Source organism: Acinetobacter sp. ACNIH3 (assembly GCF_002918965.1).
GTDB classification, from domain to species: domain Bacteria; phylum Pseudomonadota; class Gammaproteobacteria; order Pseudomonadales; family Moraxellaceae; genus Acinetobacter; species Acinetobacter schindleri.
Genome location: NZ_PQLP01000019.1, coordinates 1 through 52,831, shown reverse-complemented (window position 1 = coordinate 52,831; position 52,831 = coordinate 1). Strand labels below are relative to the sequence as shown.

General features: G+C 43.1%; 42 protein-coding genes, 1 tRNA gene and 3 pseudogenes. 25 read left to right on the top strand and 21 right to left on the bottom strand.

Annotation, left to right across the window (positions count from 1 at the left end; genetic code table 11):
* The first annotated feature begins 356 nt into the window (after positions 1 to 356).
* Both C3420_RS09535 and C3420_RS17850 read left to right on the top strand, forming a co-directional pair.
* Positions 357 to 1,772, top strand: a complete 1,416-nt coding sequence (locus C3420_RS09535) for a glutamine synthetase family protein (RefSeq protein WP_004733098.1) — start codon at positions 357 to 359, stop codon at positions 1,770 to 1,772.
* 10 nt (positions 1,773 to 1,782) lie between these two features.
* Positions 1,783 to 1,998 carry a hypothetical protein gene (locus C3420_RS17850; RefSeq protein ID WP_004692350.1) on the top strand — a complete coding sequence of 72 codons (216 nt, stop codon included), beginning with the start codon at positions 1,783 to 1,785 and terminating at the stop codon, positions 1,996 to 1,998.
* A 45-nt stretch (positions 1,999 to 2,043) separates the two neighbouring features.
* Here C3420_RS17850 and C3420_RS09525 read toward each other — a convergent pair whose 3' ends face one another.
* Positions 2,044 to 2,823, bottom strand: a complete 780-nt coding sequence (locus C3420_RS09525) for a TorF family putative porin (RefSeq protein ID WP_103800349.1) — start codon at positions 2,821 to 2,823, stop codon at positions 2,044 to 2,046.
* 156 nt (positions 2,824 to 2,979) lie between these two features.
* Between C3420_RS09525 and C3420_RS09520 the strand changes: the two are divergent.
* The 8 genes and pseudogenes from C3420_RS09520 to C3420_RS09485 all read left to right on the top strand — a co-directional run.
* Positions 2,980 to 3,474, top strand: a pseudogene (locus tag C3420_RS09520) (hypothetical protein); the annotation flags it as partial.
* A 240-nt stretch (positions 3,475 to 3,714) separates the two neighbouring features.
* Positions 3,715 to 5,445, top strand: a complete 1,731-nt coding sequence (locus tag C3420_RS09515; protein WP_103800347.1) for a type I restriction-modification system subunit M — start codon at positions 3,715 to 3,717, stop codon at positions 5,443 to 5,445.
* A complete protein-coding gene (locus tag C3420_RS09510) occupies positions 5,435 to 6,838 on the top strand; it encodes a helix-turn-helix domain-containing protein (protein WP_103800346.1) in 1,404 nt (467 codons plus the stop codon). The genes C3420_RS09515 and C3420_RS09510 overlap by 11 nt, the downstream gene beginning before the upstream one ends.
* Positions 6,835 to 8,235, top strand: coding sequence for a restriction endonuclease subunit S (locus C3420_RS09505; RefSeq protein WP_103800345.1), 1,401 nt, complete (start codon positions 6,835 to 6,837; stop codon positions 8,233 to 8,235). Before C3420_RS09510 ends, C3420_RS09505 begins: the two co-directional genes overlap by 4 nt.
* Positions 8,236 to 8,237: 2 nt before the next feature.
* The gene (locus tag C3420_RS09500) at positions 8,238 to 9,314 is read left to right on the top strand and encodes an AAA family ATPase (protein ID WP_034681910.1); all 1,077 of its coding nucleotides are present in this window, start codon (positions 8,238 to 8,240) and stop codon (positions 9,312 to 9,314) included.
* Position 9,315: 1 nt separating this feature from the next.
* On the top strand, positions 9,316 to 9,987 hold the full coding sequence (locus C3420_RS09495) for a DUF4276 family protein (protein ID WP_034681908.1): 672 nt from the start codon (positions 9,316 to 9,318) through the stop codon (positions 9,985 to 9,987).
* Between the two features lie 195 nt (positions 9,988 to 10,182).
* Positions 10,183 to 13,287, top strand: a complete 3,105-nt coding sequence (locus C3420_RS09490) for a type I restriction endonuclease subunit R (protein ID WP_103800350.1) — start codon at positions 10,183 to 10,185, stop codon at positions 13,285 to 13,287.
* A 466-nt stretch (positions 13,288 to 13,753) separates the two neighbouring features.
* Positions 13,754 to 14,398, top strand: a complete 645-nt coding sequence (locus C3420_RS09485; protein WP_103800344.1) for a hypothetical protein — start codon at positions 13,754 to 13,756, stop codon at positions 14,396 to 14,398.
* 7 nt (positions 14,399 to 14,405) lie between these two features.
* Here C3420_RS09485 and C3420_RS09480 read toward each other — a convergent pair whose 3' ends face one another.
* A complete protein-coding gene (locus C3420_RS09480; RefSeq protein WP_103800343.1) occupies positions 14,406 to 15,596 on the bottom strand; it encodes an MFS transporter in 1,191 nt (396 codons plus the stop codon).
* A 955-nt stretch (positions 15,597 to 16,551) separates the two neighbouring features.
* On the opposite strand from C3420_RS09480, the gene C3420_RS09470 reads away from it, so the two are divergent.
* From C3420_RS09470 to C3420_RS09450, 5 genes are all read left to right on the top strand, one after another.
* The gene (locus tag C3420_RS09470) at positions 16,552 to 17,679 is read left to right on the top strand and encodes a Re/Si-specific NAD(P)(+) transhydrogenase subunit alpha (protein WP_008304924.1); all 1,128 of its coding nucleotides are present in this window, start codon (positions 16,552 to 16,554) and stop codon (positions 17,677 to 17,679) included.
* An 11-nt stretch (positions 17,680 to 17,690) separates the two neighbouring features.
* On the top strand, positions 17,691 to 18,014 hold the full coding sequence (locus C3420_RS09465) for a proton-translocating transhydrogenase family protein (protein WP_004783638.1): 324 nt from the start codon (positions 17,691 to 17,693) through the stop codon (positions 18,012 to 18,014).
* A 3-nt stretch (positions 18,015 to 18,017) separates the two neighbouring features.
* Positions 18,018 to 19,463, top strand: coding sequence for an NAD(P)(+) transhydrogenase (Re/Si-specific) subunit beta (locus tag C3420_RS09460; RefSeq protein ID WP_004816035.1), 1,446 nt, complete (start codon positions 18,018 to 18,020; stop codon positions 19,461 to 19,463).
* A gap of 291 nt (positions 19,464 to 19,754) precedes the next feature.
* Positions 19,755 to 21,089: an ammonium transporter gene (locus tag C3420_RS09455; protein ID WP_103800342.1), complete on the top strand. Its 1,335-nt coding sequence runs from the start codon at positions 19,755 to 19,757 to the stop codon at positions 21,087 to 21,089.
* An 18-nt stretch (positions 21,090 to 21,107) separates the two neighbouring features.
* A complete protein-coding gene (locus C3420_RS09450; protein WP_004891387.1) occupies positions 21,108 to 21,719 on the top strand; it encodes a hypothetical protein in 612 nt (203 codons plus the stop codon).
* Positions 21,720 to 21,794: 75 nt separating this feature from the next.
* Here the strand turns inward: C3420_RS09450 and rsfS are convergent, their stop codons facing one another.
* The 5 genes from rsfS to C3420_RS09425 form a co-directional block, all read right to left on the bottom strand.
* A complete protein-coding gene (gene rsfS, locus C3420_RS09445) occupies positions 21,795 to 22,199 on the bottom strand; it encodes a ribosome silencing factor (protein ID WP_004816041.1) in 405 nt (134 codons plus the stop codon).
* 88 nt (positions 22,200 to 22,287) lie between these two features.
* Positions 22,288 to 23,070 carry a hydroxypyruvate isomerase family protein gene (locus tag C3420_RS09440; RefSeq protein ID WP_004891390.1) on the bottom strand — a complete coding sequence of 261 codons (783 nt, stop codon included), beginning with the start codon at positions 23,068 to 23,070 and terminating at the stop codon, positions 22,288 to 22,290.
* Positions 23,071 to 23,115: 45 nt separating this feature from the next.
* A complete protein-coding gene (locus tag C3420_RS09435; protein WP_103800341.1) occupies positions 23,116 to 23,979 on the bottom strand; it encodes an NAD(P)-dependent oxidoreductase in 864 nt (287 codons plus the stop codon).
* Positions 23,980 to 24,011: 32 nt separating this feature from the next.
* The gene (locus tag C3420_RS09430) at positions 24,012 to 24,800 is read right to left on the bottom strand and encodes a crotonase/enoyl-CoA hydratase family protein (RefSeq protein WP_026056767.1); all 789 of its coding nucleotides are present in this window, start codon (positions 24,798 to 24,800) and stop codon (positions 24,012 to 24,014) included.
* Between the two features lie 99 nt (positions 24,801 to 24,899).
* Positions 24,900 to 27,710 (bottom strand): ATP-binding protein, encoded by a 2,811-nt coding sequence (locus C3420_RS09425; protein ID WP_103800340.1) that lies wholly within the window; start codon positions 27,708 to 27,710, stop codon positions 24,900 to 24,902.
* Between the two features lie 369 nt (positions 27,711 to 28,079).
* Between C3420_RS09425 and cysM the strand changes: the two genes are divergently transcribed.
* From cysM to C3420_RS09400, 5 genes are all read left to right on the top strand, one after another.
* A complete protein-coding gene (cysM, locus tag C3420_RS09420) occupies positions 28,080 to 29,009 on the top strand; it encodes a cysteine synthase CysM (protein ID WP_004891398.1) in 930 nt (309 codons plus the stop codon).
* A gap of 18 nt (positions 29,010 to 29,027) precedes the next feature.
* Positions 29,028 to 29,846, top strand: coding sequence for a 3'-5' exonuclease (locus tag C3420_RS09415; protein WP_103800339.1), 819 nt, complete (start codon positions 29,028 to 29,030; stop codon positions 29,844 to 29,846).
* A 6-nt stretch (positions 29,847 to 29,852) separates the two neighbouring features.
* Positions 29,853 to 31,229: a 23S rRNA (uracil(1939)-C(5))-methyltransferase RlmD gene (gene rlmD / locus C3420_RS09410; protein WP_103800338.1), complete on the top strand. Its 1,377-nt coding sequence runs from the start codon at positions 29,853 to 29,855 to the stop codon at positions 31,227 to 31,229.
* A gap of 44 nt (positions 31,230 to 31,273) precedes the next feature.
* Positions 31,274 to 33,583, top strand: coding sequence for a RelA/SpoT family protein (locus C3420_RS09405; RefSeq protein ID WP_103800337.1), 2,310 nt, complete (start codon positions 31,274 to 31,276; stop codon positions 33,581 to 33,583).
* A 104-nt stretch (positions 33,584 to 33,687) separates the two neighbouring features.
* Complete coding sequence (locus C3420_RS09400) at positions 33,688 to 34,338, top strand: hypothetical protein (RefSeq protein ID WP_103800336.1); 651 nt, start codon at positions 33,688 to 33,690, stop codon at positions 34,336 to 34,338.
* A gap of 49 nt (positions 34,339 to 34,387) precedes the next feature.
* Here the strand turns inward: C3420_RS09400 and secF are convergent, their stop codons facing one another.
* From secF to queA, 8 genes and pseudogenes are all read right to left on the bottom strand, one after another.
* Positions 34,388 to 35,362, bottom strand: a complete 975-nt coding sequence (gene secF, locus C3420_RS09395; RefSeq protein ID WP_171058629.1) for a protein translocase subunit SecF — start codon at positions 35,360 to 35,362, stop codon at positions 34,388 to 34,390.
* Between the two features lie 8 nt (positions 35,363 to 35,370).
* Positions 35,371 to 37,269, bottom strand: a complete 1,899-nt coding sequence (gene secD / locus C3420_RS09390) for a protein translocase subunit SecD (protein ID WP_103800335.1) — start codon at positions 37,267 to 37,269, stop codon at positions 35,371 to 35,373.
* Between the two features lie 52 nt (positions 37,270 to 37,321).
* The gene (yajC, locus tag C3420_RS09385) at positions 37,322 to 37,651 is read right to left on the bottom strand and encodes a preprotein translocase subunit YajC (RefSeq protein ID WP_004816064.1); all 330 of its coding nucleotides are present in this window, start codon (positions 37,649 to 37,651) and stop codon (positions 37,322 to 37,324) included.
* Positions 37,652 to 37,753: 102 nt separating this feature from the next.
* A complete protein-coding gene (gene tgt / locus C3420_RS09380; RefSeq protein ID WP_103800334.1) occupies positions 37,754 to 38,884 on the bottom strand; it encodes a tRNA guanosine(34) transglycosylase Tgt in 1,131 nt (376 codons plus the stop codon).
* Between the two features lie 158 nt (positions 38,885 to 39,042).
* Positions 39,043 to 39,860 (bottom strand): annotated as a pseudogene (locus tag C3420_RS09375) (DUF4303 domain-containing protein).
* 111 nt (positions 39,861 to 39,971) lie between these two features.
* Positions 39,972 to 40,538 (bottom strand): LemA family protein, encoded by a 567-nt coding sequence (locus tag C3420_RS09370; protein ID WP_005223221.1) that lies wholly within the window; start codon positions 40,536 to 40,538, stop codon positions 39,972 to 39,974.
* 24 nt (positions 40,539 to 40,562) lie between these two features.
* Positions 40,563 to 41,591 (bottom strand): hypothetical protein, encoded by a 1,029-nt coding sequence (locus C3420_RS09365; protein WP_005223219.1) that lies wholly within the window; start codon positions 41,589 to 41,591, stop codon positions 40,563 to 40,565.
* A 15-nt stretch (positions 41,592 to 41,606) separates the two neighbouring features.
* Positions 41,607 to 42,641 carry a tRNA preQ1(34) S-adenosylmethionine ribosyltransferase-isomerase QueA gene (queA, locus tag C3420_RS09360; protein ID WP_103800332.1) on the bottom strand — a complete coding sequence of 345 codons (1,035 nt, stop codon included), beginning with the start codon at positions 42,639 to 42,641 and terminating at the stop codon, positions 41,607 to 41,609.
* A 168-nt stretch (positions 42,642 to 42,809) separates the two neighbouring features.
* Between queA and C3420_RS09355 the strand changes: the two genes are divergently transcribed.
* Positions 42,810 to 42,896 (top strand) — tRNA-Leu (locus C3420_RS09355).
* A gap of 165 nt (positions 42,897 to 43,061) precedes the next feature.
* Here C3420_RS09355 and C3420_RS09350 read toward each other — a convergent pair.
* Positions 43,062 to 43,514 carry a hypothetical protein gene (locus C3420_RS09350; protein WP_008306039.1) on the bottom strand — a complete coding sequence of 151 codons (453 nt, stop codon included), beginning with the start codon at positions 43,512 to 43,514 and terminating at the stop codon, positions 43,062 to 43,064.
* A gap of 181 nt (positions 43,515 to 43,695) precedes the next feature.
* Here C3420_RS09350 and C3420_RS09345 point away from each other — a divergent pair, with 181 nt between their 5' ends.
* Complete coding sequence (locus C3420_RS09345) at positions 43,696 to 44,118, top strand: RcnB family protein (protein WP_103800331.1); 423 nt, start codon at positions 43,696 to 43,698, stop codon at positions 44,116 to 44,118.
* A 220-nt stretch (positions 44,119 to 44,338) separates the two neighbouring features.
* Here C3420_RS09345 and C3420_RS09340 read toward each other — a convergent pair whose 3' ends face one another.
* Entirely contained in the window at positions 44,339 to 44,833 is a 495-nt protein-coding gene (locus C3420_RS09340) for a phosphate-starvation-inducible protein PsiE (protein WP_004891463.1), read from the bottom strand.
* Between the two features lie 181 nt (positions 44,834 to 45,014).
* Here C3420_RS09340 and C3420_RS09335 point away from each other — a divergent pair, with 181 nt between their 5' ends.
* The gene (locus C3420_RS09335; protein WP_004891465.1) at positions 45,015 to 45,221 is read left to right on the top strand and encodes a hypothetical protein; all 207 of its coding nucleotides are present in this window, start codon (positions 45,015 to 45,017) and stop codon (positions 45,219 to 45,221) included.
* Positions 45,222 to 45,274: 53 nt separating this feature from the next.
* Here C3420_RS09335 and C3420_RS09330 read toward each other — a convergent pair whose 3' ends face one another.
* From C3420_RS09330 to C3420_RS09320, 3 genes are all read right to left on the bottom strand, one after another.
* Positions 45,275 to 47,056: an acyl-CoA dehydrogenase C-terminal domain-containing protein gene (locus C3420_RS09330; protein ID WP_008305513.1), complete on the bottom strand. Its 1,782-nt coding sequence runs from the start codon at positions 47,054 to 47,056 to the stop codon at positions 45,275 to 45,277.
* Between the two features lie 170 nt (positions 47,057 to 47,226).
* Positions 47,227 to 49,029: an acyl-CoA dehydrogenase C-terminal domain-containing protein gene (locus tag C3420_RS09325; RefSeq protein WP_103800330.1), complete on the bottom strand. Its 1,803-nt coding sequence runs from the start codon at positions 49,027 to 49,029 to the stop codon at positions 47,227 to 47,229.
* A gap of 329 nt (positions 49,030 to 49,358) precedes the next feature.
* On the bottom strand, positions 49,359 to 49,988 hold the full coding sequence (locus C3420_RS09320; RefSeq protein ID WP_008305509.1) for a hypothetical protein: 630 nt from the start codon (positions 49,986 to 49,988) through the stop codon (positions 49,359 to 49,361).
* Positions 49,989 to 50,124: 136 nt separating this feature from the next.
* Between C3420_RS09320 and baeS the strand changes: the two genes are divergently transcribed.
* Both baeS and C3420_RS09310 read left to right on the top strand, forming a co-directional pair.
* The gene (gene baeS, locus C3420_RS09315; RefSeq protein WP_008305507.1) at positions 50,125 to 51,780 is read left to right on the top strand and encodes a sensor histidine kinase efflux regulator BaeS; all 1,656 of its coding nucleotides are present in this window, start codon (positions 50,125 to 50,127) and stop codon (positions 51,778 to 51,780) included.
* Between the two features lie 12 nt (positions 51,781 to 51,792).
* Entirely contained in the window at positions 51,793 to 52,479 is a 687-nt protein-coding gene (locus C3420_RS09310; protein ID WP_004891477.1) for a response regulator, read from the top strand.
* A gap of 242 nt (positions 52,480 to 52,721) precedes the next feature.
* Here the strand turns inward: C3420_RS09310 and C3420_RS09305 are convergent.
* A pseudogene (locus tag C3420_RS09305) lies at positions 52,722 to 52,831 on the bottom strand (IS5/IS1182 family transposase); the annotation flags it as partial.

Sequence of the window (52,831 nt, the reverse complement as noted above, 5' to 3'; positions counted from 1 at the left end):
CATGCTTCTGCAATTGCTCAACCATCAAATAGAAAGTTGACCATGAGATGCCTGTGTATCGCTTGAACTGAGGATCAGAAAGCTTGTTTGAATCGATGTATTTCATCCGCAGATTATGCACGAATGCGAAGAAATCCGGAGTGCAAATATTAACCAAAAAGAAGATCGTTTTTTGATTTATGAAAAAAATCTATTGTTATTTTTATGTTTTAACTTATTTTAAATTAGCTTTTTCGTGGTTTTAATAGTTTAAAAAATAATCATATTAGTTGGGTGCTTTTTTACGGTTTATTTACGTTACATTCGGTAAAACTTGTTTTATTTTGATCATTGTTAATATTTAACAGGACAAAATAATGAGTAATTTACTCATGGCTAGACATAATATAGCTGACGAAGAAGCGGTCCCTGAATCCATGCCATCTGCGCGTCAATGCTGCGATATTGAAGATATTCTATTTTCAGAAGAAATCGAAAACTATCTGCAGCGCTATCCCAATACCCGTCATGTTGAGATTTGCCTGCACGATCTGAATGGTCATGTCCGCGGCAAGCGCATAGATATTGTCGGTCTAAAAAATATTGCACAAGGCTGTTATTTCCCAATGTCTATTTATGCCATGAGTCTTGATGGAGAAGTGATTGAAGAATCGGGTTTAGGAAAATCGATCGGTGAGCCGGATTATTTATGTAAACCTATATTGGGAAGCCTGCAGCCCTGCGCTTTAAATCCAGAGTCCAATGCACAGTTATTCCTAACCATGAAAGATGACAATCATCAAGATTGCGAAGTTGAACCGCGCAATATTTTAAAAAAAAGTTTAAGAGCGCTGCATGATCAAAACTTTTATCCTTGCATGGCCGCAGAATTGGAGTTTTATTTATTTGACAGCAATGAAAAATCTGGCTCCAATCAGATTTATTTAAATCAATGTTTTGATGTGAATGTGCAAGATAAATATCAAGACGTTCTGGATGAAATTGAACGGATTGCCCTTTTGCAGGGGATTCAGATTACAGGCTTAGTCTCGGAATCATCTTCCGGGCAATACGAAATTAATATTCAGCATAGCGGTGATATTTTGAAGCTATGCGATCAGATCATGATGCTAAAGCGCACCATTAAGCAAGTCGCTGTAGAACATGGGTTACATGCAAGCTTTTTGGCTAAGCCTGATCTGAATAAAGCGGGCAGCGGCATGCACTTTCACATGAGTTTGTTAAATCAAGACCAGCAGAATATTTTCAGCATGAAGCAGAATCCTTTACCGTCACGGCAATTATTAAAGGCGATCAGCGGGCTGATAGTCTTGCTGCCGCCGTCGATGGCCGTGCTTGCTCCGAATGTAAACTCATTCCGCCGGTTTAAAGCTGGAAACCATGTGCCCTTAGAAGCTAATTGGGGCGTGAATAACCGCAATGTGGCCATTCGCATACCATGTTCGGACAATGAAAATCAACGCTTGGAATATCGTGTTGCAGGTGCGGATTGCAATCCTTATTTAACTGCAGCCCTGATTTTGATCGGCACACTGCATGGGTTGACACAGAATCTGGAAATTCCACAGCAAGCCACTCAGATAAAAAATAAACATCAGCCGCACTTTTTAAGTACGAATCAGCTAGATGCTTTAACATTTTTTCACCGGAATACTGTTTTGCAAAAATATCTCGGCAAAAGATTTATGGAATTATGGTGTGCAGTTAAACGTGCTGAGCATCAGTATATGTACAGCCAAATTACTTTGATCGAACAACATTGGGATATTTAACTGCTTAAAAATGTATAACACGATAAATAATGAAGATGATGCTAGAAATCAGAAGCTCAATGAAGAATTATATTTGAAGTATAGTTTACAGGAAATTGATTCTGACATTTTAGTAAAGAAATACCAGTATGCGTCAAAAAGTATGAAAAAAATAATTCATACTATTTTTAAAGAAAGAGGTTTTAATCGAAGTGAGATAGATCATATATTGAAATCACTCAAGTAAAATAATTATGCCAATAGTATTGCTGATACTATTGGCATTTAACTTTTAAAAAGATTTAGTCAGGGTGAATACTGCTTCAGTTTTTACCCCTTTTTTATTATGACTTGTAAAGTCTTTGGTTTTTAAATTACTACCAACCGCTGCTAATTCTGCATTTATTCCCATTGGCTTATAGCGGTAAGTTGCACCAATTTTCCAATCAAAAAAATGGTCTTTTGCTTCAGAACCATAAATGTCCTGATTTGCTTTGGAATAACCTAAGCTAACATTTGTGCCAAAATTAGTTTGAGCAATCGGTGTAGCATATAAGACATTAAAATACCAATTTGAGATATCTTTACCTATACTGTCACTGGCAGCTTTGCCGCCATAGTTATAGGTATAGCTTATGCTTGGTGTAAAGCTATCGTTCTGATGCAGCAACGCATTAAAGATCATTTTGAAATAGTATTCATTATAATTTAAATCGCTGTTGCCGATGTAATTGTAGCGCAGCATGCCAAGATCAACTGCAGGATGGATTGAACCTAGCGCGATTGGCGTTGTATAGCCGATCTGGGGATCCAGTTCTAAATTTACTTCGTCATCAAAATCAACATTCGATGCAAATGCAGCAAGATAAAATCCTGAAGCATGGCTTAAAACAAAGTTTCCCTGCAAGGCCGGATCATTCTGGGTTTGCGTTTGGCCGCGCCAGCGGTAGTCGCTGGCCAATGATATATTACCTGAAAAGCTTAAAGCGGGAGAGCTTTCATCTCCAGTAGCAAAAGCATAACTTGAATAGAGCGGTATAAGGCTAAAAAGTAGATGGTATAATTTTTTCATAACACTTTAAATTAGTAGTCATTGAAGTAATGTATGTTATGGTTTAATTTATTGATATATAATAAAATTATCGTAAATTTTGCGTAAAATAAGTATAAAATTTAAGATGAATATTTTTTAAAGTAATAAAAATCAGTATTCATATTGTCTAAAAGACGTTTGCATATGAACTTTAATAAGCTAGATGAATTTGACCCCTTTGTTTTTAGAACTACAGGCTTTAACAGTATTCGGACTTTGGCTGCACGGCTGAGTTATTACCATATGGCATTAAATAGTTTGCTGTCTTGCTTACCATTGCAACTCACTTTAAGAGGGAAAAGCACCACACAAAGCTATCGTCAACCGGTGTATTACGTGGATCTGATTTTAAGAGATGGGATTAGCTTGAATGAGGCGATTATTCAGGCGAAGCAAATTGATGAACAGAGCAAACAGGCGGGGTTTTATCAGGAAGCTTTAGACTTTACCGCAAGGAAGGGTTTTGCCAATGCACGGTTTGAAACGGATATAGAGGAAGGGTTAGAGGTGCTGGAGGAATACTACCCTGAACAAGAACAAAACCGTACGGTGGAGCAACAAGCTTCGCATGAAGGGTTTGTGCAGGATATTCAGCAGGGGTTGCAGCAATCAGTCAGACCCGTCAACTAATCGGTTGGTTGGAAAAGAGCAGCTTTCTAGGTTGCTCTTTTTTACGACAGTATTAGTCGTGGGAGTCGTCAAAGTACTATTTTAGCTATAGTTATCCCGTTAAAATAACAAGACTTAATTAATCTCTATTTTTTTTGTTAAGTGCATGACTTTTAATAGGTCGTAGATATGCTAACTTAGCAACATTGTTTAACATTAAGTATAAAACTAAAGCGGTTGATCTTGGATTGAGGAAATAAAATGCATTCATTGGAACAAAAATTTCTAAATGACTTAGATGACAAGCTTTGGAAAGCCGCCGATAAATTACGCAGCAGTCTAGATGCAGCCAACTATAAGCATATTGTTCTCGGGCTGATTTTCTTAAAGTACGTTTCAGATGCTTTTGATGAACGGCAATCTGAACTCAAAGAATTGTTTGCACAAAAAGACGACCACAACATCTATTACATGCCGCGTGATCAGTACGACAGCGAAGAAGAATACCAACAGGCTATTGCTGATGAACTAGAAATACTGGATTACTACCAAGAAAAAAACGTATTTTGGGTGCCAAAAGCAGCACGTTGGTTAAGTATCTGTAATGCAGCAGCACAAGCGATTGGCTCTATCATTTGGCAGGATGAACAAGGGCAAGATGTCAAACTACGCTCTGTATCCTGGCTGATTGACAATGCCTTTGATGAAATTGAAAAAGCCAATCCAAAACTAAAAGGTATTCTGAATCGTATTGGACAGTATCAGCTGGACAATGACAAACTGCTTGATCTGATCAACACCTTCTCTGATACCAGTTTTACCAAGCCTGAATATAATGGCGAAAAACTCAGTCTGCACAGCAAAGATATTCTCGGGCATGTCTACGAATACTTTTTAGGACAGTTTGCTTTGGCTGAAGGCAAGCAAGGTGGGCAGTACTACACGCCTAAAAGCATCGTAACCTTAATCGTTGAAATGTTGCAGCCTTATAAAGGTCGTGTGTATGACCCTGCAATGGGTTCAGGTGGATTCTTTGTATCCAGTGAAAAGTTCATTGAACAACATGCACAGGAAAAGCGTTACAAAGCGTCTGAACAGAAAAAGCATATTTCCATCTATGGTCAGGAAAGCAACCCGACCACATGGAAACTGGCCGCCATGAACATGGCGATCCGTGGGATTGATTTTAATTTTGGTAAAAAGAATGCAGACAGCTTTTTAGAGGATCAGCATCCAGACTTACGTGCTGACTTTGTTATGGCTAACCCACCTTTTAATATTAAGGATTGGTGGCATGCTTCTTTAGAAAATGATGTACGTTGGAAATACGGCACGCCACCGCAAGGTAATGCTAACTTTGCTTGGATGCAACACATGCTGCACCATCTGTCACCTACAGGTAGTATGGCGTTGTTGCTTGCCAATGGTTCGATGAGCTCCAATACCAATAATGAAGGCGAGATTCGTAAGAACCTGATTGAAGCCGATCTGGTGGAATGTATTGTCGCGTTACCGGGACAACTGTTTACCAACACTCAAATTCCAGCTTGTATTTGGTTCTTGACGAAAGACAAAAAGAACGGCTTATCCTTGGATAAAAAGAAAGCCAATCGTGAAGGCAAGACCCTGTTTATTGATGCCCGTAATTTGGGCTATATGAAAGATCGCGTACTGCGTGACTTTACCGATGCTGATATTGCCAAAATCACCCAGACCCTGCACGCATGGCAACAGGGAGATAATTTTGAGGGTGAAAAGTATCAAGATGAGAAAGGTTTCTGTTTCTCTGCTGAGTTAAAGGATATTCAGAAGCACGACTACGTACTGACTCCGGGACGTTATGTCGGTGCAGTCGAGCAGGAAGATGATGGCGAGCCATTCGCTGAGAAAATGCTACGTTTGACTGCTCAGCTCAAAGAACAATTTGCTGAAAGTGCTGTCTTGGAAAGTGAGATTAAAAAGAATCTAAAGGGCTTGGGTTATGAGTTCTGATCATTCTTTATTGCAAGAAATTCAGAAGGGTGAAAGTCAAACCCTTGAATTTAAAGAGCAGTTACCGAAAGGGCAACAGGTCGCAAAGACCCTGATTGCTTTTGCCAATACCAGTGGTGGTAAATTGGTAGTGGGTGTAAGTGATGATCGCCAACTCGTGGGTATTCAAGATGATATTTTTGAGTTGCAAGATCAGATCACTTCGATGATCAATGAACTCTGTATGCCCAACATTCTGCCGTATATCTATATCGAGAATATCCAAGGCATTGAGTTGCTAGTGATTGAAGTCAGCCGTGGTTCATTGTTGCCTTATTATCTCAAGCCGCAAGGCAAGGCACAGGGAACCTATATCCGTTTGGGTGCAAGTAATCGTGTGGCATCGCCTGAGTATATCCAGCAACTTGAATTGCAGCGTCTGAACCAGACCTTTGATGAACAGCCGAATCCGCAATACAGTTTAGATGACATCGATTTACAACCTTTAAAGCAAGCCTTTGCTGAACTGGGCAAAGAACTGTCTTTGCAGAAAATGCGTAATCTTAAATTGATCATTCAGCAAAATGGACAGGATTATCCTAGTCATGGGTTACTCATTTTGCTGGGGCTTTATGAGCAGGTTGAGATTAAATGTAGCCGCTTTAAAGGCACCACCATGACGGTATTTCTGGATAAAAAAGAATACCGTGGCGACCTGTTTAGTCAGTTGAAGCAAACAGAGCAATTTATCAAAAACCATCTGCATCTACGGGCAGAAATTCTAGGGTTACAACGTACAGAAAGTTATGAAATTCCAATCCCAGCCATTCGTGAAGCCTTGGTGAATGCAGTGTTACATCGTGACTATAGCAATGCAGGGCGTGATATTAAGGTTGGCATTTATGATGACATTCTGAATATTGTATCCCCGGGTGGTTTGCCAAATGGACTGACTGAAGATGATTTGGCACAGGGTCGTTCAGAGATTCGTAACCGTGTTTTGGCACGTGTGTTTAAAGAGCTGGGTTATATCGAGCAGTGGGGCAGTGGTATTGCTCGTATCAAAGCCCTTTGTTTACAAGCAGGCAATGCAGAACCTCAACTGAAAGCACAAGGTGATTTTGTCGATTGGGAGTTTTACCGTCCTTCGATTGAGCAATTAGGTGGCTCAATAGGTGGCTCAATAGGTGGCTCAATCCAAGAAACTATGCTGACAGATCGTCGAAAAGAGATTTTAGTTTTAATTCAACAGAACCCGAAAATTTCCTATCGTGCTATGGCAGAGCAACTTGCTATTAATGAGTCAGCAGTAAAAAAGCATTTGAATAACTTAAAAGATGCAGGCTGGATTGAGCGTGTGGGCGGGACTCGTGGTTATTGGATGATTAAGAAAGAATTTGGGGGTGAGGTGTGAGTGTTGATTGGTCTTATGTACGATTGAAAGATTATTGTACAAAAATTGGGAGTGGCTCTACACCAAGGGGCGGGGCTAATGTATATCTTGATAGTGGAAATGTTTGCTTAATTCGTAGTCAAAATATTTATAACGATGGATTTAGCGAGAATGGATTAGTTTTTATTTCTGATAGTGATGCAGAGAAATTAAATAATGTAGAAATAGAGTTGAATGATGTTCTAATTAATATTACAGGTGATTCTGTTGCCCGAGTTTGCTTAGCTCCTAAAGATAAATTACCGGCAAGAGTTAATCAGCATGTAGCTATTATCAGAACAGTAAAAAATGAGCTTGATCCAAAGTTTGTTAGATATTTTTTGACTGATAAGAATACACAAAATCATTTGTTAACGTTAGCGGGAACAGGTGCGACAAGAAATGCTTTAACCAAAGGAATGTTGGAAGAGTTTTTAGTTCCGAAACCCGATATTTTGATTCAAAAAAAAATATCTAAAATTCTTTCTGATCTTGATGAAAAAATTCATCTAAATAATCAAATCAACCAAACTTTAGAATCCATCGCTCAAACCATTTTTAAAAGCTGGTTTATCGACTTTGATCCTGTCCGTGCCAAAATTGCAGCTAAGCAAGAAGGAAAAGATTCTGAGCTTGCTGCGATGTGTGTTATTAGCGGTAAAAGTGAAGTGGAACTTCAGCAAATGGCTGAAGATGATTTGGCTGAATTGCGAGCAACTGCTTCGCTATTTCCTGATGAGTTGGTAGAAAGTGAGTTAGGGGAAGTACCGAAGGGGTGGGATAAATATTCGCTATCAAAAATGATCACACTAATTGGTGGGGGAACGCCTAAAAGATCTGAGCCTGATTATTGGAATGGTAATATTTATTGGTTTTCAGTAAAAGATGTTCCAAAAGAAAGTGATACTTTTGTAATAAGAACAGAAGAACGAATTACAGAGCTTGGTTTAAATAAGAGTTCAACAAAGTTACTTCCTGTAGGAACAACAATTATAACTGCTAGAGGCACTGTAGGAAAAATAGCATTGGTTGGACATGAAATGGCTATGAACCAATCTTGTTATGGTGTTCAAGGAATAAATGGTGTCAAGCAATTTATGACCTACTATTTGATAAAAAATGCAGTAGAGGTTTTAAAGAAAAATACACACGGTGCTGTATTTGATACCATTACACAAGCAACATTTGAGACAGTTGTTTCTATTAAACCCGACATACAAATATTGAATTTATTTGAGTGTAAAGTTGAAAAAATTATGGATCAGATAAAGAATAATTTATATCAAAACCATAGTTTAATTGAAATAAGAGATACCTTGTTGCCAAAGTTATTGTCGGGTGAGTTAGATGTATCAGGTTTGCAAGGTGAGGGAGCATAATCATGTCACTACGTCAAATCACTATACATGGCTATAAGTCAATTGAACATTTAGATAAGTTTGAGTTAAGCAGTTTAAATGTATTGATTGGTGCAAATGGCGCAGGTAAAAGTAATTTTATCAGTATTTTTAAGTTGCTGAATGAAATGTATGAGCAACGTCTGCAAAGTTTTGTACAAAAACAAGGTGGACCAGATAGCCTATTGCATTTTGGTAGAGATATAACCGATAAAATTCATGCAGAATTCTATTTTTATATGAATGGCTATAAATTTGATTTAGTACCGACATTAGATAATAGACTGATTTTTGATCGTGAATGTACGTGGTTTGAAGGTGTATATTACGGTGCAAGTACTCATACGATTGGTTCAGATCATGAAGAATCAAAATTAAAAGAAACTAAAGATTCATTTGCTGAATATGTCCGACCAGCTATACAAGGATGGCGTATTTATCATTTTCACGATACCAGTGATACAGCTAAAGTTAAGCGATCACATGCAATAAATGATAATTTAAGGTTAAAACCTGATGCAGAAAATTTAGCAGCATATTTAAGAATGCTTTCAATAAAATATCCTGATGAATATCGAAGAATTGTAGAAACGATACAAATTGTTTTGCCATTCTTTAAGGACTTTGTGCAGCGTGAAGATGACGATATATTTATTGAACTAGAATGGTTTCAGGTTGATCGTCCAGATACACCTTTAAGAGCACATCTATTATCTGATGGTAGTTTGCGCTTTATTTGTTTAACCACGTTATTGTTGCAACCTAAAGAATTATTGCCCGATACCATTATCATTGATGAGCCAGAACTAGGTTTGCATCCATATGCGATTAGCGTACTTGCGGATATTTTTAAACAAGTGGCAGAAGATAAACAATTAATTATATCAACTCAATCTGTTGAACTCATTAATGAAATGGAAGCAGAAAATATTATTGTCGTGGATCAAGAACAAGGAAAATCAACGTTTAAGCGGTTTGGGCAAGAGGAGTTATCGGAGTGGTTAGATGATTATAGCTTGGGTGAGCTATGGAAGCGTAATGTTTTAGGTGGGAGACCCTGATATGCAAGAAGTAATTGTAATTGCTGAGGGTCAAACGGAAGAGGTATTTATTAAACGAGTGGTTGCTCCCATATTCCATTCGCAACAGATTTTTTTAAAGCCAGTGTTGATGAAGACTTCTGCTACAGCTAAAGGTGGGGCAGTTACTTTTGACCGTTTAAAACTAAATATTAGAAATGAAATTAGACGAAATCAAAATATAAAACTGACAACATTTTTAGACTTATATGGATTGGATACGAGTTTTCCTGATTTTAATCAAGCACAGTCAATACAAGATGTTTATTTACGTGTAGAACATTTAGAACAGGCTCTACATAGAGAGCTTATTGCATTTGTTGAGTGTAGACCTGAAAGAATTATTACTCATATACAACCTTATGAATTTGAAGGTTTACTATTTTCAGATGTTGATCAACTTTGTTCAATTGAACCTACTTGGCAAAGATCTCACGCAACATTGCAAAGAATGAGAGATGAAGTAGATTCACCAGAACATATTAATAATGGTTATGAAACTAAACCATCCAAAAGATTAGAAGATAATCTGCATCCTAAGTATAAGAAAACTACTCATGGACCAAGGATTGCTCAGCATGTTGGGCTAGAGCGAATGGAACAAGAGTGTGCCCATTTTAAATCTTGGATGGATAAAATTAGAGCATTAGGATAAATCATAAACGAGCCCTAATTTAAAAAATCTCTGTCTAAGATTAAGGGCGAACTATGCGATATCAACTGCTCTATAATTTATTTTTATTTCATCGCAAATCGAAGTGGTTTAAATTTTAATTTTAAGACTTTGATTAATATGTATTTTTTATTTCATTGCAAATCCATTTATAATTTTAAATAGGTAGATATGGGCATGAACGAAACCCAACTTGAAAACCTCTGCTTAGACTGGTTCGCTGAAAATGGCTGGGAAGTCGTTCATGGTATTGATATTGCGCCTGACAGTAGCAATCCTTTACGCAAAGACTATAAACAGATTTTATTGGAAGCTGATTTACAGGCGGCTTTTGAACGCTTGAATCCACACTTGCCTGCAAGCTGTTTTGAGCAGGTTTGGCAAAAACTGAGCAAGCCTGAAAGTTTGGACTTAGTCATTAATAACCGTACTTTCCACCGTATGTTATTGGAAGGTGTATCTGTCACCTATAAGAAACAGGACGATTGGGTGCATGACCATGCCTTCTTGGTAGATTTTAATCATGTAGCAAACAATCGCTTTGTGGCGATTAATCAATTTACTATTCTAGGCACCAAACAACCTCGACGTCCTGATATCATTTGCTTTATCAACGGTATTCCGTTTGCTGTGTTGGAACTAAAAAGCCCAACCGATGAAAATGCAGATATCTGGGATGCCTTTAACCAGCTGCAAACCTATAAAGAAGAAATCTCGGATTTATTTGTTTATAACGAAGCCTTGGTAGTGAGTGATGGCGTAACAGCACGTGTAGGCTCACTGACGGCGAATCAGGAACGCTTTTTGCCGTGGCGTACCATCAAGAATGAAGATGATAAACCCGCTTTAGAATGGGAGTTAGAGACAGTTGTTCGAGGCTTCTTTGATCGAGAATTGTTCCTAGATTACATTCGATTCTTTGTGCTGTTTGAAACAGATGGCGAAAAGACCATTAAGAAAATTGCAGGCTACCATCAGTTCCATGCGGTTAGAGAAGCCGTGCAAGCGACCATTGCGGCAGCCAATCCGAATGGGGATAAGAAAGCAGGCGTTGTTTGGCATACCCAAGGCTCGGGTAAAAGTATTTCTATGTGTTGCTATGCAGGCAAGCTTTTACAGCAGCCCGCTATGCACAACCCAACCTTGTTAATCGTGACTGACCGTAATGACTTAGATGGACAGCTCTTTGAAACCTTTAGTAATGCTCAAGAATTATTAAAACAAACGCCAGTACAAGCCAATAACCGTGATGAGCTAAGAAGGTTTTTAGCTGAGCGTGAGTCTGGTGGAATCATTTTTACCACAGTACAAAAGTTTGCATTATTGGATGGTGAAAGTGAGCATCCATTATTAAATGGACGCCACAATATTGTGGTGATGTCAGATGAAGCACATCGTAGCCAATATGGTTTGAAAGCAAAACTAGGTAACGATGGCACGTACAAGTTTGGCTATGCCAAGCACATGCGCGATGCCTTGAAGAACGCGGCTTTTATTGGCTTTACTGGAACTCCGATCTCAAGTGAAGATAAAGACACTCGAGCTGTCTTTGGAGATTATGTTTCTATCTATGATATTCAGGATGCCGTCGATGATGGTGCAACCGTCCCAATCTACTATGAGTCACGCTTGGCAAAGCTAGATATTAATCAGGCTGAAATCGAAGAGCTATCTGATCAAGTCGATGAGGTTGTAGAAGATGAAGAAGATGTTGGTAACAGAGAAAAGACTAAAAGTGAGTGGAGCCGACTAGAAAAGCTGGTGGGTGCAACACCACGGCTGAAACAGATTGCAGCGGATTTAGTCGCACATTTTGAAGCCCGTACTGAAGCGACGGCAGGTAAAGGCATGATTGTGACCATGAGCCGCGAAATCTGTGTCCACCTTTACAATGAGATTATTGCCTTACGTCCAGATTGGCATGACCCTGATCCTGAAAAAGGCAAAATCAAAATTGTGATGACAGGTTCAGCTTCAGATAAACCATTGTTACAGCCACACATTTATAACAAGCAAGTCAAAAAACGTCTTGAGAAACGCTTTAAAGATGTGAATGATCCTTTGCAGTTAGTGATCGTGCGCGATATGTGGCTTACAGGTTTTGATGCACCATGCACGCATACCATGTATATCGACAAACCGATGAAGGGGCACAACCTCATGCAGGCCATTGCACGTGTGAACCGTGTCTTTAAAGATAAGCAGGGTGGGCTAGTTGTTGACTATATCGGCATTGCTAATGAATTGAAGCAAGCCTTAAAAACCTATACCGATGCCAAAGGTAAAGGTGAGCCAACTTTACGTGCAGAAGAAGCCTATGCAGTTCTTGCTGAAAAGATGGATGCCATACGAGGAATGTTCGCCAAAACCAACGAACAGGCAGGTATGGATTTGAGTGCTTACGAAACTCAGGCACACCGACTGATTATCCCCGCAGCTAACTATGTGCTGAGCTTGAAGGATGGTAAAAAGCGTTTTCTTGATTTAGTCTTAGCAATCAATAAAGCCTTCTCTTTATGCGGCACCTTGGATGAAGCGAAGAACCTGCACAAAGAAATTGCCTTTTACTCAGCCATTAAAGCGGTCATTAGCAAGCATACCTCTGTAGATCGTAAACTGTCGCAAGCGGAAAAGGACAGTACGCTAAAACAGATTCTGGATAATGCTGTCATTGCTGATGGGGTAACAGATGTCTTTGCAATGTGTGGTTTGGATAAACCCAACATTGGCTTGCTTTCAGATGAGTTCTTAGAAGATGTAAGGCAGATGCCATACCGTAACTTGGCAGTTGAACTGTTGGAAAAGTTACTCAATGATGGCATTAAGGCAAAGACACGAAACAATGTGGTACAGGAAAAACGCTTCTCTGACCGTTTGCAGGAAACCTTGAGGAAATACAATAACCGAGCGATTGAAACTTCTCAGGTCATTGAAGAACTCATTCAAATGGCAAAAGAATTTCAGGCAGAGATGCAGCGTGAAGCTTCACTTGGGTTAAATCCAGATGAAATCGCTTTCTATGATGCTTTGGCAAACAATGAAAGTGCGGTCAGAGAGCTTGGAGACGATACGCTGAAACAGATCGCACGAGAGATTACAGAGAAGCTACGGAAATCAACGACGGTCGATTGGCAGGTTCGGGATAGTGTGCGTGCTCAGCTTAAAATTCTTGTGCGTCGTACATTGCAGCGTTGGAAGTACCCGCCTGATAAAGCAGCTGAAGCGATTGAGTTGGTGATGAAGCAGGCTGAGCAGTTGTCGAATGCTTGGACGTGTGCTTAACTAATAATTCGATTGAAAAATTGGTAAGCATTTGGCTTGCCAATTGTTTTTTACACCAAATTTACGCCATTAAAATTTATAAGAATAATAAATCATTGTTTTTAAATAATAATATTTATTTGTTTGTCCGATCCATCATCGGCGCAACACTGATTCGTGGTTGAAGTTGTTGTTCAATGGTCTTGAGATCAGTCATTCAAAATCACGCCTTAAGTTAGAAATGGAAGAGACAGCACGCCGTTGGGGCTTTGGGCGCTCACCGGCAGTGATACGGCCAGTAAAAGAGGGCGCAATATTAGCATAAAAATAATCAGGCTTCATGGCTGAGTACTAGCACTGCAAGAAAGCCTTCTAGGAAATTAAAAAGTATTGAATTCATTCAAATAGATGCAGAGGTCAAGGAATAGTTTACTAAACAGTAAAAGAGTTTAAGATAAAGAAAACAGGATAAAAAAGGAGAAAAATAATGATGTTACTAGAAGAGATTTACAAAACAACAAAAGCTCAGCGTTCAGAATATTTCAATCTGCGTATTCAACGCAGTCTAAGCTGGTTCAGAAAAGCGGTAGAGTTACAGGCCGATTATGATTTTCAGTTTCTGAGCCTGTGGATTGGTCTGAATGCTCTTTATGTACAGGAAAATGAAGATAGTCTTGATCAGCAGGCCTTATCACAATTTCTCCATCTCATCCTTAGCAAGGATCAGGAGAAAAGAATTTCTCAAATTTTATTGGGTCGCTATGAGATTACGCTGCATGCACTATTGAATAATCAATATCTCACTCAGCACTTTTGGGATTATCAACACAATAAGATTAGCCAAAGTGATTGTCGTGAAATGTTGAATCAGCAGAAAATAGAGATTCAAAAATCAGTGGAACAGCAAGACATAATGAAGCTTTTGCTAGAAGTTTTTAAATGTTTCACTACTTTAAGGCAACAAATTCTGCAGGGTGGAGTGAGTTATGCCAGTGTCTTCAGTTGCAAACAGATGCAGGAAAGTTGTAGTCTATTTTCAGCCTTGCTGAACACCTTTATCTATATATTGCTGGAACATGCAGCAGTAATGGATTCCGGCAAAGCCTACTATCCAGTGGTTCAAGTAAATTAGATGATCATTAGTTGGTTTTTACACGCGCATGATAAAACTGATCAATCAGGGCAAAGACGGTGGCAGCTAGTGCAAATATGAGTCCAGCCAGGCAGCTCATGCTCCAGCCACCATGATGCCATGCATATACGCCCGCTGCAGAGCCACAGGCACCTCCAATAAAATACAGGGTCATATAAATAGAGTTAATCCGGGATTTGGCATCCGGACGCAGGCGGAAAATTACATTCTGGTTACAGCTATGGGTAATTGCCAGTCCCAGATTAATTAGCGCATAACCTGCAATATAGCTAATCAACGATGTGCCACCAAAATAGAGAAACAGCCAGCTGCCTGCCAGGATTGAACAGCCAATCCAGCTCAGCAGTTTGATATAACCTCGGTCCGCCCATTTACCAATCATTTGGGTTGATAATGCACCAAAGACTCCCACTAAAGTGACTAATCCCACCATAACATCTGCCAGATGAAAGGGAGACTGTGTCAGTAACAGGGCAATGGTAGAGAACAGAATACTCATCGCAGCAAAGGCAAAAGCACCGGTAAGGGAACGAAATACCAGTCGTGGTTCTTGGACCAGCAGACTGCCCATAGAGTGGAAAATTCTGGCATAGCTGATTCTGAATTTTGGTAGGGTCGGTAGCTGCCCACGTAAATAGATTCCTAGGAACAGCATCGAAACTGAACTCAATGCATAGATGACTTTCCAGTGAAACAAGTCAGAGAGTAAGCCGGCAATACTGGTCGACAGTAGAATTCCGACCAATAAACCACTCATCAGGAAGCCAACAACTTCACCAGTTTTTTCCGGTTTAACAGTCATAGCAGCTAAAGGGATCAGTACCTGTGCCGCCACAGAAAATAAACCGGCGATAACCGTCCCTAACCAGAGCATGGGCAAATTGATTGCAGTCGCACAAATCATCAATCCCAGCGCAGCCCCCCACATCAGGGCAGGAATCAACTTGGTCTTATTCAACATGTCACCCAATGGCACGATGAACAGCAGGCCCAGTGCATAAGACACTTGAGCAAAGGTCACGGTCAGGGCGACTTGCGATTCAGGTACCTGATAATATTGCTGAATTGATGAAATCAGAGGCTGACAGTAATAATTCGCCCCAGCACATAGACCACATGCAATTGCCATCAGCCAGAGCAAAGGCTTATTTTGACTGATATCCAGTGCAGGATTCATGACAGCTACCTTATATAAGAAGCAGAAGACTATTTTTGATAATGGCATCAAAAAGATGCAAAGATTGCAGGCACTATAGGTCAAAATAGCACATGATAAAAGTAGAAAAATACAACAGAAATTGAAGACAGATTTGGTTATTACCATCTCTGAATATCTTCAAAACCATAACTGATGCGTATTTAATCTTTTTTTTCTTACAAAGTATCTTAAGTTGTCGAAACGGCACTGAAGAAAAACATTGCAATTGAGTCAGAGATAAAACTGTATTCTATTGCACAAATATAGTGCAAATTTGACAATTTATGATGCTGAGCCAGTTTAAGGTATTAATATAATAAATGACTCAAAAATTATTTTTTAACGATTATTAGCGTAGTTTTAGACTTGAGTAGAATAAGTCAAAAGAGCCAATTAAATGAAACATTAAACTCAACTGATTTAAAAATTTTATGATTAAAAAAGGAAAAAGTTATAGGAAAACATGGTTTTCAGGAGTTCCAAATGAATCAGTATAATTCAGTTAAATTTGTCAAAGAAGTCAAGGAATCAAAAAGTGCCCAATAAAAGTGCCTAAATTAGGGCATTTTGGCATGGCGGAAAAGGGAAGGAGTACAGCAAAAAAAATGGAACGACTGTCAGAATGATCAATGTAACAAAGTACAACAAAAATTAAGCTAAGAAAAAATGAACAAAAAAGGAAATATCCTTTAAGAGAATGAATATCGTTTATAAATTCAGCAGATCAAAAAATCAGGGCCTAACTTATAAATGATATATGACAACATCATTTTTATGAATCATCAGTTCAAAATATAGGTATTTATTAAATAAATATTGGGTAGTATTTTGGAATGGTTTGATTAGAATCCAAAAATTCAACAAAAACACATTCTGAGGGGAAACATCGTTTTTGCGATGTTTACTTAAGAAAAAATTAGCTTGAGGGACGCTCATGCAAATCGGAATTCCAGCCGAAACTGTCGTCGGTGAACATCGTGTCGCTGCGACACCTGAGACAGTAAAGAAATTGATCAGCGCTGGTCATAGCGTGATTATCGAACGTGGTGCAGGGGTAAAAGCTGCCTATATCGATAGCGCTTATGAACAGGTTGGTGCAAAAATTACGGATGATGCCTATACCGGTAGCCAGATGATTTTGAAAGTTCGTGCACCGAAGGGTGAAGAAATTCAAAAATTACCTGCGAATGCTACAGTTGTGGCGATGTTTGACCCATACCGCAATACCGAGCTTGACCATTTCGCGGCACAGAATGTGTCTGCATTTGCATTGGAACTTTTGCCACGCACCTTGTCTCGTGCGCAAAACATGGATGTCCTGTCTTCTCAGGCGAACCTGTCGGGTTATAAAGCAGTGCTTCTTGCTGCAGCAGAATACCAGCGCATGTTCCCGATGCTGATGACTGCGGCAGGGACGGTTAAACCGGCTCGTGTCGTGATCATGGGAGTAGGGGTTGCAGGTCTGCAAGCGATTGCAACTGCAAAACGTCTCGGTGCTGTTGTAGAAGCAACCGACTTGCGTCCTACAGCTAAAGACCAGGTTGAATCTTTGGGTGGTAAGTGGTTAGACGTACCAATGTCTGAAGAAGAACAGCAAAAAGCAGCTGATGCGGCTAAAAATGGTTATGGCTGGATGCCAGGTGAACAGTATATCAAGGATCAGGCGATCATCGTTGATAAAGCAGTTTCCAATGCGGATATTGTGATCACGACTGCACTATTGCCAGGTCGTGATGCGCCACGCTTAATCCGTGCCGAGACCGTTGCCAAAATGAAACCAGGTTCAGTCATTTTAGATATGGCGGTTGAAACTGGCGGTAATGTAGAAGGCTCTCAATGCGGTGAAACGGTTGTGACTGAAAATGGCGTGAAGATTCTGGGTATTCCGAATATTCCTTCAACCTTGTCGACTGAAGCATCTGCACTGTATGCACGTAACGTTTTGAACTTCGTTGAAACTTTATTTGATAGCGAAAAGAATTTTGCCATCAATCCAGAAGAAGAAATTCAGAAAGCCCTACTCGTCACTCACGGCGGCCAAGTGCTGTTAAAGCGTGGTTAAGGAGAGTACTCATGGTTGAAACTATTACGATTTTTGTCCTTGCCATCTTTGTAGGTTACTACGTGGTATGGGGCGTGACTCCAGCTTTACATACGCCGTTGATGGCGGTAACCAATGCACTTTCTTCAATCATTATCGTGGGTGCGATGATTCAGACTGTTGGTTTACCCATGGTCGGTGTTGAAGGCAGCGTAGACTTCCAGACCATTAACGTGGTGAGTGTACTTGGCGCAATTGCAGTATTCCTGGCGAGCATTAACATTTTCGGTGGCTTTGCCGTGACTGCACGTATGCTGGAAATGTTCAAACCAAAACAAAAGAAAAAAGAGGGCTAATTGATGGAATTCATTCGTGAATATGCAAATTGGTTCTATTTGATTGGTGCCATTCTCTTTATCTTGACGCTACGTGGTTTGTCAGGTCCTAAAACAGCAATTGCAGGTAACCGCTACGGTATGCTTGCCATGGCGATTGCGGTATTGACGACTTTCTTTGTCGCAGAAAATCCGGTGATCTGGATGATTCTTGGCGCAATGGTGCTTGGTGCGATCGTCGGTATTGCCCGTGCGAAAACTGTACCTATGACTCAAATGCCTGAAACTGTCGCGCTGATGCACTCTCTGGTAGGTTTGTCCGCGGTTTTGATTGCTATTGCTGCGATTATCCATAACAACAAGTTAATCGAATTGGGTCCAGACCTTTTAGCTGCAAATGGGGTAACTTTCCATGAAATGAGCAAAGTGCATTTGTTCGAACTCTTCGTGGGTTGTTTCGTCGGTGCGATTACTTTTACTGCCTCTGTATTTGCTTACGGTAAACTGGCTGCGAAGAAATGGGCAAAAACCATTTCAGGTGCTTGGGTAAAACCAGTTCAGGCATTGATCTTTATCGCAATGCTGGCAGCAGGGATTCACTTCTTCCTGACTGGTAACATGACATCCTTCTGGGCAATGACCGGTCTTGCACTGGTATTCGGTTGGGTATGGATTGCACCAGTCGGTGGCGGTGATATGCCAGTTGTGGTATCGCTTCTGAACTCTTTCTCTGGTTGGGCAGCTGCAGGTATCGGTTTTACTCTAGAAAACAACATGCTGATCGTTGCTGGTTCGCTGGTGGGTTCTTCAGGTGCAATTCTGTCTTATATCATGTGTAAAGCGATGAACCGTTCGATCATCAACGTTCTGTTCGGTGGTGCAATGGGCGGAACCGCAACAGCAACAGCGGGTGCAGGCGAGCAGGTACAACGTAATCATCGCTCAGGTTCTGCAGATGATGCCGGTTTCTTGATGTCGAATGCAGACAGTGTAGTCATTGTGCCTGGTTATGGTATGGCGCAAGGTCGTGCACAAAATGCGGTGAAAGAGTTGGCGAACCTGTTAAAAGAGCAGGGTGTGACTGTACGTTTCGCGATACACCCGGTTGCAGGTCGTATGCCTGGTCATATGAACGTATTGCTGGCTGAAGCTGACGTGCCATATGAAGACATTCTGGAAATGGATGAGATCAACTCTGACTTCCCGGCAACAGATGTAGTGCTGGTAATCGGTGCGAATGACGTGGTTAACCCGGCGGCGAAAGATGATCCAAGCTCACCAATTTACGGTATGCCAATTCTGGAAGCGCATAAAGCACGTACGATCCTGGTGATCAAGCGTTCTATGGCAACAGGGTATGCTGGTTTGGACAATGACCTGTTCTATAACGATAAGACCATGATGATCTTTGGTGATGCCAAGAAAGTTGTGGAAGATATGACCAAAGCCATTAATGGTACGGGTCACTAATTCCTAAAATCTTCTTCCAGATCCTCTTTTGTAAAAGAAAGGTCGAGATGAATTAAAAGATTTAGAAAAAAACCATCTTCGGGTGGTTTTTTTATTTTTGCTCTTATTTCTTATGCACCACAATTGATTGATATTTTATCTCAGGTGGATATTTATCTTGTGAATTAGGAATTATTTATCTATGAAAATTTGATGGGTTCACCATTAAACTACTTCTTCAAATAATTTTAAAATTCATAAATTGTATGGCATTGTTCTTGCTATTCCCTCATTAAGAGCTAGGGGGATTACATGACAAAAATAAAATATTTAGGGGTTTTACTGGGGTTGTTGAGTTTGCCTATCTATGCAGCTGAACCAGCAGAAATGGTAAAAAATATCCAGGAAATCCGGATATCGCTGGACAGTGTCTGGGTGGTGATGGGCGGTATTCTGGTGTTCTTCATGCAGGCGGGTTTTGCACTGATTGAGAGCGGCTCAGTCAGAAGTAAAAATAGCGTGAATGTTTTAATGAAAAATTATATGGATGCCTGTCTTGGAGGGCTGGTTTTCTGGCTGATAGGTTTTGGGCTTATGTTCGGGATTAATCATACCGGGTGGTTTGGTAGCTCACATTTTGCACCGGATAATTTAGATAGCTGGAGCTGGAATTTACTCTTCTTCCAAATGATGTTTGCCGCAACAGCAACCACCATTGCCAGTGGTGCCATGGCAGAGCGTATTCATTTTGTCGCCTATGTGGTGAGTGCCGCTTTTGTGAGTGGCTTAATTTATCCAGTTTTTGGCAGTTGGGCGTGGGGGAGTCTATTTGAGGGTGAAGGCTGGCTCAAAGCCATGGGCTTTATTGATTTTGCTGGTTCAACTGTAGTGCATTCGATTGGTGGCTGGGTTGCTTTGGCGGGCATTATTGTATTGGGTCCACGTATAGGGCGTTTTGGCCGTAATGGTCAAGTGCACTATTTACCCGGCCATAATCTGCCTTTAATTGCCTTGGGTGGTTTTATTTTGTGGTTAGCCTGGTTTGGCTTCAATGCCGCTTCCACAGTTAATGCGGATGTCAGCATCGGGCGGATTGCTTTAAATACCCATCTCGCAGCGTGTGCGGCGGCAGTGGCTTATATGCTATTTGCCCTGGTACGACGTAAAGCAATTTTAATAAGGACTACGATTAATGCTTCCTTAGGTGGGCTAGTGGGGATTACAGCGGGTTGCGCCACAATGAGTCCTATGTTTGCTGTTATAACCGGACTGGTAGCAGGGTTGCTGGTTAGTGTATTGCCAGCACTACTCGAGAAAATGCGTATTGATGATGTGGTGGATGCTGTCACTGTACATGGCTTTTGTGGTGCTTGGGGGACGCTAGCTGCGGGTATCTTTTATGAAAGTAAAATGTTTGATAGCAGCATTATTGCTGTTCAGGCACTAGGCGTTGGTGCCGGATTTGCCTGGGGCTTCGGGGTGGCATTTATTGTATTTAAAGTGCTGCATATTATTTTAGGTGGTTTACGTGTGAGTGCACAGCACGAGCAGCGTGGTCTGGACTATACCGAGCATGCTGAACTGTCTTATCCAGAATTCCAGCGAGATGTAACTTTCGATACGGATCACATTACCAAACGACATTAATGGATAGGAGGGTATAACATGAATGCAGAAGTGCTCAATCTAGAACAGCGCCGCCAGGCTATTCAGCGTGGGCTACAGCATTATTTTCAAGGACCTCACCTGGAACAGATCGTAGGATATTGGGAACAGGAATATAGCGGGCAGCCTGCTTTTGTACTGAATCGCTTTCTTAGCGAGATTTGTACTACAGAAGAGCTTAAGCAGAACCGGAAAGATATGCTTAAACAGGTACTGCATGAACTGACCATTCTGGAAAAAAGTGAATGGATCGAGTCTGAAGATACAGAGGCAGTATCTCTTAATCAGAAGGCACAGTACCAGGCTTATATTGAGTTTGGAGAATCAGTTCTTGATCAGGTCAAGCTAGAAGATCAGCAAGACTTTTATAGGGAGCTGGCACAACAACTGGTACAAGACCGGATTTTGTTCCAGGAAACTATTCAGAAATTGCAGAAAAGTGCGGATTTGCTGAGCTATGTATCTTCAAAACTTTATGCACAAGCCATTACCAGTCTATATCAGGTATTCTGTGACTTCTATGGCCCACAACGTAGTGATCAGGTCTATGCTCAGGCCAAGAATTTGATCAAACAAAAATATCCAGAAGCTAATTTACAGCAACTGCTTTGAATCTTTTTGGTTAAAGTTTATTTTGAGCCAATAAAAAAAGCGGCCTCCATGGGCCGCTTTTTTTAAGAATCTGTTTTATGCCACTGAATCTGCAGGAGCATTGCTCCACAGGCTTTCTAGGTCATAGAATTTACGCGCTGTAGGAAGCATGCAGTGAACCACTACATATCCGAGGTCTAGGAGAATCCATTCAGCATCACGTTCGCCTTCGATGCCAAGTGGACGGAAGCCAGCTTTACGTGCTTCTTCAGCAACATTGTTGGCAAGAGATTTGATGTGACGGGTAGAGGTACCGCTGGCAATGACCATGGCATCAGCAACATTGCTCATACCGCTGACATCAAGCACAACAACTTCTTTGGCCTTTACATCTTCAAGTGCAGCATGCACAACTTTCAAGCAGTCTTGTACAGTCTGTAAGTGTGAATTCATAGTAAGATCGTGAGAATTAGAAGCGCTGGGCGATGGTTCTAAATTCATGGGGGATATAATTTCCTAACAATTATGCATGATCTAATATAGCGGTTTTGCCCCGAAATTTCAAATCAGCACATTGTTCGGTTTGTAATCAATCTGCAAAATATCGGGTCTTCCAGCCAAAAGACGCTGCTGAATGCTTCAGCGGGCGATATTCTGCTGCCACATAGCCTTGATATTGGCTATTCTCTAACCATTGAAAAATCTCGACATAATTAACAATAGCTGTACCAGGTTCATGTCGTCCTGGACAGTCTGCAAATTGAATGTGTCCAATTGTGTCAATATTCTCTTTTAAAGCTTCAAATACATCTTCACCCATCATCGCCATATGGTAACAGTCATATTGCATCTTTAAGGCTGGATGTTGGACTGCTTCGAGCATTTCCTGTGCTTGAGCTACATTTTGCACCAGGAAGCGTGGCATGTCGGTCCCATTGATCATCTCAAAGACTGGCTGAATACCATGATCTGCCAACATCGAACAGGCCATTTTCAGATTATCTGCCAATGTATTCAGGCAAGGTAACAGGTCACTATCCAGCGGCTGTTTACCTGCCAGAATATTGACGCTCGGTACTTTCAGTGCGGTTGCATATGTAATCGCTTGTTGCATCGCTTGATGAAATTCAATCTCCTTGCCGGGTATGCCAGCCAGTCCATGACCGCCTTGCATCAGGTCACCTGCTGGGACATTGATCAGGCATAAACTCAGCTGATGCGCTGTCAACTGTGCCTGAATCTGCTCGATAGTCAGTTCATAAGGAAACTGGATTTCTACATGGTCAAAACCATGCTCACGGGCAAGGGCAAAACGCTCCAGCAGAGGAACTTCCGTAAAAATCATGGAAAGGTTGACTGCGAATTTTAACATCTGAAGCTCCTTGCACTAAATATAAAAATAATCGTGAAAATGAAGTTATTGAACGTGTTGAATGACAGTCGCCAGATCCGTTTCGCTATAGCCAGCCTCTTGATGAGCCTTGAGCTGAGATAAAGCTTGAGAAGCAACCGGAATATTCAGCGCATATGCTGCTGCAAGCTGTACTGCATTATTAAGGTCTTTGGACAAGGTCTGAACTTTCCATTGCACCGGTTCAAAGGTCTGGGTGGCCATACGCGGTGCCAGAATCTGAAACGGTTTTGAATCGGCAAAACCACCGGCCAGCGCTGGGGCGAGCAGGGTGGTATCTACTCCAGCACGTCCAGCCAGTGCCACAGCTTCGGCAATCAGCGTACTGTTTGCCGCGACAATCAGCTGGTTACAGATTTTCGTCGCTTGTCCTGTACCTGAGTCACCCATGCGAGTCACGCGTTGGGAGAGGACTTGGTAAATTGCAGCTAAAGAAGAAATAGTCTGTTCATCACCGCCGGCAAAGACCACAAGACTGCCTTGTTCAGCACCGGCAGTACCGCCAGAAACTGGGGAATCAATCCAGATCATCTGTTGGGCCTGCGCACGTTGTGCCAGTTCCAACGTCTGCTGCACAGATAAACTGGAGAAATCTACAATCACCTGTTGTGCAACCAGATAAGGCTCAATCTGTTCATACACTGCTTTGACGGCTAAATCGTCCGCTAGACAGATGAGAACTACCGGATAATTTGCAATCTGATCAAGCTGCAATAACTGTGCACCTTGAGCAATTAATGCATCACAAGCAGAAGCAGTACGGTTCCAGACAGCAACTTCAAAGCCTGCCTGAATCAGCCGGCTGGCCATACGGCTACCCATCAGGCCCATACCAAGAAATGCGATTTTAGTGGTTTGATCAAACTGCATGATGCTATCCGATATCTACTGAGATGATGATCTTATGAATACTGGCGAGGCTGGAACTGGACTTCTGGATTCTTGTCTTTCTTGCGTGCCAACTGGCTGTTTTTGCCGAGGAGTAATTTTAACTGCCAGATTTTTTCCATACGTAAGGATTTGTTTGGTTGATGTTCCATGGCATCCAGCACATATTTAGACGCCATTAAAGCATCTGGAGAACGCTGCAACATTTCTTCAGCCAAGGCTTGTGCTTTTGCTAGAGGTTGCTCATCTACATGAGTGATCAGGCCGATCTGCTTGGCATAGTTACCGTCAAAAATACGCGCGGTCAGTGTCAGTTCTTTGGCTAGATCCAGACTGATTAAGCCTTTTAACGAACGGCTCAGACCCATATCTGGTACTAAGCCCCAACGGCTTTCCATAATTGACATTTGAGTCTGTGGATGAGCAATCCGAATATCTGCTGCCAGTGCCAGCTGCATGCCTGCACCAAAACAATAGCCTTCCAAAGCTGCAATCACGGGAACCGGTAATTCTTGCCAGATCAAAAATGCTTTCTGAAATAGACTCTGACCCGGACGCAGCAGTTCCCAGGCTGCATAGGCACGATTTTTTGGATTATTTAAATCAGCGAGATCAATCCCGGCACTAAAGACCTGTGCTTCACCTGTCAGAATGACACAGCGGATACTTTTATCCTTTTTGATCGTGTTGGCGGTTGCAACAAGTTCACGCAATAGCGCAAAACTCATGGCATTACGTTTGTCCGGACGGTTTAAACTCACCGTAGCAATTCCATTATTTTTTTCTAAACGAACCAGTGACATGGCTAAACCCTTCATTTTTATTGCCCTGAGCATAGCATGTGCGTTAGATCACGTGCATGACACTTAAGTCACGCTTTGTGATTGTCCTTAACTTGCGCATTAGATCATATGCTTATTTAGCACCTGTTGTGCAGCCTGTTCCACCTGGCCAATGCCTGCTTTAAGCTCATCGAGGCGTTTCATCACCTCCTGAACAAAGGCTTCATCAGCTTTGCGGCGTTCTTTACGTAGGGTAGAAACAAACTGTTCAAAACTGCCTGTCAGCTGTTGCAGGTTCGGCGTACCCACATAACGTGTCGCGCCGTAGAGCCGATGCAGTACATGTTCCAGTTGTGGAAAATCTTCCAGTTCAATCAGCTGTTCTATTTCACTGAGTTCAGTTTCAAAACTGTCGACCAGCATTCTCAACAGATCTACGGCCAGATCTTCCTTATTGGCAGCCAGTTGCAGACTTTGCTGCCAGTCCAGAATATTGCTATCCAGAGCATCAATGACATTCGCACGTTCTAGCATGGGTGCCTTGCGGAAATTTTCCCTGGTCCATTGAGTCAGAATCTGGATGATCTGTTCAATCTGAATGGGCTTGGTGACATAATCATCCATGCCACCCTGTAGCAATTTATGCTTTTCATCAGACAGGGCATGTGCAGTCAGGGCAATAATCGGCAAACGTCGATGGTTTTCAAAGGTGGATTCCAGCGAGCGGATGGCACGGGTTGTATCCATGCCGGACATCACTGGCATCTGAATATCCATAAATACCAGATCAAATGCACTTAAACCTTTTTCATGACGTTGCTGGATAATATCAATCGCTTCCTGACCGCTAGTGGCCTTGGTCGTGGTGACATTCAGTTCACCCAATAGTGCTTCAAGGACGATCAGGTTGGGTAAATGGTCATCGACTGCCAATATATGCAGCCCTTGACCATTAAAGTCTTCATGAACCTCTTGATCGAATACGGGCTGGTTATTCAGGAGTTGAATCAGTGCACTACGGCTAAGTGGCTGGTAGAGCGCACGGGCACGGTATTCATTCAGCATATTTGGATCAAGCTGCATCTGATAGCCATAGACTGCCAGATTGCCATGATAACGCGCACGAATTTCTTGTAGCAGGGCCTGACTGTCACCGCTATGATCAACGATTAGCCAGGTATTTTCAGTCGTGGTTTTTAGATGATTCAGACGGCTAAACAGATCCAGAATCGAAGCACACTCGGTATGCTTCACGTTATAGTTTTCCAGATAATGACGCAGTACATTCGCTGTCGCTGGATGTGCCAGATAAGAGACCACAGTCAGATTGCTAAAGTCTGGGTGTTCGATCACATCATCTTCATCGACCAGGAACTGGGCGGTAAACCAGAAGGTTGACCCTTTCTCGGTTGGGGCGCGTTCCTGGTTGTCTTCAAAGCCGATCTGGCCATGCATCAGACTGACCAGCTGTTTGGAAATCGCCAGACCTAATCCAGTGCCACCAAACTGACGTGTAACTGAGGTATCGCCTTGTGAGAAGGATTCAAACAGCTTCTTGCGGTCAGTGCCGCTGAGGCCGATACCACTATCCTGTACGCTAAAATGCAGCAGACATTGCCCGATATCATCGTGTTCCATTCGTACCCGCACGATGATTTCACCATCCGGCGTAAACTTGATTGCATTGGAAATCAGATTAGTCAAAATCTGCTTAAAGCGCAGTGCATCACCATTGACGCATTTTGGTACATTGTCGGCATAGTAGAAGGCCATATCAATATGCTTCTGCGCTGCCAGTGGCGAGAGCATGTCCATTACATCAAAAATCGCTTCTTCCAGATCAAACAGCGCCGTTTCAAGTTCTAGTTTACCGGCATCAATCTTGGAAAAATCTAGTACGTCATTGATCAGGGCCAGCAGATGCGCCGATGATTTGCGGATGGTTTGTAAATACAGACTCTGCTCATTACTTAAATTACCCTGACGCAGTAGCAAATGAATAAAGCCATCAATACTGTTTAATGGGGTGCGTAATTCATGTGAAATATTGGCTAAAAATACTGACTTGGCCTGATTGGCAGAAATCGCCTGGTCACGGGCCTGACGGTAGGTGATGTTCTGCACTTCGAGAGTGTCGAGGGTGCGGCGCAAGTCATCTTCGGTCTGTTCAGTATGTTCGCGCAGTTCCAGAAAACTGAAATGCAGCCGTTTTACCACATTGGCAATATCGCGCTGTAACAGGCGCAGTTCACCAGTACTGTTGATGACAATATGCTGATCCAAAGTATCCGCATTCAGGCGTTGTAACTGCATGCGGATTTCATACATTGGTGCAATCCAGCGGCGCGAGTAAAAATTTAGACACAATAAAAGTAGCAACAAGGTCAACAGGCCGGTGGCAATCAATACGATCATCACGCGGTAGCGGGCAATTTCGAGGGGCTGATTGTCCAGCTCAATCGCAAGCCAGCCCGGACTGCCCGTATTGTCATTAATGCGAACCGCAAAAATGTGATTATTCTGATTGACAATCGGGCCAACAAAACTAGCTTCCTGCTTGAACTTTGGCCAAGGTGCCTGATCCTGAAAACCAATACCGAGGCGGTTTTTGCCTTGAGGATCCAGAATTGCAGCACGAATCAGATGCTTTTCATTGAGCATGTTTTGCATGGCATTGCGTGCCTGTTCATACTGCCAGGGGGAGTAATTGACAATATCCAGCGCAGATTCAGAAGTGGCCTGAAAACGGGTCAGAATGGCAATCGCCATCTGTTTTTGCTGGGCACGGGCTGCATTGGAGGTTTCTGTCAAAACCAGGGCTGCACCTACACAAGCCAAAATTGTAATTGGCACAAAGATCAGGGCAATCAACTGGCCATAGGCATGATTTAAGTGTAGGCGTTTAAACAGCTTTTTATTGATATTTGACATGATTCAAGCAGTGTTTTCCTTATGCTCCGCATATTAGCACGCTTTAAATCTTCAGTTAAAATTTCATCAAGGTTTTTCGCAATATCAAATTAAACAGACTTTTTAAGAATAAATCTGGATATGAAAAATATTCAAATAGATAGTGTATAAAATGCTAAGAAATGAAAACCTTTAAATCTGAAATTGACCTGAGGAATATTGAAATAACGGCGTTTAATTTACAAATAAACTACTGACAGAAATAATGTTTTTTAATTTTTAGACCATGCTGCACGAGTTTTGATCGGTTTTCTGAAAAAGACTGGCTAAATGGGTGCAGGGAAATGCAAATTTTCATACAATAGCCGCACCTCGACATAGGTGCAAATAATGAGTAATACAACCCCTGATTTTCAAGCAGACGAATTTTTACTGGACTACTACGTAGGCAAAACGCCACTGGTACGTCTACAGCGTCTGGCAAATCACACTCAAGCGACAGTGTTAGCAAAGCTCGAAGGCAATAATCCTGCAGGTTCGGTGAAAGATCGTCCGGCCTATAACATGATCATGCAGGCGGAAAAGCGTGGTCAGATCAAGCCAGGTGACACCCTGATTGAGGCGACGAGTGGAAATACAGGGATTGCATTGGCGATGGTTGCGGCAATGCGCGGCTACAAAATGAAGCTGATCATGCCGAATAACATGAGTCAGGAACGTAAGGATGCCATGCGTGCTTACGGTGCCGAACTGATTGAAGTGACCAAAGAGCAAGGCATGGAGGGTGCACGTGATCTGGCACTGCAAATGCAAAACGAAGGCAAAGGCCTGGTCCTAAACCAGTTTGGTAATCCGGACAATGTTGAAGCGCATTATCTGACCACTGGTCCGGAAATTTGGCAGCAAACGGGTGGCAAGATCACTCACTTTGTCAGCTCGATGGGTACGACCGGTACTATTATGGGTGTATCTAAATACCTGAAAGAGATGAATCCGGATATTCAGATTGTGGGTTTACAACCTTCTGACGGTTCAAGTATTGCGGGGATCCGCCGCTGGCCAGAAGAGTATCTGCCAACCATTTTCGACCGTAGCCGTGTGGATCGTATTATCGATATTCCACAAATTGAAGCTGAAAAAACCATGCGCAAGCTGGCACAAAAAGAAGGGATCAGTGCTGGAACTTCTTCCGGAGGTGCAGTCTGGGCATCGATCAAGCTGGCAGAAGAAAATCCAGGTGCCGTAATCGTGTGCATTATTTGTGACCGTGGTGACCGTTATCTGTCTACAGGTTTATTCTCTGTACAAGATCCTGAATAATTCCTGAGTAATCAATTTATGCGCTTGCCTGTTTTAACGTTTGATATTGAAACCCAGACCGATCTTAAGTCAGGCGCACATCTGTTTGGCCTGGACCTGCCGGAACAAAGCCTGGATCAAGCACTGATCAAACTGCGTCGTCAGGAATCGGGTTCTGATTTTCAGCGTCTGCCACTACATGAAATTGTCTGTATCTCCGGACTGTGGATTGATGAGCAGGGCATGAAACTGTTTTCCTTTAGCCGGGAACAGAATTCAGAAGCTGAAATTTTACGAAAATTTTTATCGATTTTCGATAAGCGTCATCCAACCCTAGTGAGTTGGAATGGTTCACAATTTGATCTGCCCGTGATTCTTTACCGGGCCATGTACCATGGCTTGTCTGCGCCAAGTCTGTTTGATCAGGGCGAAATTGATACGCAAAAGCGCTATAATAACTATCAGAACCGCTACCATCAGCGTCATGTCGATTTGATGGATGTGATGGCCATGTTTCATGCCCGTCATTTCCAGAAACTGGATGATGTTGCGCACTTGCTCGGTTATCCAGGCAAGCGTGGCGATGGTGGCTACCATGTGCCTGAATATGTGCGCAATCAGGAATGGGACAAGCTCACCAGCTATTGTGAAGGTGATGTCCTGAATACCTGGCTGGTCTATATTCGCTGGCAGTTGCTAAAGGGACAGTTATTGCTGCCTGATTATCAACATCTGGTACAAAGTACGATCCAGTATTTGCAAACGCAACCGCAGCATGCGGACTTTTTATCGGTCTGGCGTGAAACGTCGCGACGGACTGAATTTACTCAATTTGATTTTCCCATCTCCACACATTAGGTTTTCATGAAACATCGAGCTCAACCACGGCCCAAGCAGCAACCCGAATACATCTTCCAGGTTGAGTCACTATCGCACGAGGGGCGTGGCATTGCTCACTATGGTTCACATCCGGACCATCCAGCGGACAAGCACGGTAAAAAAGTTTTTATTCGTTATGCACTGCCCGGTGAAACAGTGCGTGCCCGAATCACCCGTGAAGTGACAAAGCTGGAAGAAGCCGACTCGCTTGAATTGTTGAGTGAAGCCTCAGAAATTCGCATACAGCCCCCTTGTCCACATTTTGGAAGTTGTGGTGGCTGCAATATGCAGCATATCACTCCGGATGCACAGATTGAGCTCAAACAGAATGTGCTGAAATCGCATCTGCAACATTTTGCTGGAATTCAGCCAAATGAATGGCTGGCGCCATTGCGTTCACAGCGTGAAGATTACCGTCGTAAAGCCCGTATTGGCGTACGCTATTTACCTGGTAAAGACAAGCTGGTGGTGGGATTCCGTGAAAGCCAAAGTAACAAGCTAACTTCGATTGATCGCTGCATGATTCTGGATCGGGAGTTTGGCTCGGTTACACGTCTTAAACAATTGCTCCAAAGTCTAAATGGTAAGGCTGACGTTGGTCATATAGAATTGGCCATGGGTGATCAGGAAATCGCATTAGTAGTTCGTGAAACTGCACAATTACCTGAACAGGATGTCAACCAATTACGCGAATTTGCGTTACAGAAGGGGTGGCAGCTTTATATTCAGCCAGCAGCTCAAAACCAATTGACGCGTATTGATCAACCGCAATTGCCTGCGCGGCTGCATTACCGTCTGGATGATTTTGATGTTGAGTTTGGCTTTGATCCGCTAGATTTTACCCAGGTCAATTCCACAGTAAACCCGCAGATGATACGTCTGGCATGTGATTTGCTACGACTACAACCAGGAGAGCGTGTTCTGGATCTGTTTTGCGGATTAGGAAACTTTTCCTTGCCATTGGCGCGCTGTGTTGGTGCGAGTGGAAGCGTCGTAGGGGTTGAGGGTAGTGAAGAAATGGTGCAACGTGGTGCGGAAAATGCCAAAATAAATGGTATTGCACAACTTTCATTCCATTCGCAGGATTTAACCCAGGATTTTTCGCATCATTCTTGGGCAAATCAGGGTTTTGATGCATTACTAATTGATCCGCCTCGTTCCGGCGCAGAAGAAGTGATGCAATATATTCCTAAGTTTGGTGCAAAAAGAATCGTTTATGTATCATGTAACCCGGCAACTCTAGCCAGAGATGCCGGATTGCTGGTACAACAGGGGTATCGTCTGAGCAGGGCAGGTGTGATGGATATGTTCACACATACGGGCCATGTTGAGTCGATTGCCCTGTTCGAAAAAGAAAATTAAATAAACGATTAAAGAGATGATGTATATAAAAGTAGGAGAATGGTATGGTCACAGTACGTGAACAGCTGCCTGGGCGACTGAATGAGTTGTCACAGGAGGCGACTGTAGAACATGCCGATCAAGCCCTGCAGGATATGACCGAATGGTTAGATCGTGTACGCGGCATATTAGATGGGACCCCATTAAAACAGCTCGAAGAAGTCGCCCATCTTACTTTAGAAAATGAGTTAGAAACCACGGTTCAGCATCGCTCCAATACTTTCTATACCGGTATTGAGATGGCGGATATCCTTGCCCATTTGCATGTCGATGAAGACACTTTGTCTGCAGCCATGCTGTATCGTTCGGTACGTGAAGGTGTCACACCGCTTGCAGACGTACTGGAGAAATTCGGTGAGAGTGTACATGGCCTGGTGAAAGGCACCCTGTCGATGGGTAAGCTGTCCGAGCTGATTGAAAATAACAAACGTCTGGAAGACCATTTCAATAATAACCAGCGCGAGCATTTGACCGGCATTTACAAGATGCTGATCTCAGTCACTGAAGATGTCCGTGTGGTACTGATCAAGTTGGCCGAGCGTACCTATGCATTGCGTGAACTGGCGAAATCACCTCGAGACCGTCAGGAACGTGTTGCACGCGAAATTCTGACCATCTATTCGCCACTTGCCCATCGTCTTGGTATTGCCCAGTTGAAATGGGAGCTGGAAGATCTGGCTTTCCGTTATCTGGCGCCAGAACGTTATAAAGAAATTGCTTCTTTACTGAATGAAAAGCGCTTGGAGCGTGAACATTATATTCAGTTTGTAATCGACAAGTTGCGTGGTGAACTGGCTGAGCATGGCATTGAGGCCGAAATTACCGGTCGGGTCAAACACATTTATTCGATTTATCGAAAAATGAAGAGCAAGGATCTGAGCTTCGATCAGCTCTATGATATCCGTGCTGTACGTGTCCTGGTAAATTCAGTACCTGAGTGTTATCACACTTTAGGTATCGTACATCAGATCTGGCGTCATATTCCGCACCAGTTTGACGACTATATTACCAATCCGAAAGCCAATGGTTATCGCTCACTGCATACTGCCGTAATTGCAGAAAACAAATCGCTTGAAGTGCAGATTCGTACCTATCACATGCACGAAGAGGCAGAGTTAGGAGTATGTTCACACTTTAACTATAAGGAAGGGGCAAAAACCACAGACCATTCCTTTAACCATCGCCTGCATTCTTTACGTGCCGTATTGGAGCATTACCAGGAACGTAATGATGCCAGTGCACATAAAGATTCTGAGGCAGAAGTTGAGAATTTTGAACAGATTCAAGACTTTGAAGGCTTTGAGAAAATCTATGTGTTTAGCCGCGATGGAGATATTAAAGAATTGCCGCGTGGCTCAACAGTCTTGGATTTTGCCTATCATGTCCATACCGAAGTGGGTAACAAGTGCTATGCCGCACGAGTGAACCAGCGCTATGTGCCGCTGACTTATACTCTGAAAACCGGGGAACAGGTCGAGATTCTGACCAAAAAAGACCGTGAGCCAAACCGTGACTGGCTGGTGAACTCGCTTGGTTATATCAAGACTGCACGTGCACGTGACAAGTTACGTCACTGGTTCCGTCAGCAGGATCGCAGCAAGAATCTGGAAGTTGGCCGTGAGATTTTGAATAAAGAACTTTCACGTCTGGCAATCCACCCGAAATCGATCGATTTGGGTGACTATTGCAATCACTTTAATGTGAAGAGTGGCGAAGACATTCTGATTGGTATCGTAAATGGCGATATCAGCCTGCATGCGCTGATCAATCAGGTGAATCGCCATATGCACCTGGATCAGGATGAACCTGAACTGGTACTGAAGCCGGCGCTGAATCCACGTGCCAGTCATACTTTGTCTGCTCATGGTATTCTGATTGATGGCTTAGACAATGTTGAACTACATGTGGCGCAATGCTGTCAGCCTGTACATGGCGAGTCGATTGGGGGCTATATCACGCTCAATCGTGGAGTAAGCATCCATAAGGTGGCTTGTCCGGATTATGTGCGTATGATTTCGCAGGAACCAGAACGTGCGGTAGAAGCTGATTGGGAAATGCAGCCAACCCGTGGTCAGAGTGTCCAGATTGTAGTAGAAGCTTATGACCGCCGCGGCCTGCTCAAAGATCTGACGCAAGTGATCTTCTCTGATCAGATCAATATCCGTCAGGTAAATACCATTTCAGAAGCTGATGGTATTGCCAATATGAAGCTATTGATTGAAGTCAAAGGTTTAGCCCAGCTGTCCAAACTGCTGGCTCGATTAGAACAGCAGCCCGGGATTATTAGTGCCCGTCGTTTGGTTCAAGGCAATTAAATCTACTGATTAATTCGTCTAGAAAAAGCCTGCCATTTATTGGTGGGCTTTTTTATTGTAAGGTGCTCAGTAGCACTTAATAAAAATGAAGTCACCCAATTGCGATGAGTACGACAGAACTATTTGAACGTAGACGGGAAAATCTGAGCAGGATCATTGATCAATGGATTGCCAATCAGCGCTTTAAAACAGGCAAAGAGATCTGTGAATATTATGGCCTGTCTGCGACTTATGTCGCTCAGTTACTGAATAGCAAGCGCCAGATTGGAGAAAAGGCGGCTCGGGAACTGGAACAGCAGCTCGGCTTGGAATCCATGAGTCTGGATCAGCAAGAGCTTCAGATAGAACAAGTAAAAAATACTCTGGTTCCTCATTTATATAGTATGCAGGTGGTGGAGCAGGAACTGTTTTGCTTAAAGCCTCTGGATGCTGTTCATTATGAAATAGAGTCTACGATTCAGTTGCAGGCGAATCACCATGCTCTGCAAATCAGCAGCGATGCCTATCAGCCTATACTTAAACCGGGCTGGTGGCTGCTATGTGACCGTCAGCGGCCCGCCCAAACGGCTGATCTGCTTTGCATACAGTTCATCAATAAATTCTGTTTAATTTTAGAATTACAGCGAGAAACTGAGCAGGAGTTACAATGTCAAAGTCTGGATGGCAAACGTCAGGTTCGTTTTCAAAAACAGGACGTTCAGCAAGCTGATGTAGTGATCGCCATCCTGCATCCAGAACAGATTCAACGGCGATAAAAAAGCCCATCTGTAGATGGGCTTTTCATATTTTAAAAGAAGGCTGAAATTATGGAATTTCGTTTTCTTCCTCAAACTCAGGTTTCACTTGCACAATGAAATCCTGACGGTTCAGGCCACGCCATAAAGCAAAGGCTGTACCAATATAGATGGATGAATAGGTACCTACAAAAACACCAACAAACATTGCGATCGAGAACCATTTCAAACCATCACCACCCATGATCATCATGGCTACGACTACCAGCAATAACGTCATAGAGGTATGAATGGTACGACGTAAAGTTTCAGTCAAGGCAATATTGATGATTTCCAATGGTTCAGCACCACGGATTTTACGGAAGTTTTCACGAATACGGTCAGAGACCACGATGTTATCGTTGAGTGAGAAGCCGATAATCGCCAACAACGCTGCCAATACGGTCAGGTCGAATGGCCATTGCATCATGGCAAAGATACCCAGTGTCACCACGATATCGTGGAACAAGGACAGTACTGCACCAATCGCCAGCTTGAATTCAAAGCGGATGGTGACATAAACCAGCATCAGCAGCAGGGCAAGGGCAACCGCACCTGCAGAACGCACGTACAGCTCATTACCGACCTGACCACCAACCACATCAACTTTTGGTACTTCAGCTGCATTACCTGGCAGCTGAACTGCTGTGGTAATGGCTTTGGTCAAGTCTTCTGCTTCAACATCTTCCTGAACAGGCATACGCACCATCAGGTCACGATCTGACCCTAAGGTTTGTACCACAGCATCATTAAAACCAGCTTCACTCAATGCCTGAGTAACTGATTCTGGCTGAACCGGATTAGTATAGTTCAGCTCTGCTGCCACACCACCAGTAAAGTCCAGACCCAGGTTCAAGCCTTTAGTGGCAATAAAGAAGATGCTGGCAACCGTTAATAAAATTGAAAACAATGCCGCAGGCAAAGCAATTTTCATAAACGGGATAACACGTTCGTGATCCGGGCGGCCGTATTGTTTTGAATTAGGTTGAGTATTCTCAGTCATCAGTGATCTCCTTAAATGCTCAACTTTTTCAAGTTACGTTTTTTGCCATAGATGATCTGTACAATCGCACGGGTTACAGTAATTGCTGTAAACATCGAGCAGACAATACCAATCATCAGGGTCACGGCAAAGCCTTTGATCGGGCCGGTACCAATCGCGAACAGAATGAACGCCACCAGGAAGGTAGTTAAGTTCGAGTCGAAAATGGTGTTATAGGCTCGGTCATAACCGGCCACAATCGCCTGTTTCGGCGAGGCCCCCCACTTCATTTCTTCCCGTATCCGCTCACAGATCAGGACGTTGGCATCGACCGCCATACCAATGGTAATCACGATACCTGCAATACCTGGCAAGGTGAGGGATGCACCAATCCATGACATGACTGTCAGGATCATCGCCAGGTTAAATACCAGCGCAAAGTTGGCAATCACACCAAACAGACGGAAGAACACGACCATCCAGATCGCCACCAAGATAAAGCCGATTTGGGTAGACAATACACCTTTATCAATGTTTTCCTGACCCAGACTTGGACCAATCACACGTTCTTCAACAAAGTACATTGGCGCGGCCAGTGCACCGGCACGTAACATCAAGGCAAGTTCAGATGCTTCCTGTGGAGAATCCAGACCGGTAATACGGAACTGAGAGCCCAATACCGCCTGAATGGTTGCCGCGTTAATTACCACAGATTCGGTATATGGCGTACGAACTTCAGTTTGCTGACCCGTTGCAGGATCTTCAACATAGCTGATCTTCTGCTTGTTCTCGATGAACAGTACTGCCATACGTTTGCCAACGGCATTACGTGTGGCATCCGACATGAGCTTACCGCCCGCAGCATCGAGGGTAATGTTCACCTCAGCACCACCAGTGTCCTGGCTAAAGCCACTTGAAGCATTTTGAACACGTTCACCCGTCAGAATACGGGTACGGTTCAGCAATAACTGACGACCGCTGTCCAGAGATTCATAAGCAAATGCTTCAGTACCAGGGGGTAATGTACCTGTTACCTGACCCGTATATGGATCGATATATTGATCGTTCAGATCTGAGACCAGACGGAACTCGAGGTTTGCAGTACGGCCAAGGACACGTTTTGCCTCAGCAGTATCCTGGACACCAGGAAGTTCAACCACAATACGGTTACTGCCCTGAGTTTGTACCAGTGCTTCAGCCACACCTAGCTCGTTAATACGGTTACGCAGTGTGGTTAAGTTCTGGTTGACTGCATAGCTTTCGATTTCCTGCTTACGCACATCGGTATAGTTCAGGCGCAGGGTAGATCCGGTATCCGTTGCTACAGCCTGCTGGGTGAACTCATTGTCATTACGGCGCAGAAAGTCCATTACCGCAGAACGATCATCATTATTGGCAAACTGCATGGTAATGGTGTTGTTGCTGAGAGTCAGGCTGTTGAATTTCAGATTGTTATCACGTAATTGACGACGCAGGTCAGTTGCCGATGTTTCCATACGCTGCGCAATCGCCTTGTCCATATCCACTTCTAGCAGGAAGTGAACACCACCACGCAAATCCAGACCCAGCTTCATTGGCTTGGCGCCAATTTTTTGCAGCCATTCTGGTGTTGTTGGTGCAAGGTTCAATGCTACAACATAATCATCGCCCAGGCCGCGACGCAGTGCTTCCTTGGCTTTGAGTTGTGCTTCGCTAGAATCAACACGAAGTAAGGCCGCATTGTTGCTGAAGCTGTTGTCATGAGTTGCAATATTTTCAGTTTTTAATAATTGCTCTGCTCTTTGTACGATGCCCGCATCGATCTGAGTGCCGGCTTTGGCACCCGAAATCTGTACGGCAGGTTCATCTGGATACAAACTAGGCAGGGCATATAATGTACTGATCGCCAGGACAACCAGGATCAGTACATATTTCCATGCTGGGTAACGCATTTGTTTTCTTCTTAAAATTAAAAAGTCGTGCAGGGAGCACGACTTCTTTTGATTAAATGTTATTTAAAGTGCCTTCAGGAAGTACTGAGACCACGCTCGCACGCTGAACTTTTACTTCCACACCACGGTTGAGTTCAACCACAGCAAAGTCACCTTCAATTTTTGTGATTCTGCCCATTAAGCCGCCTGCAAATACCACTTCGCTGCCAACACCCAGACTTTCAATCAGTGCACGATGCTCTTTGGCACGTTTAGATTGAGGACGCCAGATCAGGAAATAGAAGATTGCTACGAATACCGCAATCATCAAAAGGTTCGCCATCAGGCTTGGTTGTTGTGCAGCTTCACCTGCAGCGTGAGCAGTCGAAATAAATAGGCTCATTTACATTTTCCTAAACTAAAAATGGTTAATTAACTGAATGATAATAAATTGACTTGTTCTGCAATTTACCTTGTCTTTTTCTTTAGCGCAAATACTGAAAGATTAATCTTCAGGACAAGGCGGCACTTGCATGCCACGGCGGGCATAAAACTCCTCAACAAATTGCTCGAATGTGCCTTGATCCAGTGCTTCGCGCATCGCTTCAGTCAGGCGCAGGTAATAGCGCAAGTTATGAATCGTACCCAGCATAGAACCTAGCATTTCACCGCATTTCTCCAGGTGAAACAGGTAGGCACGGCTAAAGTTTTGGCAAGTGTAGCAATCGCAGGCTGGATCAAGCGGACTTTGGTCATGACGGTATTTCGCGTTACGGATACGTACTAAACCGCCGGTCACAAAATAATGACCGTTACGTGCATTTCGGGTTGGCATTACGCAGTCGAACATGTCGACACCACGGCGTACTGCTTCCACGATATCTTCCGGTTTGCCGACACCCATCAGATAACGTGGTTTGTCTTCCGGCATTTTCTCTGGAAGATAATCCAGCACCTTGATCATTTCTTCTTTCGGTTCACCAACAGACAGACCACCAATGGCATAACCATCAAAGCCAATTTCAAGCAGGCCTTTTAAGGATTCATCACGCAAATCTTCGTACATACCGCCTTGAATAATCCCGAACAGGGCATTGCGGTTTTTCAGTACGTCGTGATGTTGAGTCTTACAGCGTTTGGCCCAACGTAAAGACAGTTGTAGCGATTTCTGTGCTTCTTCATGCGTTGCCGGATAAGGCGTACATTCGTCAAAAATCATCACGATGTCAGAGTTCAGGGTGTGCTGAATGTCCATCGAGATTTCAGGAGACAGGAATACTTTGGAACCATCAATCGGCGAGCGGAAGGTCACGCCTTCTTCCTTGATTTTACGCATCGCACCGAGGCTGAACACCTGGAAGCCACCAGAATCAGTCAGGATCGGGTTATTCCATTTCATGAACTGATGCAGACCACCATGCTCACGGATGACATCTAGACCTGGACGCAGGTACAGATGGAAGGTATTGCCCAGAATTACCTGAGACTTAATTTCTTTAATGTCACGAGGCAACATGCCTTTTACCGTGCCATAAGTCCCCACCGGCATGAACATTGGGGTTTCAACCACGCCATGCTCAAGCGTTAAAAGGCCACGACGGGCACGGCCCGACTGCGCTAATTTTTCAAACTTCATAGGAGTTCCAAATCAAGGCGAAAAAACAGTTCGCTGATTGTTAATGCTAAAACCGGCTATTTTCCTTGATTCTGACCGTAAACGCCAGCGCTCCATCCAGTCCGGGCTGTTTATTTATGTTGCCTGTATGAATAAAAAATGAAGAATAAGCTTGTGATCTAACGTTCAAACTGGCGGATGCGTTCCTGAATTTCCGCTTGTGTCATGGCACAACTGCCATCAATTTCAGTTGCCATCGCTGCGATATGCTGGATCAGTTTCTGGATATAAAGATTGGTATCGACAAAATGCGGTTCCAGCGTCAGTAAATAGGCCTGATGGGCTACATGTAAATAATCATAAGCTTCTAACTTGACCAGTTGCGCCAGATCAATCAGCAGATCTTTATCGTTCTGGTTTAGCTTAAATGACTTTGACATAGCAGGTTGATTTGCAGGCTGTTTGCTGAACACAAACTGTTGTCTTAATGGACTTTCCTGATTTAGAGAAATAGCTGATTGGAATTCTATTTGTGGCTGTGTTGGCATATGGATAAAAAATACAATCCGGTTTAAGTCCAGGCCATAATCCTGTTCTAAAGCATCACGTGCCTGTTGAAAGAGCTTTAGCAGTACATCCAGTGTATTGGCCTGATCGGTCTTGCTATGTTCCAGCAAAGGGTTGCCGAAACTATGCTGGTTCTTGAAATAGCTGTCCAGCAGTGCACGAAACTGCGTCATACCGTTATTAGAGCTATGGACGGTACGGTAACGCCATTTCGCTGCATTCCAGCGTTCAGTTTCAGACAAATACTGTGCACGATCTTCCTGATCATTAAAAATACTGCGTTCGGTTGATATGGCGAGATAATCCACTCGCAGAAACTCGTCATAGACCAGGGGCTACAGGCATATATTCCGTCGTCACTATAATGATCATAGAGTTGATAAAATTCCTTGATCAGGACTTTCTTTAAGGTATCGAGATGATCTAGCATAGTTTTAATTCTTTATTTTTATTTTGAAGCAAAGTGCCTTATCTGGAATCTCCTGATTCATCGCTAAGGCAGTTGGGTATTTCTTATCATCGCATAAATATACGTCAGGGTTTAAAAATTCGGACGATAGTCAAAACTTTGGGTCACGGCCTGATCGCGGAAGGGACGCACAGCTTTCTTTTGTAGTAGCATGTTATTGATTATATTATGCGGGAAAACCTGAATCTGGTTATTAAACAGTTCAACATTACGATTATAGATACTGATTGCGGCACCGACATTTTCATTCTGTTCTTCAATTTCGTTCATCATTTTCAGATAAATTTCATTGGCTTTCAATTCAGGATAGTTTTCGATCACCACATTCAGGTTATGCATCAGCTCCCGGTTCAGGCTTTCGATCCGTTGTAATTGCCCAATATCGGCATCTTTAATATTCAGGTTCATGATGTTCTGACGCAGTTCAGTCACTTTCTCCAGCGTGCCTTTTTCGAAACTGGAATACTGTTCGACCAAAGGTTGCAGGCCATCTAGAATTTTCAGTTTCTGCCGTTCATAGCTGGCAACATCAGACCATGCCCGAATTGTGGCATTATGATAACGTACGATGCTGTTACGGATCATGATGATGGCAACAATCAGCAGAATCGGGATAATGACAAAAACAACAAATCCCATAAAAGCAGTCCCCCGAGAAAATAATTATTTTAAAAACTGAATCAGGTCAGTTTGCAGCTTTTCCAGTTCTACTAATTTAAACGTTCTCAGATGTCCACGCAATGCAGAAATATCCTGGATATTTTGCTTGCGTTCAGGCGCATTAAAAATGTCATGTGGCCCTAAATAGCACAGCACACGTTGTTGGGGATGAAAAATAAGATCGCCTTCACGGTATTGGAAAAATTGACTTAATCGGAGCACAAAACCCGGGCTGAGCTGTTTGGCCATTTGCATGGGATCTGTGCCATAAAATTTTAAACGCTGATTGGTGCGTATATCACTGCTGTGCCAAGGATGGCGATAAGGTGAGGGGAATGGACGTCTTGATGTGCTAATGGCAAGCCCTTGCACAGAGACATCAAAGACAAATGCACCCCACAAATTTTTGTGTTGTTCAATGAGTTTGACGGTATTGCCATTTTTGTCGATGGTTTTAATTTCATCTACATAGTGGTATTCAAACAACAAGACTTGGTGTTCTTGTCCATTTTCATCTAACCATGTGGTGCTGGCATAACGTGAGATGTCATTGCGTAATGAGCCACGTTCAAACACAGGAAAAAGGCGTTTTAAATTGCCAATAAATTGCCGAGGATTAAGTGGCATTGAAATATGCTGTGGCTGTTGTTGAAAGTGGAGATGATATTTATGCGTCAGCACACGTTCTTCTAAATATTCAATCACATCATTGATGGAGCGCTCTTGCTCATAAATCAGATAGGCCCAAAATAACATGCCAAAACCCAAGGCAAAATTGCATTGCAGCCAGAAATTGTGCGGTGCAATGATAAGGCTGAATACTTGCATCAAGCCAAAGAGTGCCAAGAACCACGGCAGGGTGTTTTCAAACTTTAGAGAAATTGAACCTTGCCATGGATGCAAGCCATTAAGAATGTCCTGATGGCTTTTGGCATCACTCGATAAGTGCCACAGCCGATCGATATTTTTAAACACCACTTCATTTTTCTTACGACGAATATGAATGGAGCGTTGCACTGCATCGATCGGCATAGATGGGTCCTGTAATTATTTGGCCTGATCAATCAGCATGGCATCACCATAGCTGAAGAAGCGGTATTTGCTTTCTACGGCATACTTATAGGCATTTAGAATATTGTCACGATTTGACAACGCTGAGACCAGCATCAGTAGGGTAGATTCAGGCAAATGGAAGTTGGTAATCAAACGATCAACCACTTTAAACTCATAACCTGGATAGATGAAGATTTGGGTATCACCAGTCCAGCCTTTCAGCTCACCACCATTGGCCTGTGCCGCACTTTCAGTCGCGCGAGTCGCTGTTGTGCCGACAGTAATGACTTTATTGCCACGTTCTTTGGTGGCTTTGATCAGTGCCATGGATGCATCAGAGACCTGACACCATTCGCTGTGCATGATGTGATTTTCAATATTGTCGGTACGAACCGGCAAGAACGTACCTGCACCCACATGCAGGGTCACGAACGTTTTTTGAATGCCTTTTTCTTCGAGTTTTTTCAGCAAGTCTTCATCGAAGTGCAAGGAAGCTGTCGGTGCAGCCACACTGGCTAATTTTGTTGGGTCATTGAAAACCGTTTGATAGCGTAAAGTATCAATCTCTTCCGCTTCACGGTTGAAGTAAGGTGGAATAGGCAGGGCGCCGTATTGATCCAGGACATCTAAAATCGGCTGGGAGAATTCCACAACAAACAGATTCTCATGACGGCCTTGAACAGTCACTTTAACTACATCTGGGCCAATAAACAGTTCAGCACCGGCTTTCGGTGTATTGCTGGCTTTAATGTGACAGTGCGCGATGAACTGATCCATCATGCGTTCAACCAGAACTTCAACTGCACCACCTGACGCACGTTTACCTTTCAGGCGGGCTTTCATTACCTTGGTATCGTTCAGAACCAGCAAATCACCTTCATTCAATAAATCCAGAATGTCGGTAAATTGGTGGTCATGATATTGACCTTCAGCATCGAGGTGTAAAAGGCGGGAAGCACTACGTTGTTCAAGCGGATAGCGAGCAATCAGCTCATCGGGGAGATCAAAGCTAAAATCAGAAAGTTGCATGACAAGTTACGGTAATAAAAACTGGGCTTAGTATAAACTTTTTTCCTTTTTAAGGAGGAAATTGCAGCTTTATAGATCAAAAAAATGAGTTTTGTTTTAAAATTAAACAAATGCAGAGAATCTGCGTTGACATCTGATTGAAACCGAGTAATATACCTTTCATCCACTCCCGAGGTGGTGAAATTGGTAGACGCGGTGGACTCAAAATCCACTGTCAGCGATGACGTGTCGGTTCGAGTCCGACCCTCGGGACCAAAATTCTAAAGAGCCCCAAGCATATTCAGTCTTGGGGTTTTTTATTGCCTGATATTTAATTTAACTATTTTAATTCCTTTAATTTCAGTAACTAAAGTGTTAAATGAATTCTTTGCTATAAAAAAATCCCTCTAAATTTAGAGGGATTTTTTTATTTCAAAAGCTTTAGGGTGCAGGATTTGGTGGAACCAGTTTATCCAAATCTTTATCGGACATCTGGTCGAGCTCAGCAATATCAGTTTTGATTTTCCATTGAGATTCATCATCCACCGGATTCGGCAGGCGTGCTTCTAACCAGTCACATACCACATCCGGCGGGAAATCTGCATGATTGCATTGAATCACCCAGCACAGGAAATCCTTCGCTTCACCATTCATATACGGAGGAGGGGATACTGGTAAAAACTGCGTCGGCAGGCGTTCATTCTTGGAAATATAATTCAGAACATGACCGAGTTCCTGTACAGTTTGCCAAGCCAGCGGATGGTCTACATCAATACGAAACTTGAACCACCATGCCTGCTTGCCATCAGATCCATAGCTATCAATCAGGTTTTTTTGAACACTTGGGACTTTACAGAAATATTCATATAAACGATCAAAACTTAAATCGGACACGATGTTGGACTCAAAATTCGGAAAATCAAAGTTTAGCACAAAGCATGCACGCAGCACCTGAGCCGCAGCACAAATGTCTTTTCACTATCGGCTGTAAAACCTTGTGGTATAACTGGATAAATTCATATTTTCTCCGTAAATTCTGTATAAAATATAGGCAAACCTATCAAAGGAAGTTCCTATGAAAATCATCTTGTCCAGCGCCTGTCTAGCTGCACTATTATTTGGAGCTTCTGTCCCAGCTGTAGCAGGAAATAACTGGGCCGGCTATACCAGCAAAGAGACTTATAAACGCCCGCAGCACCCACGCCCACCACAGCAGCATTATCCGCAGCGTCCGCGACCGCCTGCCCATCATTATCCGAATCAGTGGGGCCATCCACCGATTCAAAATGGGGTGAGTATTCGTTATCAGGCACCGACCACCATTTATCAAAACTCGACCAGCTATAGCTGGGTAAATGGCGATCCGAACGTGGCACATATTGAAAGCTCACGTTATGTACTGATCAATGACTGGCGACGTTTGGGTCTGCCTGATCCGCCTACTGGAATGCACTGGATCTATGAAAATGGACGTTATGTCTTGGTGAATAATCGTTAAACCGTCCTAAATGAATGAAGAAATACTTCAGTTATGCCTAAATAACTCAAAAAAAAACAAAATAGCTCCCTCACCGGTAAGGAAATGATTGGGGTGAAATGATTTGAAATAATTGTTTCTCAAATTCTAAATGAGATTGACACGTATACATTAAGTCCCTCTCTCTAACTCTCTCCCAAAGGGAGAGAGGATTCTTTAATATAGTTATGAATAAAACATTTTATGCCAACTCATCATCTTCAGGGCGAGGGGTCTTGCCTTGAGGAACTGGTTTTTCAGTATGTTTGTCTCGGATAATTGATGGATAGTTCCAGGATGCATAACGCACAATTAAAATGGCGAAAGCCAAAATGAGGATAGAACCCGTAATAATCACTTGATCCATACTGGCTTTATGCGTGTGTTGAATATCAGAAATCAAGAGACGTGTCAGCGCAGTAATCGCAATATAAATCAGGAATCGGACTGGCATATGATTGGTTTTAAAATAAATACCTACCATCGCGCCTAATTCCAGATAGATAAATAACAGCAGAATATCATCAATACTGGCAAATTTTTTGACTGTCAAAATGTCGATGACGGTATGACCGGCAGACCAGATCACCATACAGCCAATAATGAACAGGGCGAGATAATGAAAACTTTCTACGGCAAGATTACCGCCGCGGTCGAGGAGGGCTTCTATTTTCTTGGCTTTGGAATTAGGTTTCATCACTATGTCCTCCTGATTAAAAATAAATGATTTATAAATCTTAGGAAATTTTCTGCAAATTTCATGCAAAGAAAATGAAAATATGGAAAATAAAAATGTAAAAAGATGAAAAAGTGTACTTTTTTCATACCAAATTGCTATATTGTAGAAGTTATACATCGAATAATGAGGGAGAAAAAAGATGTTAGAAAAAATCCAAAATAAGATTAATCAATTAGAAACAGGCAAAAAATTAATTCTGGGTACAGGGATTAAAAGTGATGACATGCAGAAAGTATTAGAGTTGTGTGAATCTTTGCAGTCTGAAGGGGAAATCCGAATTGTGAACAAGCATCTGAATCCTAAGGTGGCCAATCAGCCAGATACGATTCTGATCGAAAAAGTTTAAAAGCATAATAAAAAACGCCTGCAATTGCAGGCGTTTTTTATGGCTTAAATATTTTAAGACTGAGTTGTGAAGTATTCTTCAGAGAACTGTGTTAATGCTTCTGAACCTGCTTTGACTTTAGTAATACGCAGTGCCAGTTCAGGCAGAATGCGTTGTACGAAATAACGAGCAAGACCCAGTTTGTTCTGATAGAACTCACCTTGTTTATCTTTCGCAGCATGGGCAATGCGTGCGAACATATAAGAGAAGCTCAACAGGCCTACTGCATGCAGGTAATCTACTGCTGCACCATTCGCATATTCTGGATTTTCTTTCGCAGCTTCAATAATATGCTGGGTTACTGCTTCAACTTCTGCAGCCGCATCAAGGGTCGCATCTTTAATGAAGTTCAGGTCAGCATCCAGTGCATTGGTAAAATCACGGATTTCCTGAATGTATTCAGCAATAAATTCACCATTACATTTAATGGTCTTACGGCCAATCAAGTCTTGTGATTGAACACCGTTAGTCCCTTCGTAAATCTGTGAAATACGCAGGTCACGGATACACTGTTCCATGCCCCATTCACGAATATAACCATGACCACCGAAGACCATTTGTGCATCAAGTGTTGCATTGAAAGCTGTATCAGTCAGATACGCTTTCGCGATTGGTGTTAACAGTGCAACACGATCATTGGCTTTCTTAATTGCTTCTGCATCAGTCGAGAACTTGGTGATGTCAAGCTGTTGACCAACGTACACAGCGAATGCACGAGAGGCTTCATTGTTTGCACGTACATTTAAAAGCATACGACGTACATCGCCATGTACTAGAATGCTGTCTGCTGGTTTGTTTGGAGACTGAACGCCAGAAGCACTACGGCCTTGCAGACGATCTGTCGCATATTGTGCCGCATTTTGGTAAGCGAATTCAGAAGCGCCTAAGCCCTGGATCCCCATAGACAGACGTTCGTAGTTCATCATTACGAACATGGCTGCCAGACCTTCGTTTTCTTTACCTACCAGATAACCTTTGGCACCGTCGAAGTTCATGACACAAGTGGCAGATGCTTTGATCCCCATTTTGTGTTCAATCGAACCTGGACCTACCGGGTTACGTTCGCCCATCGAACCATCTTCATTCACCAGGAATTTAGGCACGATGAACAGGGAAATACCGCGAGAGCCCGCAGGCGCATCCGGTGTTTTTGCCAATACCAGGTGAATAATGTTTTCAGCCAGGTCGTGGTCACCACCAGTAATGAAGATTTTGGTACCGGTAATGCTGTAAGTACCATCACCATTGCGTTCAGCTTTGGTTTTGATAATACCCAGGTCAGTACCCGCATGTGGTTCGGTTAAACACATGGTACCTGACCATTCGCCAGAATAGATTTTTGGCAGGTAAGTTTCTTTTTGCGCTTGAGAACCATAGCTGTTCAATGCCATACCCGCACCGACAGACAGTAATGGATACAGCATGAAAGACGGGTTAGTAGCAAAAAGCATTTCATCTGACAGAACGGTCAGCATTTTTGGCATTTCCTGACCACCCCATTCAGCATCAGCACCAAGGCCAATCCAGCCGCCTTCAGCATATTGTTTGAATGCTTCTTTAAAACCTGCAGGTGTGGTCACAGCGCCATTTTCATATTTCGCGCCTTCTTCATCACCGGTACGGTTCAACGGAAGGGTGACGTTCTGCGCAAATTTAGCCATTTCTTCAAGAATTGCTTCTGCTGTTGCAGCGTCCAAATGGGCTAAATTTTCATTGGCTTGCCAGAATTGTTCGGCATTGAATACATCGTTCAGGATGAATTTCATATCGGCAAGTGGCGCGTTATAAATTGGCATAGTGGGTCACCTGTTTCTTGTTTGAATCGATTGATTTTGAGTCAGTCTAATGCATTAAAAATCTTATTGTTAGACGACTAAAGGTTAATTCTGTAATGCTTTATAAAGAAAAAGGACGCTTTAAAAGTAACCGTCCTTTTCCTTGTTTCTGCATTTAAAATTGTATCAGCTTAGAATGCGAAATGTTCCGCATCCAGGCTCATTAACGGCTCTACACCAGTCGCAATCAGGTCAACGTGTGAACGAACACGTGGCAGGATTTTCTTGAAGTAGAAACGTGCAGTCGTCAGCTTCGCGTTGTAGAAGTCTACGTCTGTAGTACCTGCAGCCAATTGCTCTTGAGCAACCAGTGCCATACGTGCCCATAGGTAAGCAAGCGTTACATAACCAGAGAAGTACAGGTAGTCTACTGCAGCAGCACCCACTTCTTCAGGGTTTTGCATTGCACGCATACCGATCTGCATGGTCAGGTCACCCCATTCCTTGTTCAGTGCAGCCAATGGTTCAACGAACTCTTTCAGACCAGCGTTATCTTTGTTCGCTTCAGCAAACTTGTGGATGATCTTGGTGAAGTCTTTCAACATTGCACCTTGAGTACCCAAAACTTTACGGCCTAACAGGTCAAGCGCCTGGATTTCAGTCGTACCTTCGTACAGGCAGGCAATACGTGTATCACGTACGATTTGCTCCATGCCGTGCTCAGAGATAAAGCCGTGACCACCAAATACCTGTACACCATGTTTCGCAGCTTCTGAACCAGTTTCAGTCAGGAATGCTTTCGCAATTGGCGTCAATAGAGACAGGATGTTGTCAGCAAATTTACGGTCTGCCTCCTCTACACCATGTTCAACTACATCTGCATATTGAGCCAACAGGTAAACCAGTGCACGACCACCTTCAGCAAATGCTTTTTGAGTTAACAGCATATTACGTACTGCTGGGTGAACGATAATCGGGTCTGCTTCTTTGTCAGGTGCTTTAGGGCCAGTTAAAGAACGCATTGCCAAACGGTCTTTCGCATAAGCTAACGCGCCTTGGAAAGAAGACTCAGATGCAGACAAACCTTGTACAGCAGTACCGATACGTGCAGTGTTCATGAAAGTGAACATGCAGTTCAGACCACGGTTTTCAGGTCCAATCAGGAAGCCTTTTGCGTTATCAAAGTTGATGACACACGTTGCATTACCATGGATCCCCATTTTGTGTTCGATCGAACCACAACGTACGCCATTACGCTCACCGATAGAACCGTCAGCATTCAGGTTGAACTTCGGTACAATGAACAGCGAAATACCTTTAGTACCTTTAGGTGCACCCGGTAGACGAGCCAGTACGATATGGATGATGTTTTCAGCCATGTCATGTTCACCAGCAGAGATAAAGATCTTCTCGCCAGAGATTGCATAGCTGCCGTCCGCTTGTGGCTCAGCTTTAGTACGGATAATACCCAGGTCAGAACCTGCATGAGATTCTGTCAGACACATCGTACCTGTCCAGACACCTGATACCAGGTTAGGCAGGTAAGTATCTTTTTGTTCTTGAGAACCATGGTGTTCTAAAGTACGTACAGCACCATGAGAAAGGCCAGGGTACATGCCCCATGCCCAGTTCGCAGTACCGACCATTTCAGAAATGGTAATACCTAAAGAGTTCGGTAAGCCTTGACCGCCATATTGCTCTTCCGCAGAAAGAGAAGGGAAGCCAAGTTCGATGTATTTTTGATACGCTTCTTTGAAGCCTGTTGGAGTCGTTACAACACCGTCGTTCCAGGTACAGCCTTCGCGGTCACCCACCTGGTTTAAAGGAGATAATTCATTTTCACAGAAATCAGCGGCAGCTTCCAGGTACTGGTCTACGAGCTCACGGCTTACGTTATCTTGGAATGCAGGCAGGCTGGCATAATGTTGTTCAACATTTAAAAGCTCATGCAAAACAAATTGCATATCACGTAAGGGCGCTTTGTATTGTGGCATATCGGTTTCCTCAATACTGGTTTATACCAGCGTTATAATCCTGAATTAAATTGAAACGTGCCTTCATTGACACGTATTGACATGGTCTAATCGTGCAACATCTTCCTTGTTGGCACAAGCATTTCAAGGCTATTTCTTGGTGACTGTAAAGTCAAAGATAATTACCCTTGAAATCTTAAGTATATTGAGTGTAAACGTTTTTATAAAAAAATATCTGACACGAATGGTCAAAAACCTGCACACTTAGATAGACTTAGTTCTAACAATCAACACGCATAAAAAAAGACACCCGGAAGTGCCTTTTTTAATAATAAATTTGAAACGTTCAGTTAAGACGCCTTAACGGCTGGTGCTTTAACTGGAGCATTTGGCTGGAAACGGACGTGACACTGACCATTAATGGTTTTTTCACCTATTTTGAGCTGTACAGCTGCGCCATCTTTTTTACCTTGACAGGCCTGAACAGCAGCTTTTTGCTGTGCCTGACGTTGAGCCAGACGCTGGTCAAACTGTTTTACCATTTCCGCACGTTGCGCATCAGTCAGTGCTTCACCACGGTTTAATGCTCCGCGAAAGTCACCACGCATTGGGCGATGTTCACCTTTCATACCACGGAACTCGCTACGCGCAGCTTTCATATCTTTACGGTCTGCTTTGAAAGAGATCTGACAAGTACCGTCTACAGTTTTATCACCGGCTTTCACCTGAATTGCACTGCCAACAGCTTTGTTATCACAGGCCTGTTGCATTTGCTTATGCAGCTGCGCACGTTGTGCACGCATTTGCTTGAACTGTTCACGCTGTTCTGCAGTCAGATGACGACCTATATGATCTTGTTGATGTTTCATCATTTGCGGATGATCTTCACTTGGTGCATGCTTAGTCGATTGACACGCGGTCAATGCCCCCATTGATAACACACTTGCACCCAGGACGATGATTTTTGTCATTGCTTTCATTGTATTTGTCTCCAAGCCACGAGCCTGATCTGTATGTTGCAAAGAATAAACAATAAAGATGAAGAAACAATGAAGAGTTTTTTCAGCTTGTGTTCGCTACAATAATGAATCTAGAGGAAAAACTGAGAATCTGCTTTTGAATATTCGCCGCATTCCGATTGCACTCCGGCTGTTTTTAACAGTGCTGTTTACCACCTTGGTGATTACCACGGTGAGTCTCGGTGTGCTTCATCTCAACATGCAGCGTAATTTCACTCGCTATGTTGCCGATGTGGAAATGCAGAAACTGGATCATGTCATTGAAAACCTGGCCGAAGTCTATGGCGTTTATAATGACTGGGGCAATGCAATTCAGGCTCAGATTCTACAGATCGAAGGTGAGGCAGCGCCGGATGATTATGACCGTCTGTCACGCTGGTGGTTACGTCGTCAGTATGATATTGCCTTACAGCAACGTTATTTTCAGGATCACACCTTAGCCAATGTAGCACCAAGCCTGATGGGCACAGATGCTGAACAACGTACTGTAAATGAGGAAGAACTGCGTGTATTGGCAGCAAATTTACCTTCGCAGTTTCAGCCTTTTGAAGGTTTGAAGTTCCCGCTGAGTTCTAATCAGAACCTGTTTAGAACCGATCGTAAAAATGGCTCGCAGTTAACAACGCAGCCGCAAGCGGGTAAAAAACAGTTTATCCAGATGCCTGACCGTTTGGGTCTGAGTTCACGTTTATCTCTTTATGATGCCAAACGCCGTTTTGTCGTGGGTGAACCTTCCGATGAGCAGATTTCTTATCGCCCGATTATGGTAGACGATAAAATTGTCGGTTACCTGGGGCTAAAACCGGTACTGGATCAGGAAGATGCATTAAGTATCAATTTCTTTAGTAATCAGAAACGTTACCTGTTCCTGGTATATGGCCTTAGTATCCTGACCAGTCTCATCGCTGCACTCCTGTTAGCGACTTATTTCAAAAAGCCGATTCAACGCTTATTGCAAGGTACACGTGAGTTAACCAAAGGCAATTATCAGCATCAGGTTAAAGTTAACCGCAATGATGAGCTGGGTGATTTATCCAATGAGTTAAATCAATTGGCTATCATTCTCAATCAACATGAGACTTCACGTCGCCAATGGGTAGCGGATACCTCACATGAACTGAAAACGCCACTCGCCGTGTTGCAGGCACAGATTGAAGCGATGCAGGATGGAATTCGTAAGCCCACTCCAGAACATTTTGCTTCGATGCTGGCACAGGTGACCAGTCTGAAAAAACTGACTCTAGATTTGGCAGCCCTGGCACAGGCTGATGCCCAGCAATTGCAGATGTATGTCAGTACGATTAATCCATGGGATGTGGTACAGCAGGAATTAATGAACTTCCATCCAAAGTTTGAACAGGCGCAATTAACTGTGACTGCGGAAGGTGAAGGCGCAGACGTAGAGCTAGATCTGGACCGCTTTAAACAGATCGTGGCTAATTTGCTGAGCAACAGTATTCGCTATACTGAAGCGGGTGGACAGGTACATATTCATACTGAACAGAATGACAAAGAATGGACCTTATATGTCGATGACAGTCCGTTTGGTCTGACCGATGAACAGCTGGCCCGAATAGGTGAACGTTTCTATCGTGTAGATGACTCGCGTACCCGTGCCACTGGTGGTACCGGACTGGGTTTGGCATTATCGTGTAAAATTACGCAAGCATTAGGTGGAAGTTTAAGCTTCGATCATTCGCCACTCGGTGGATTACGTTGCAAGCTGACTTTTCCTAAACAAATAAAATCATAAGGAAGTTTATTCATGAAACACATTATGCTGGTTGAAGACGAAGTCGAACTTGCACAATTGGTGCGAGACTATCTAGAAGCTGCTGGTTTTGAAGTCAGCATGTTTCATGATGGACAGGAAGCTTATAACAGTTTCACTCAACGTAAGCCGAGCCTGATGATTCTGGACCTGATGGTGCCACGTATGGATGGCCTGACCATCTGCCGTAAGGTGCGTGAGCAGTCCGATCTACCGATTATTATGGTGACGGCACGTACTGAAGAAATTGACCGTGTACTCGGCCTGAATATGGGTGCAGATGACTACATCTGTAAACCATTTAGTCCGAAGGAACTGGTCGCGCGCGTGCAGGCAGTTCTACGCCGTCTGGATCGCAAGGCCGAACCGGAAAGCAATGATTTGTTCCGTATGGATAAATCGCAACAGCGCATCTGGTATCAACAAAAAGCGCTGAACCTGACCCCAACAGAATTCCGTTTATTAGAACTGTTTTTGGAGCATGTGGGTCAGGTGTATTCACGTGCGCAATTGCTGGATCATATTAACCCGGACAGCTTCGATGTGGCGGACCGTGTGATTGACAGTCATATCAAGAACCTGCGCCGCAAGATTTCCGAGGCTGCTGAAACGGGTAACCGTCATGAGTGGATTCAGGCAGTTTATGGTGTGGGTTATCGTTTTGAATATCCTGAGGACTAACTCTGGTTCAAGGAAAGCACGAAAGCGAATAGATTTTCTCTATTCGCTTTTTTATCCACTAAAGAATACTGTGGTACGTTTTACTATAAAAATAGCGCGATAAAAGCAACTTAAATGGATAACTGAATTGGTGAGGAATAGGAGATCGATATTCGAGCACGTAAAAATTTAATGAAAGAAACCTTCTTAAATAAAAAATAAAAGTTTAAGAACTAATCACTTAAATAGACCTCTTTCATAAATCATTTTTTGCTCAGTTCCAAGTTGTAGATTCCAGCGATTAAATTGAATCTCAAACCAAGCCTTTTACCTCTATTTCGATAACGCTCAGCAAGGATTTTGAAGGTTTTCA

Bases quoted from the DNA above. Each gene is read 5' to 3' on its own strand.
- C3420_RS09400 (WP_103800336.1), top strand. From the start codon at position 33,688: ATGAGTACGACAGAACTATTTGAACGTAGACGGGAAAATCTGAGCAGG.
- C3420_RS09370 (WP_005223221.1), bottom strand. From the start codon at position 40,538: ATGGGATTTGTTGTTTTTGTCATTATCCCGATTCTGCTGATTGTTGCC.
- C3420_RS09470 (WP_008304924.1), top strand. From the start codon at position 16,552: ATGCAAATCGGAATTCCAGCCGAAACTGTCGTCGGTGAACATCGTGTC.
- C3420_RS09500 (WP_034681910.1), top strand. From the start codon at position 8,238: ATGTCACTACGTCAAATCACTATACATGGCTATAAGTCAATTGAACAT.
- C3420_RS09340 (WP_004891463.1), bottom strand. From the start codon at position 44,833: ATGAAACCTAATTCCAAAGCCAAGAAAATAGAAGCCCTCCTCGACCGC.
- C3420_RS09310 (WP_004891477.1), top strand. From the start codon at position 51,793: ATGAAACACATTATGCTGGTTGAAGACGAAGTCGAACTTGCACAATTG.
- C3420_RS09440 (WP_004891390.1), bottom strand. From the start codon at position 23,070: ATGTTAAAATTCGCAGTCAACCTTTCCATGATTTTTACGGAAGTTCCT.
- secD (WP_103800335.1), bottom strand. From the start codon at position 37,269: ATGCGTTACCCAGCATGGAAATATGTACTGATCCTGGTTGTCCTGGCG.
- C3420_RS09465 (WP_004783638.1), top strand. From the start codon at position 17,691: ATGGTTGAAACTATTACGATTTTTGTCCTTGCCATCTTTGTAGGTTAC.
- C3420_RS09535 (WP_004733098.1), top strand. From the start codon at position 357: ATGAGTAATTTACTCATGGCTAGACATAATATAGCTGACGAAGAAGCG.
- C3420_RS09510 (WP_103800346.1), top strand. From the start codon at position 5,435: ATGAGTTCTGATCATTCTTTATTGCAAGAAATTCAGAAGGGTGAAAGT.
- C3420_RS09515 (WP_103800347.1), top strand. From the start codon at position 3,715: ATGCATTCATTGGAACAAAAATTTCTAAATGACTTAGATGACAAGCTT.
- yajC (WP_004816064.1), bottom strand. From the start codon at position 37,651: ATGAGCCTATTTATTTCGACTGCTCACGCTGCAGGTGAAGCTGCACAA.
- tgt (WP_103800334.1), bottom strand. From the start codon at position 38,884: ATGAAGTTTGAAAAATTAGCGCAGTCGGGCCGTGCCCGTCGTGGCCTT.
- C3420_RS09345 (WP_103800331.1), top strand. From the start codon at position 43,696: ATGAAAATCATCTTGTCCAGCGCCTGTCTAGCTGCACTATTATTTGGA.
- C3420_RS09460 (WP_004816035.1), top strand. From the start codon at position 18,018: ATGGAATTCATTCGTGAATATGCAAATTGGTTCTATTTGATTGGTGCC.
- C3420_RS09405 (WP_103800337.1), top strand. From the start codon at position 31,274: ATGGTCACAGTACGTGAACAGCTGCCTGGGCGACTGAATGAGTTGTCA.
- C3420_RS09525 (WP_103800349.1), bottom strand. From the start codon at position 2,823: ATGAAAAAATTATACCATCTACTTTTTAGCCTTATACCGCTCTATTCA.
- C3420_RS09490 (WP_103800350.1), top strand. From the start codon at position 10,183: ATGAACGAAACCCAACTTGAAAACCTCTGCTTAGACTGGTTCGCTGAA.
- C3420_RS09335 (WP_004891465.1), top strand. From the start codon at position 45,015: ATGTTAGAAAAAATCCAAAATAAGATTAATCAATTAGAAACAGGCAAA.
- cysM (WP_004891398.1), top strand. From the start codon at position 28,080: ATGAGTAATACAACCCCTGATTTTCAAGCAGACGAATTTTTACTGGAC.
- C3420_RS09415 (WP_103800339.1), top strand. From the start codon at position 29,028: ATGCGCTTGCCTGTTTTAACGTTTGATATTGAAACCCAGACCGATCTT.
- C3420_RS17850 (WP_004692350.1), top strand. From the start codon at position 1,783: ATGTATAACACGATAAATAATGAAGATGATGCTAGAAATCAGAAGCTC.
- C3420_RS09320 (WP_008305509.1), bottom strand. From the start codon at position 49,988: ATGAAAGCAATGACAAAAATCATCGTCCTGGGTGCAAGTGTGTTATCA.
- rlmD (WP_103800338.1), top strand. From the start codon at position 29,853: ATGAAACATCGAGCTCAACCACGGCCCAAGCAGCAACCCGAATACATC.
- C3420_RS09495 (WP_034681908.1), top strand. From the start codon at position 9,316: ATGCAAGAAGTAATTGTAATTGCTGAGGGTCAAACGGAAGAGGTATTT.
- C3420_RS09450 (WP_004891387.1), top strand. From the start codon at position 21,108: ATGAATGCAGAAGTGCTCAATCTAGAACAGCGCCGCCAGGCTATTCAG.
- C3420_RS09480 (WP_103800343.1), bottom strand. From the start codon at position 15,596: ATGAATCCTGCACTGGATATCAGTCAAAATAAGCCTTTGCTCTGGCTG.
- C3420_RS09430 (WP_026056767.1), bottom strand. From the start codon at position 24,800: ATGTCACTGGTTCGTTTAGAAAAAAATAATGGAATTGCTACGGTGAGT.
- C3420_RS09325 (WP_103800330.1), bottom strand. From the start codon at position 49,029: ATGCCACAATACAAAGCGCCCTTACGTGATATGCAATTTGTTTTGCAT.
- rsfS (WP_004816041.1), bottom strand. From the start codon at position 22,199: ATGAATTTAGAACCATCGCCCAGCGCTTCTAATTCTCACGATCTTACT.
- C3420_RS09365 (WP_005223219.1), bottom strand. From the start codon at position 41,591: ATGCCGATCGATGCAGTGCAACGCTCCATTCATATTCGTCGTAAGAAA.
- C3420_RS09485 (WP_103800344.1), top strand. From the start codon at position 13,754: ATGATGTTACTAGAAGAGATTTACAAAACAACAAAAGCTCAGCGTTCA.
- C3420_RS09435 (WP_103800341.1), bottom strand. From the start codon at position 23,979: ATGCAGTTTGATCAAACCACTAAAATCGCATTTCTTGGTATGGGCCTG.
- queA (WP_103800332.1), bottom strand. From the start codon at position 42,641: ATGCAACTTTCTGATTTTAGCTTTGATCTCCCCGATGAGCTGATTGCT.
- C3420_RS09330 (WP_008305513.1), bottom strand. From the start codon at position 47,056: ATGCCAATTTATAACGCGCCACTTGCCGATATGAAATTCATCCTGAAC.
- C3420_RS09455 (WP_103800342.1), top strand. From the start codon at position 19,755: ATGACAAAAATAAAATATTTAGGGGTTTTACTGGGGTTGTTGAGTTTG.
- C3420_RS09425 (WP_103800340.1), bottom strand. From the start codon at position 27,710: ATGTCAAATATCAATAAAAAGCTGTTTAAACGCCTACACTTAAATCAT.